59 protein-coding genes and 1 pseudogene (2 of these 60 cut by a window edge) are annotated in these 53,599 nt (G+C 68.0%); 37 read left to right on the top strand and 23 right to left on the bottom strand.

Annotated features, from left to right (window positions below):
• The 13 genes and pseudogenes from cybH to hypE all read left to right on the top strand — a co-directional run.
• On the top strand, positions 1–65 hold the end of the coding sequence (cybH, locus tag EV655_RS12265) for a Ni/Fe-hydrogenase, b-type cytochrome subunit (protein WP_132545258.1). Its footprint begins 721 nt before the window's first position; the window shows 65 of its 786 coding nt (coding positions 722–786); its start codon lies off the left edge, out of view; it ends in the stop codon at positions 63–65.
• 286 nt (positions 66–351) lie between these two features.
• On the top strand, positions 352–975 hold the full coding sequence (locus EV655_RS12270; protein ID WP_132545260.1) for a HyaD/HybD family hydrogenase maturation endopeptidase: 624 nt from the start codon (positions 352–354) through the stop codon (positions 973–975).
• Positions 975–1,295, top strand: a complete 321-nt coding sequence (locus EV655_RS12275) for a HypC/HybG/HupF family hydrogenase formation chaperone (RefSeq protein ID WP_132545262.1) — start codon at positions 975–977, stop codon at positions 1,293–1,295. The genes EV655_RS12270 and EV655_RS12275 overlap by 1 nt, the downstream gene beginning before the upstream one ends.
• Positions 1,296–1,300: 5 nt before the next feature.
• The gene (locus EV655_RS12280; protein WP_165905336.1) at positions 1,301–1,678 is read left to right on the top strand and encodes a thioredoxin domain-containing protein; all 378 of its coding nucleotides are present in this window, start codon (positions 1,301–1,303) and stop codon (positions 1,676–1,678) included.
• Between the two features lie 9 nt (positions 1,679–1,687).
• Complete coding sequence (locus tag EV655_RS12285; protein ID WP_132545265.1) at positions 1,688–2,518, top strand: hydrogenase expression/formation protein; 831 nt, start codon at positions 1,688–1,690, stop codon at positions 2,516–2,518.
• Positions 2,515–3,285, top strand: coding sequence for a [NiFe]-hydrogenase assembly chaperone HybE (locus EV655_RS12290; protein WP_132545267.1), 771 nt, complete (start codon positions 2,515–2,517; stop codon positions 3,283–3,285). Before EV655_RS12285 ends, EV655_RS12290 begins: the two co-directional genes overlap by 4 nt.
• Positions 3,282–4,169, top strand: coding sequence for a HupK protein (locus EV655_RS12295; protein WP_132545269.1), 888 nt, complete (start codon positions 3,282–3,284; stop codon positions 4,167–4,169). The genes EV655_RS12290 and EV655_RS12295 overlap by 4 nt, the downstream gene beginning before the upstream one ends.
• On the top strand, positions 4,162–4,503 hold the full coding sequence (hypA, locus tag EV655_RS12300; RefSeq protein WP_132545270.1) for a hydrogenase maturation nickel metallochaperone HypA: 342 nt from the start codon (positions 4,162–4,164) through the stop codon (positions 4,501–4,503). The genes EV655_RS12295 and hypA overlap by 8 nt, the downstream gene beginning before the upstream one ends.
• On the top strand, positions 4,503–5,336 hold the full coding sequence (hypB, locus tag EV655_RS12305; protein WP_132545272.1) for a hydrogenase nickel incorporation protein HypB: 834 nt from the start codon (positions 4,503–4,505) through the stop codon (positions 5,334–5,336). The genes hypA and hypB overlap by 1 nt, the downstream gene beginning before the upstream one ends.
• Positions 5,336–6,818: pseudogene (locus tag EV655_RS12310) on the top strand (sigma-54-dependent transcriptional regulator). The gene hypB and the pseudogene EV655_RS12310 overlap by 1 nt, the downstream one beginning before the upstream one ends.
• Before the next feature lie 3 nt (positions 6,819–6,821).
• Positions 6,822–7,112, top strand: a complete 291-nt coding sequence (gene hypC / locus EV655_RS12315; protein ID WP_132545274.1) for a HypC/HybG/HupF family hydrogenase formation chaperone — start codon at positions 6,822–6,824, stop codon at positions 7,110–7,112.
• Positions 7,109–8,251 carry a hydrogenase formation protein HypD gene (hypD, locus tag EV655_RS12320; protein ID WP_132545275.1) on the top strand — a complete coding sequence of 381 codons (1,143 nt, stop codon included), beginning with the start codon at positions 7,109–7,111 and terminating at the stop codon, positions 8,249–8,251. The genes hypC and hypD overlap by 4 nt, the downstream gene beginning before the upstream one ends.
• Positions 8,248–9,288 (top strand): hydrogenase expression/formation protein HypE, encoded by a 1,041-nt coding sequence (gene hypE, locus EV655_RS12325; RefSeq protein WP_132545277.1) that lies wholly within the window; start codon positions 8,248–8,250, stop codon positions 9,286–9,288. The genes hypD and hypE overlap by 4 nt, the downstream gene beginning before the upstream one ends.
• Positions 9,289–9,296: 8 nt before the next feature.
• Here the strand turns inward: hypE and EV655_RS12330 are convergent, their stop codons facing one another.
• Positions 9,297–9,671 (bottom strand): rhodanese-like domain-containing protein, encoded by a 375-nt coding sequence (locus EV655_RS12330; protein WP_132545279.1) that lies wholly within the window; start codon positions 9,669–9,671, stop codon positions 9,297–9,299.
• A 179-nt stretch (positions 9,672–9,850) separates the two neighbouring features.
• Between EV655_RS12330 and uvrA the strand changes: the two genes are divergently transcribed.
• Complete coding sequence (uvrA, locus tag EV655_RS12335) at positions 9,851–12,709, top strand: excinuclease ABC subunit UvrA (protein WP_132545281.1); 2,859 nt, start codon at positions 9,851–9,853, stop codon at positions 12,707–12,709.
• Between the two features lie 63 nt (positions 12,710–12,772).
• Positions 12,773–13,156 carry a hypothetical protein gene (locus tag EV655_RS12340; protein WP_132545283.1) on the top strand — a complete coding sequence of 128 codons (384 nt, stop codon included), beginning with the start codon at positions 12,773–12,775 and terminating at the stop codon, positions 13,154–13,156.
• 18 nt (positions 13,157–13,174) lie between these two features.
• On the opposite strand, the gene EV655_RS12345 is transcribed toward EV655_RS12340, so the two are convergent.
• From EV655_RS12345 to EV655_RS12375, 7 genes are all read right to left on the bottom strand, one after another.
• Complete coding sequence (locus EV655_RS12345) at positions 13,175–13,378, bottom strand: YgaP family membrane protein (RefSeq protein WP_132545285.1); 204 nt, start codon at positions 13,376–13,378, stop codon at positions 13,175–13,177.
• A 182-nt stretch (positions 13,379–13,560) separates the two neighbouring features.
• Positions 13,561–13,755: a YgaP family membrane protein gene (locus EV655_RS12350; RefSeq protein WP_132545287.1), complete on the bottom strand. Its 195-nt coding sequence runs from the start codon at positions 13,753–13,755 to the stop codon at positions 13,561–13,563.
• Between the two features lie 98 nt (positions 13,756–13,853).
• The gene (locus tag EV655_RS12355) at positions 13,854–14,513 is read right to left on the bottom strand and encodes a Crp/Fnr family transcriptional regulator (protein ID WP_132545289.1); all 660 of its coding nucleotides are present in this window, start codon (positions 14,511–14,513) and stop codon (positions 13,854–13,856) included.
• On the bottom strand, positions 14,510–15,382 hold the full coding sequence (gene mmsB / locus EV655_RS12360) for a 3-hydroxyisobutyrate dehydrogenase (protein ID WP_132545291.1): 873 nt from the start codon (positions 15,380–15,382) through the stop codon (positions 14,510–14,512). The genes EV655_RS12355 and mmsB overlap by 4 nt, the downstream gene beginning before the upstream one ends.
• The gene (locus EV655_RS12365; protein WP_132545293.1) at positions 15,379–16,425 is read right to left on the bottom strand and encodes an enoyl-CoA hydratase/isomerase family protein; all 1,047 of its coding nucleotides are present in this window, start codon (positions 16,423–16,425) and stop codon (positions 15,379–15,381) included. The genes mmsB and EV655_RS12365 overlap by 4 nt, the downstream gene beginning before the upstream one ends.
• Positions 16,422–17,567 (bottom strand): acyl-CoA dehydrogenase family protein, encoded by a 1,146-nt coding sequence (locus EV655_RS12370; protein WP_132545295.1) that lies wholly within the window; start codon positions 17,565–17,567, stop codon positions 16,422–16,424. The genes EV655_RS12365 and EV655_RS12370 overlap by 4 nt, the downstream gene beginning before the upstream one ends.
• A gap of 71 nt (positions 17,568–17,638) precedes the next feature.
• Complete coding sequence (locus EV655_RS12375) at positions 17,639–18,769, bottom strand: carboxylate-amine ligase (RefSeq protein ID WP_132545297.1); 1,131 nt, start codon at positions 18,767–18,769, stop codon at positions 17,639–17,641.
• Positions 18,770–19,175: 406 nt separating this feature from the next.
• Here EV655_RS12375 and EV655_RS12380 point away from each other — a divergent pair, with 406 nt between their 5' ends.
• Entirely contained in the window at positions 19,176–19,637 is a 462-nt protein-coding gene (locus EV655_RS12380; RefSeq protein ID WP_132545299.1) for a DsrE family protein, read from the top strand.
• Between the two features lie 62 nt (positions 19,638–19,699).
• On the opposite strand, the gene EV655_RS12385 is transcribed toward EV655_RS12380, so the two are convergent.
• The gene (locus tag EV655_RS12385; RefSeq protein ID WP_132545300.1) at positions 19,700–21,199 is read right to left on the bottom strand and encodes a CoA-acylating methylmalonate-semialdehyde dehydrogenase; all 1,500 of its coding nucleotides are present in this window, start codon (positions 21,197–21,199) and stop codon (positions 19,700–19,702) included.
• Positions 21,200–21,302: 103 nt separating this feature from the next.
• Here EV655_RS12385 and EV655_RS12390 point away from each other — a divergent pair, with 103 nt between their 5' ends.
• From EV655_RS12390 to coaD, 3 genes are all read left to right on the top strand, one after another.
• Positions 21,303–22,196, top strand: a complete 894-nt coding sequence (locus EV655_RS12390) for a LysR family transcriptional regulator (RefSeq protein ID WP_132545302.1) — start codon at positions 21,303–21,305, stop codon at positions 22,194–22,196.
• Positions 22,197–22,266: 70 nt separating this feature from the next.
• Complete coding sequence (locus tag EV655_RS12395; RefSeq protein ID WP_132545304.1) at positions 22,267–22,701, top strand: CBS domain-containing protein; 435 nt, start codon at positions 22,267–22,269, stop codon at positions 22,699–22,701.
• 99 nt (positions 22,702–22,800) lie between these two features.
• Positions 22,801–23,292 carry a pantetheine-phosphate adenylyltransferase gene (gene coaD / locus EV655_RS12400; RefSeq protein ID WP_132545306.1) on the top strand — a complete coding sequence of 164 codons (492 nt, stop codon included), beginning with the start codon at positions 22,801–22,803 and terminating at the stop codon, positions 23,290–23,292.
• Positions 23,293–23,375: 83 nt separating this feature from the next.
• On the opposite strand, the gene EV655_RS18680 is transcribed toward coaD, so the two are convergent.
• Positions 23,376–23,519 carry a hypothetical protein gene (locus EV655_RS18680; RefSeq protein ID WP_165905337.1) on the bottom strand — a complete coding sequence of 48 codons (144 nt, stop codon included), beginning with the start codon at positions 23,517–23,519 and terminating at the stop codon, positions 23,376–23,378.
• 266 nt (positions 23,520–23,785) lie between these two features.
• Between EV655_RS18680 and EV655_RS12405 the strand changes: the two genes are divergently transcribed.
• Positions 23,786–24,274, top strand: a complete 489-nt coding sequence (locus EV655_RS12405) for a hypothetical protein (RefSeq protein ID WP_132545307.1) — start codon at positions 23,786–23,788, stop codon at positions 24,272–24,274.
• Positions 24,267–24,674, top strand: coding sequence for a cell division protein ZapA (locus EV655_RS12410; RefSeq protein ID WP_132545309.1), 408 nt, complete (start codon positions 24,267–24,269; stop codon positions 24,672–24,674). The genes EV655_RS12405 and EV655_RS12410 overlap by 8 nt, the downstream gene beginning before the upstream one ends.
• A gap of 44 nt (positions 24,675–24,718) precedes the next feature.
• Here the strand turns inward: EV655_RS12410 and EV655_RS12415 are convergent, their stop codons facing one another.
• The 6 genes from EV655_RS12415 to EV655_RS12440 form a co-directional block, all read right to left on the bottom strand.
• Complete coding sequence (locus EV655_RS12415) at positions 24,719–25,234, bottom strand: hypothetical protein (protein WP_132545311.1); 516 nt, start codon at positions 25,232–25,234, stop codon at positions 24,719–24,721.
• A 10-nt stretch (positions 25,235–25,244) separates the two neighbouring features.
• Positions 25,245–25,607 (bottom strand): Grx4 family monothiol glutaredoxin, encoded by a 363-nt coding sequence (gene grxD, locus EV655_RS12420; protein ID WP_132545313.1) that lies wholly within the window; start codon positions 25,605–25,607, stop codon positions 25,245–25,247.
• Between the two features lie 5 nt (positions 25,608–25,612).
• The gene (locus EV655_RS12425) at positions 25,613–25,855 is read right to left on the bottom strand and encodes a BolA/IbaG family iron-sulfur metabolism protein (protein WP_132545315.1); all 243 of its coding nucleotides are present in this window, start codon (positions 25,853–25,855) and stop codon (positions 25,613–25,615) included.
• A gap of 79 nt (positions 25,856–25,934) precedes the next feature.
• Positions 25,935–28,094, bottom strand: coding sequence for a phosphoribosylformylglycinamidine synthase subunit PurL (gene purL / locus EV655_RS12430; protein WP_132545317.1), 2,160 nt, complete (start codon positions 28,092–28,094; stop codon positions 25,935–25,937).
• Between the two features lie 75 nt (positions 28,095–28,169).
• Complete coding sequence (locus EV655_RS12435; RefSeq protein WP_132545319.1) at positions 28,170–28,970, bottom strand: lytic murein transglycosylase; 801 nt, start codon at positions 28,968–28,970, stop codon at positions 28,170–28,172.
• Between the two features lie 362 nt (positions 28,971–29,332).
• Positions 29,333–30,232, bottom strand: coding sequence for a LysR family transcriptional regulator (locus tag EV655_RS12440; RefSeq protein ID WP_132545321.1), 900 nt, complete (start codon positions 30,230–30,232; stop codon positions 29,333–29,335).
• Between the two features lie 157 nt (positions 30,233–30,389).
• Here EV655_RS12440 and EV655_RS12445 point away from each other — a divergent pair, with 157 nt between their 5' ends.
• From EV655_RS12445 to EV655_RS18685, 7 genes are all read left to right on the top strand, one after another.
• The gene (locus EV655_RS12445) at positions 30,390–33,794 is read left to right on the top strand and encodes an indolepyruvate ferredoxin oxidoreductase family protein (protein WP_132545323.1); all 3,405 of its coding nucleotides are present in this window, start codon (positions 30,390–30,392) and stop codon (positions 33,792–33,794) included.
• A 133-nt stretch (positions 33,795–33,927) separates the two neighbouring features.
• Positions 33,928–34,740: a glutamate racemase gene (locus EV655_RS12450; protein WP_132545325.1), complete on the top strand. Its 813-nt coding sequence runs from the start codon at positions 33,928–33,930 to the stop codon at positions 34,738–34,740.
• 55 nt (positions 34,741–34,795) lie between these two features.
• Positions 34,796–35,824, top strand: a complete 1,029-nt coding sequence (gene argC / locus EV655_RS12455) for an N-acetyl-gamma-glutamyl-phosphate reductase (RefSeq protein ID WP_132545327.1) — start codon at positions 34,796–34,798, stop codon at positions 35,822–35,824.
• 13 nt (positions 35,825–35,837) lie between these two features.
• Positions 35,838–36,299: a cytochrome c maturation protein CcmE gene (ccmE, locus tag EV655_RS12460; protein WP_132545329.1), complete on the top strand. Its 462-nt coding sequence runs from the start codon at positions 35,838–35,840 to the stop codon at positions 36,297–36,299.
• 262 nt (positions 36,300–36,561) lie between these two features.
• Complete coding sequence (locus EV655_RS12465; protein WP_132545331.1) at positions 36,562–37,173, top strand: holin-associated N-acetylmuramidase; 612 nt, start codon at positions 36,562–36,564, stop codon at positions 37,171–37,173.
• The gene (locus tag EV655_RS12470) at positions 37,164–37,754 is read left to right on the top strand and encodes a holin family protein (RefSeq protein WP_132545333.1); all 591 of its coding nucleotides are present in this window, start codon (positions 37,164–37,166) and stop codon (positions 37,752–37,754) included. Before EV655_RS12465 ends, EV655_RS12470 begins: the two co-directional genes overlap by 10 nt.
• A gap of 2 nt (positions 37,755–37,756) precedes the next feature.
• Positions 37,757–37,897, top strand: a complete 141-nt coding sequence (locus EV655_RS18685) for a hypothetical protein (RefSeq protein WP_165905338.1) — start codon at positions 37,757–37,759, stop codon at positions 37,895–37,897.
• Between the two features lie 10 nt (positions 37,898–37,907).
• Here the strand turns inward: EV655_RS18685 and bmt are convergent, their stop codons facing one another.
• The 3 genes from bmt to EV655_RS18690 form a co-directional block, all read right to left on the bottom strand.
• On the bottom strand, positions 37,908–38,921 hold the full coding sequence (gene bmt, locus EV655_RS12475) for a betaine--homocysteine S-methyltransferase (RefSeq protein ID WP_132545335.1): 1,014 nt from the start codon (positions 38,919–38,921) through the stop codon (positions 37,908–37,910).
• A 105-nt stretch (positions 38,922–39,026) separates the two neighbouring features.
• Positions 39,027–39,341, bottom strand: a complete 315-nt coding sequence (locus tag EV655_RS12480) for a DUF1476 domain-containing protein (RefSeq protein WP_132545399.1) — start codon at positions 39,339–39,341, stop codon at positions 39,027–39,029.
• A 100-nt stretch (positions 39,342–39,441) separates the two neighbouring features.
• Positions 39,442–39,894, bottom strand: a complete 453-nt coding sequence (locus EV655_RS18690) for an SRPBCC family protein (protein WP_165905339.1) — start codon at positions 39,892–39,894, stop codon at positions 39,442–39,444.
• Between the two features lie 289 nt (positions 39,895–40,183).
• On the opposite strand from EV655_RS18690, the gene purC reads away from it, so the two are divergent.
• The 6 genes from purC (at position 40,184) to EV655_RS12515 (ending at position 48,319) form a co-directional block, all read left to right on the top strand.
• Entirely contained in the window at positions 40,184–40,945 is a 762-nt protein-coding gene (gene purC / locus EV655_RS12490; RefSeq protein WP_132545339.1) for a phosphoribosylaminoimidazolesuccinocarboxamide synthase, read from the top strand.
• Between the two features lie 159 nt (positions 40,946–41,104).
• A complete protein-coding gene (gene purS, locus EV655_RS12495; RefSeq protein ID WP_132545341.1) occupies positions 41,105–41,344 on the top strand; it encodes a phosphoribosylformylglycinamidine synthase subunit PurS in 240 nt (79 codons plus the stop codon).
• Between the two features lie 17 nt (positions 41,345–41,361).
• Complete coding sequence (purQ, locus tag EV655_RS12500) at positions 41,362–42,030, top strand: phosphoribosylformylglycinamidine synthase subunit PurQ (protein ID WP_132545343.1); 669 nt, start codon at positions 41,362–41,364, stop codon at positions 42,028–42,030.
• Positions 42,031–42,076: 46 nt separating this feature from the next.
• A complete protein-coding gene (locus tag EV655_RS12505; protein WP_132545345.1) occupies positions 42,077–43,843 on the top strand; it encodes a sensor histidine kinase in 1,767 nt (588 codons plus the stop codon).
• 9 nt (positions 43,844–43,852) lie between these two features.
• Positions 43,853–45,184: a sigma-54-dependent transcriptional regulator gene (locus EV655_RS12510; RefSeq protein ID WP_132545347.1), complete on the top strand. Its 1,332-nt coding sequence runs from the start codon at positions 43,853–43,855 to the stop codon at positions 45,182–45,184.
• Between the two features lie 411 nt (positions 45,185–45,595).
• Positions 45,596–48,319 (top strand): ribonuclease E/G, encoded by a 2,724-nt coding sequence (locus EV655_RS12515; RefSeq protein ID WP_132545349.1) that lies wholly within the window; start codon positions 45,596–45,598, stop codon positions 48,317–48,319.
• 37 nt (positions 48,320–48,356) lie between these two features.
• Here EV655_RS12515 and EV655_RS12520 read toward each other — a convergent pair whose 3' ends face one another.
• A complete protein-coding gene (locus EV655_RS12520) occupies positions 48,357–48,584 on the bottom strand; it encodes a sulfurtransferase TusA family protein (RefSeq protein ID WP_132545351.1) in 228 nt (75 codons plus the stop codon).
• 108 nt (positions 48,585–48,692) lie between these two features.
• On the opposite strand from EV655_RS12520, the gene EV655_RS12525 reads away from it, so the two are divergent.
• The 3 genes from EV655_RS12525 to EV655_RS12535 are packed head-to-tail and all read left to right on the top strand — an operon-like array spanning position 48,693 to position 52,036.
• Positions 48,693–49,445: a cytochrome c biogenesis CcdA family protein gene (locus EV655_RS12525; protein ID WP_132545353.1), complete on the top strand. Its 753-nt coding sequence runs from the start codon at positions 48,693–48,695 to the stop codon at positions 49,443–49,445.
• Between the two features lie 45 nt (positions 49,446–49,490).
• Positions 49,491–50,693: a hypothetical protein gene (locus tag EV655_RS12530; protein ID WP_132545355.1), complete on the top strand. Its 1,203-nt coding sequence runs from the start codon at positions 49,491–49,493 to the stop codon at positions 50,691–50,693.
• A complete protein-coding gene (locus tag EV655_RS12535; protein WP_132545357.1) occupies positions 50,690–52,036 on the top strand; it encodes a cytochrome P450 in 1,347 nt (448 codons plus the stop codon). Before EV655_RS12530 ends, EV655_RS12535 begins: the two co-directional genes overlap by 4 nt.
• A 66-nt stretch (positions 52,037–52,102) precedes the next feature.
• Here EV655_RS12535 and EV655_RS12540 read toward each other — a convergent pair whose 3' ends face one another.
• The 3 genes in view from EV655_RS12540 to fumC are tightly spaced (each overlapping or abutting the next) and all read right to left on the bottom strand, a layout consistent with a single transcriptional unit that may run on beyond the window.
• Positions 52,103–52,318, bottom strand: a complete 216-nt coding sequence (locus tag EV655_RS12540; RefSeq protein WP_132545358.1) for a ribbon-helix-helix domain-containing protein — start codon at positions 52,316–52,318, stop codon at positions 52,103–52,105.
• Complete coding sequence (locus tag EV655_RS12545; RefSeq protein ID WP_132545360.1) at positions 52,315–52,497, bottom strand: DUF4169 family protein; 183 nt, start codon at positions 52,495–52,497, stop codon at positions 52,315–52,317. The genes EV655_RS12540 and EV655_RS12545 overlap by 4 nt, the downstream gene beginning before the upstream one ends.
• Positions 52,497–53,599 carry the 3' portion of a class II fumarate hydratase gene (gene fumC / locus EV655_RS12550; protein ID WP_132545362.1) on the bottom strand. Its footprint extends 292 nt past the window's final position, so only the last 1,103 of its 1,395 coding nucleotides appear in the window; its start codon lies beyond the right edge, outside the window — the gene reads right to left on this strand; it ends in the stop codon at positions 52,497–52,499. The genes EV655_RS12545 and fumC overlap by 1 nt, the downstream gene beginning before the upstream one ends.

Genomic DNA, 53,599 nt, shown 5'->3' on the forward strand with positions numbered 1-53,599 from the left:
GCCAGTCGATGATCACCACGATCATCTCGGGCTGGCGCACCTTCAAGGATGACCGGGTGGAATAGTGCTGTAGATGGTGAATGTGGTTTCCCCTGCGGGCGCGGCCGGTGGTCGCGCCCGTTTCTTTCTGGAAGGGAGTCTGCCTCCAGGGCGGAGTAAATGGTCAATATCCTTCCACTCCGGGTCGTGCCCCGCACCCGCCATTGCGCGTTTTTTCATTTAATATCATTTTGATGACGTTTTGCTGAGGATTGGTAAACTTCGGCGCTTCCGGAACGTTCTGCAAAGCTTACTGTCGAACGGAACAACGTGCGTAAACCACGCTGCCAGCACCGGTTCAGGGAGGGACCCATGCCAGCCGCGCCATCAGACTCCGTCCTGATCCTGGGCATCGGCAACGTTCTGTGGGCCGACGAGGGCTTCGGCCCCCGCTGTGTCGAGGCATTGGCGGAAAGCCGTACGCTGCCGGACTGCGTGCGCGTGCTCGACGGTGGCACCCAGGGGCTTTACCTGCTTCCGTTCCTCGAAGAGGCCGGGTCGCTGCTGATCTTCGATGCGGTCGATTACGGGCTTGTCCCCGGCACGCTGAAGATCGTGCGCGATGCCGAGGTGCCCGCCTTCATGGGCGCCAAGAAGATGAGCCTGCATCAGACCGGCTTCCAGGATGTGCTGGCCACCGCCGCGCTGATGGGCCGTCTTCCGGGCCGGATGACGCTGATCGGCTGCCAGCCCGCCGAACTGGAGGATTACGGCGGCGGGCTGACGCCGACCGTTGCCGCCATGATCGCCCCCGCGCTGGCCGAGGGCGTCACGGAACTGGCGCGCTGGGGCATCGCCGTCGCCCCCGGCCGCACCCATGCCCCCGACCTCGCCGACCCCGCGATCCGCCGCGACGCCTACGAAGGCGGCCGTCCCTCGGCGGACGATGCCTGCCGGGTGGGCGACGCCCGCTTCCTGCCGGGGCGCGCGGGCTGATGTGCGTCGGGCTGCCCTTCCGCATCCTCGCCGTGGACGGCATCGCAGCGCGCGTCACCGACGGTGAGACCACGGCGCTGATCGACCTGTCGCTGACGCCGGACGCCCGCCCCGGCGACTGGGTGCTGACCTTCCTCGGCGCCGCGCGCGAGGTGCTGGACGCCGACGAGGCGCAGAAGATCCTCGCCGCGCTGGCAGGGCTGTGCGCCGTCATGGGCGGGGGCGATCCCGGCGATGCCTTTGCCGATCTCGACGCCCGCGGCCCCAGCCTGCCGCCGCATCTTCAGGCCGCGCTGGACGCGGGCCGCAGCGAAGGATGACCCCGATGACGCACCCCCTGATCGACCGTCTCGAATCCGGCCTCGGCTGGCCGCGCCTGACCACCCGGGCCGCGGCTGACGCCTTTGCCGGCGCGCCGGGCGCCCATTGCCTGTTCGTCCCCGGCGATCCCGCGCGCAACCTGGAAACCGCCGATGCAGCCGTGATCCTGCCCGAACTGCGCACCGCCTTCCGGAACGCCTTCGACTGCGCGATCGTGGATGATGCCATCGAGGCAGAACTGCGCGAGGCCCACCGCGCGCTCAAGGCGCCCGCGTTCCTGTTCTTCCGCGACGGCCGCTTCCTTGGCGACATCCAGAAGATCCGCGACTGGGACGACTACCTGTCCCGCACCGCCCATATCCTGTCCCTTGCCGAGACCTGAGGAGATCCCATGGCCAGCAATTTCCACCTGCCGCCCGCGGGATTCGGTCCCGGCTCGCAACCCTCTGCCGAGGGCGATGCGCCCGGCTGGCTGCCGATGCCCTCGGGGATGCGCACCTATCAGCCGCATACCCCCGAGATCGACGATGCCGCGGCGGCGTCCCCGGCGCTCGATATGCTGGAGCGGATCGCGGCGGCCTGCGACATGGCCGCGACCGGGCAGGGCGATGCCGTCGTCCTGTCGGGCATGGCGCCTGACGCGCGCCGTCTGCTGGCCGAGACTCTGGGACAGGGCGAGGTGTCGATGCGGATCCGGGGCGTGCCGTCCGTCGCGGTGCAGGAAAGCGTCTTTGCCGGGGTCTGGCAGGTTCTGGGCACGGGCATCGACCGGGTCGAGATCGGCCCGGTCCCGTCCCGCGCCTTCGCCGCCTTCGACCCGGTGCGGCCGGGGCTGGGTCTGGACACGCCGCAGGAGCCGGGCGTCTTCAACGCCCCCGCGCTGCTGGTGGAACTGCTCGACAGGTCCGCCGCGTACCGGCCGGGCGCGGTACCCCATGTCGTCAACCTGACGCTTTTGCCCCATACCGAGGCCGATCTTGCCATGCTGGACGAGGCGCTGGGCGAGGGGTCGGTCACGATCCTGTCGCGCGGCTACGGCAATTGCCGGATCGAGGCGACGGCCACGCCCCATGTCTGGCGGGTGCGGTTCTTCAACTCGATGGACACGCTGATCCTCGACACCTACGAGGTGACGGCCATGCCCGAGGTCGTCCTCGCCGCGCCAGAGGATCTGGCCGACAGCGCCGCCCGCCTGCGCGAGGTGCTGGAGGCGATCCGATGAGCCTGCGCTTCGAGGGCAGCTATGGCGGCGCGGCCGACCGGATCGGCCCGGCCGCGATCATGGAATGCAAGATCTGCTGGACGGTTTATGACCCGGCAGACGGCGATGCGTTCCGCCAGGTGCTGCCCGGCACGCCCTTCGCGGCGCTGCCCGATGACTGGACCTGCCCCACCTGCGCCGCGCCGCGCGACCAGTTCATGGTCCGGACAGACCCCTCGGCGCCGGATCTTGCGGCCCGAACCGCGCCGCTGGTCGCCGATTTCCGCGAGATCTGGAACGGCAAGATGCGCGATGTGCCGCTTTGCAACAAGGCGCTGCACGTCGAGGCGGTCGGCTTCATCGCGCATGAGGGGCGGCCGCTGGGCGTGCTGGTCACGCCCTGGTGCATGAACCTCGTGCTGCTGCCCGCCGAGGGCGAGGACTGGTCGGACCTTGTCCCCGGCGCCAAGGAGGTCGTCGCCTTCCCGTCGGGCGACTACGAGGTGCTGCACAATGTCCGGCCGATGGTTGGCGGCTACAAGGCGTGTTCGCTGTTCTCGCCGATGTCGGATTTCGCCAGCCAGATGCAGGCCGTCGAGGTCGCCCGCGCGGTGATGACGGAACTCTTCCGCCCCGAGAACCGGGCCGAAACCGACCGGGCCCTGGATATCCGTGCCGCGCGCGCGGCGGAACTGGCGCCCCCGCCAGAGGCCCCCGCCGCGCCTTCGCGCCGCGCCGTGATCTCGGCCGGGCTGGCCCCTGACGGCGATCCCGGGCGGGAGCCATGACCGCGGGAGCGCTTCATATCGCGCTGGGCCCCGCGGGGCCGGGGTTCGCGGCGCCTGCGCCCGCGCCGGTCGAGGCGCTGGTGCTGGGCCGCACGCCCGACGAGGCCGCCGAGCTGTTGCCGCGGCTTTTCAACCTCTGCCGCGCGGCGCAGGGCATGGGCGCGCGGCTGGCGCTGGGCCTGCCGGTCGGCGCGGCGGATCACGCCGCGCTTGCCGCCGAGATCGGGCGCGAACACCTGATCCGGCTGTGCGTTCTCTGGCCCCGGCGGCTTGGCCTGCCCGCCGCACCGCTGCCCGGCCCGGACACGCTGGCCGGGGCGGTCTTCGGCCGGCGCGGCCTGCCCGATCCCGCGGGGTTCGACGGCTGGCTGGCCTCGGGCCAGGGCGTCGCCCCGGTTCTGGCGGCGATCGCCGCCGCCTTCGGTCCCGGCGAAGCCGTGGCCGATGTGCCCCTGCCATCCCCCGCGACGCTTGCCGCGCCGGTCGCGCAGGAGAACAGCCCCGTTGCCCGCCATCCTAAGGCGCCGCTCCTGGCCGAGGTCGCGCGGCGTTTCGGTCGCGGGCCGCTCTGGCGCGCGGTGGCGCGGCTGATCGACCTGGAGGCCGTCGCCGCGGGCCGCGCCGATCTTGCCCCCCGGCGGCATGGCGACTGGGTCCATGTCGCCGCCGCGCGCGGCACCTATGCGCTGTCGGCCCGGGTGACGGGGGGGCGCGTGACGGCCCTTGCCCGGCGCACCCCCACCGATCACCTGCTGGCCGGGGGCGGCGCGCTGGCGCAGGTGCTGGCCAGCCTGCCGCCCGCCAAGGCGCATCTGGCGCCACTGGTCGTCGACATCCTGGACCCCTGCGTTCCCGTGGTCATCCGCGAGGCGCAGCATGCATGAGATGTCGCTGTGCGAAGGGATCCGCGGGATCGTCGAGGACCAGGCCCGCGCCCACGGGTTTTCCGCCGTCAGGACATTGCGGCTTGAGATCGGGCGCTTTGCCGGCGTCGAGAAACGGGCGCTGGAATTCGCCTTCGACGTGGTGATGCGGGGCAGCCCGGCCGAGGGCGCACGGCTCGAGATGATCGACCTGCCCGGCCGCGCGCTCTGCTACGATTGCGGCGACGAGGTCGAGATCGCGGAACGGCTGGCCCCCTGCCCACGCTGCGGCAGCGGGCGACTGATGCCGGTTGCGGGCGACGAGATGCGGATCAAGGACATGGAGGTGATCTGATGTGCACGGTTTGCGGATGCGGGAGCGGCGGGCAGCACGGCCACAGCCATGACCATGCTCCCCACGACCACCACCACGGCCACGATCACCACCACCACGGCCCCAATGGCGATCTGCATTTCGGCCAGGGCGCGGCGGGGGTGGCCGTGGCCGGGATCAGCCAGTCCCGGCTGATCGAGATCGAGACCGACATCCTGTCCAAGAACGACGCCCATGCCGCGGGCAACCGCCGGGTGCTGAAGGTGCTGGGGGCCTTCGCGGTGAACCTCGTCTCGTCGCCCGGCTCGGGCAAGACGACGCTCTTGTGCCAGACCATCGGGATGCTGGGCGGCCAGCCGCTGGCCGTGATCGAGGGCGACCAGCAGACATCGAACGACGCCGACCGCATCCGCGCCACCGGGGCGCCGGCGATTCAGGTCAATACCGGCAAGGGCTGCCATCTGGATGCGCACATGGTCGGCCACGCGATGGATCACCTGGACCTGCCCAAGGGTGCGATCCTGTTCATCGAGAACGTCGGCAACCTGGTCTGCCCCGCCGCCTTCGACCTGGGCGAGGACGCCAAGGTGGCGATCCTGTCGGTCACCGAGGGCGAGGACAAGCCGCTGAAATACCCCGACATGTTCACCGCCGCCAAGCTGGCGATCCTGAACAAGACCGACCTTGCGCCCCATTGCGACGCCGATCTGGATGCCTACGAGGCGAACCTGCGCCGGGTGAACCCGCAGATCGAGATCCTGCGGGTGTCGGCCCGGACCGGCGAGGGGATGGAGGCGTGGATCGACTGGCTGCGGGCGGGGCTCGCCGTGAAGTCCGCCGGGGCGGCGGCCTGATGGCGGGTGCCACCGGCCGACCCGCGATCCTGCTCGTCGACGACGAGCCTCATTCGCTGTCGGCGATGCGCATGGCGCTGGAAGGACGAGTTCGAGGTTCTGACCGCCCAGGACGCCACCGAGGCCGCGCGGCTGATGCAGGAAGAATGGGTGCAGGCCGTTCTGTGCGACCAGCGCATGCCGGGCCAGACCGGGGTCGCGTTCCTGGCCGAGGTGCGCGAGCGCTGGCCCGAGACCGTTCGGCTTCTGATCACGGGCTATACCGATACCAGCGCGATGATCGAGGCGATCAACGACGCGGGCATCCACCAGTTCCTGACCAAGCCCTGGCATCCCGAGCAATTGCTGGTCGCGGTGCGCAACGCCGCTCGCCTGTTCCGGCTGGCGCGCGAGAACGAGCGGCTTTCGCTGGAGATGCGGCTGCTGACCTCGACCGCCGAATCCCGGCTGGAAAAGCGGCGCCGCGCCCTGCGCGAGGGCATGGGGTTCGAAACGGTGCTGCGCGCGCCCACCTCGCCGATGAACGCCGTCATCGACACCGCGCGCCGCTTTGCCACCTTCGACGTGCCCGTGCTTCTGGTGGGCGAACCGGGCAGTGCCAAGGCGCAGATCGCGCGGGCGATGCATTACGGCTCGCTCCGGTCGGACAAGCCGTTCTACGAACTGAACCTGGCCGGCATGCCCGAGGATCTGGCCACGCTTGAGCTGATGGGGGCCAAGCGGGGCGTTGCCGCGGGCGGGGTGGCGCGGATCGGGCTGATGCAGAAGGCCGACCGCGGGACGCTCTACCTCGCCGGGATCGAGACCGCCCCGCCGGGACTGCAACTGGCGCTGCTGCGGGTTCTGACAGACGGCACCTTCACCCCCCTCGGCGGGCACGAAACGGTGCGCACCAACCTGCGGCTGATCTGCGGCGCGGGGCGCGACCTGCGCCAGATGGTGGCCGATGGCGCGTTCCGCTCGGACCTCTACTTCGCGCTGGCCGCCGGCGAGATCGCGGTGCCGCCGCTGCGCGCGCGCCGCGGCGACGTTGCGATCCTGGCGCAGGCGATGCTGGCCGACCTGGCCGCCGCCCATGGCAAGCCGGTGCATGGGCTCGACGGGGCGGCGCTGGAGTTCCTGGAGAACTACGACTGGCCGGGCAACCTGCGCGAACTGAGAAACGAGATCACCCGCATGCTGGTCTTTTCCGGCGACAGCGTGCTGGGCGCCGACCTGATTTCCCGCCACATCCTGCAGGCCCCCCCGGGCGAGGAGGGTGCCGACCGCTCGGCCGAGGCGGCGCTGACGGCGGATGGCACGCTGAAGGACCGGGTCGAGTTGATGGAGATGCGGATCCTGCGCGAGACGCTGACGCGGCAGCGCTGGAACAAGAGCCGGGCGGCCGCTGAACTGGGGCTGAGCCGCGTGGGACTGCGCGCGAAACTGGATCGCTACGGGATCGCCGACCCGTCGGCCAGCCCCGCGGACGAGGAGGACTAGGGCATGTGTCTGGGGATACCGGGGCGGATCGTGGCCATCACCGACGAGGCCCGCCAGATGGCGATGGCCGAGGTTTCGGGCGTGCGGCGCGAGGTCAACGTGGCCTGCGTGCTGGACCGGCCCATCGGCGCGCTGGTGGGCGAATGGGTACTGATCCATGTGGGCTTTGCGATGGCGCTGATCGACGAAGACGAGGCCGCGCGCACGCTCGACGCCCTGCGCGACCTGGGCGAGGCGCAGGAGGCGCTGGACGCCATGGCCGAGGGCCAGCGGGCACTGGAGGGCCGGGCATGAAATACGCGACCGAGTTCCGCGACCCGAAAGCCGCGCGTGCGGTGCTGGCCCGCATCGCCCAGGTGGCCGACGTCCTCGGTGCGACACGGGCCAAGCCCGTCCACATCATGGAGATCTGCGGCGGCCACACCCACGCGATCTTCCGCTTCGGGCTGGACAAGCTGGTGCACGAGGGGGTCGAGTTCATCCACGGCCCAGGCTGCCCGGTCTGCGTGCTGCCGATGAGCCGCGTCGACGAATGTGTGCAGATCGCCGAGCGGCCCGAGGTGATCTTCACCACCTTCGGCGACGCGATGCGGGTGCCGGGCACGCGCAAGTCGCTGCTGCAGGCCAAGGCCGAGGGCGCCGACATCCGCATGGTCTATTCGCCGCTCGACGCGCTGCAACTGGCCCGCCGCAATCCCGGCCGCGAGGTGGTGTTCTTCGGGCTCGGATTCGAGACCACCACCCCCTCCACCGCGCTGGCGATCCAGCAGGCGGCGCGCGAGGGGCTGGCCAATTTCAGCGTGTTCTGCAACCACATCACCGTGCCCGAGCCGATCAAGGCGCTGCTCGACGACCCGCACATGGTGCTGGACGGGTTCATCGGGCCGGGGCACGTGTCGATGGTCATCGGCACGCATCCCTACGATTTCATCGCCCGGGACTACGGCAAGCCCATCGTCGTGGCGGGGTTCGAGCCGCTGGACCTGCTGCAATCGGTGCTGATGGTGCTGGACCAGATCCGCGACGGCCGCGCGGAGGTGGAAAACCAGTACGCCCGCGTGGTGCCGGAACATGGCAACCCCGTCAGCCTCGCCGCCATCGCCGATGTCTACGAACGCCGGCCCAGCTTCGAGTGGCGGGGGCTGGGCGAGATCGACGCCTCGGGGCTGCGCATCCGCAGCGCCTATGCCGCCTTCGACGCGGAGGAAAAGTTCGGCGTGGGCTATGCCGCCGGGCCGCGGCACGTCCCCGAGCCCGAGGGCTGCGCCTGCGGCGCGGTGATGACCGGCCGGATCAAGCCCACCGCCTGCCCGCAATTCGGCCGGGGCTGCACCCCCGACATGCCGCTTGGCGCGCTGATGGTCAGTTCCGAAGGGGCCTGCTCGGCCTATTGGCAATACGGCGGGGCGCGGGCGACCGAGGCCGCGGAATGAACGCCGCCCCGCCCCCCCGCCTGCGCGACACAAGGGTGACGCTGTCCCACGGCGGCGGCGGCCGCGCGATGCGCGACCTGATCGACGAGGTGTTTGCCAGCGCCTTCCGGCCTGACACGATGGAGGACCAGGCCCGCCTGACGCACCCCGCGCTGGCCGAGCCCGGCGCGCGGCTGGCGCTGACCACCGACAGCTTCGTTGTGACGCCTCTGGAATTTCCCGGCGGCGATATCGGCAAGCTCGCGATCTGCGGCACGGTCAACGATCTGGCGGTGGGCGGCGCGCGGCCCTTGTGGCTGTCGGCGGCCTTCATCCTCGAAGAGGGCTGCGAGATAGCGCTGTTGCGCCGGATCGTTGCCACGATGGCGACCGAGGCCGACAAGGCGGGCGTGCGGATCGTCACCGGCGACACCAAGGTGGTGGGGCGCGGCGCGGCGGACGGGCTGTTCGTGACCACGACCGGCGTCGGCGTGATCCCGCCCGGCCGCCACCTTGCCGCCGACACGATCCGCCCTGGCGACGTGGCCATCGTCAATGGCGTGCTGGGCGACCACGGCGCCACGATCCTGGCCGCGCGGGGCGATCTGGCACTGTCGACCGATCTTGTGTCCGACTGCCAGAGCCTCGGCCATCTGATGGAGGCGGCGATCGCGGCCGCGCCCGGCCTGCGGGCCGCCCGCGACGCGACCCGCGGCGGACTGGCCGCGGCGCTGAACGAGATGGCCGCCGCGGCGGGCGTCGGGATCGAGATCGACGAGGACAGCCTGCCGCTGCGCGACGAGGTCAGGGGCGTGTGCGAGATCCTGGGCCTCGATCCCCTCTACCTTGCCAACGAGGGGACGCTGGTGGCCTTCGTGCCCGAGGCCGAGGCCACCGCCGCGCTGGCCGCGATGCGCGCCCGCCCCGAAGGACGCGGCGCGGTGGCGATCGGCCGGGCGGTCGCCGCCCATCCGGGCCAGGTGCGGATGCGGACGGCGTTCGGCGGCATGCGGATCGTCGACATGCTGGTGGGCGAGCAGTTGCCGCGGATCTGCTGAGACGGCGTCTAGCGGTCGACCGGCAGCTTGCCGTTCTGCCACTCGCGGAAGGCGCCCATGTTGTAGACGTTCTCGTAGCCCAGCTTCTTCATGATCCGCGCGGCCAGAAGCGAGCGTGTGCCATTGTCGCAATACAGCGCGAAGGTCTTGGCCGGGTCGAGGGCAGCGTCGAAATGCGGGCTCGACCGGTTCGCCTTGTGGCGGATGTAGGGCAGTTCGATATGCAGCGCGCCGCGGGCCTTGCCGGTCGCGGCGATCTCGTCGTGGCTGCGCACGTCGATCAACACGATCTCTCCCCGCTCTGCCGCTGCTGCCGCGTCGAGGGCAGGCATCGAGTCGATGTTCGGGTAGATCCGGGTGATCAACGCGAAGGGATTGAACATTGCGGCGAACTCCTGCTGGCGTGTTTGCGCGCAGACTATAGGCAGTGCCCGCGCGAATGGGAACGCCGTTCGCGGTCGCAGCGGTGGACCGCGCGGATGTTCGCCGGATGTTCCGCGTTTCCGGTTGGGAATCGCCGCGCGCTCGGCTATGTTCCCTTGCGTATCTCCCGGGGGCACAGATGGCCGAGCAGAAACGCATCGAGGTGCGCGGCGCGCGCGAGCACAATCTCAAGAATATCGACGTCGACATCCCCCGCGATGCGCTGGTGGTGATCACCGGGCTGTCGGGGTCGGGCAAGTCGTCGCTGGCCTTCGACACGATCTATGCCGAGGGCCAGCGCCGCTATGTCGAGTCGCTGTCGGCCTATGCCCGGCAGTTCCTCGACATGATGGAAAAGCCCGACGTCGACCACATCTCGGGCCTGAGCCCGGCGATTTCCATCGAGCAGAAGACGACGTCGAAGAACCCGCGCTCGACCGTAGGCACGGTGACCGAGATCTACGACTATCTGCGGCTGCTGTTCGCCCGCGCGGGCACGCCCTATTCGCCGGCCACCGGCCTGCCGATCGAGGCGCAGCAGGTGCAGGACATGGTCGACCGGGTCATGGCGATGGAGGAGGGGACGCGGGCCTATCTGCTGGCCCCCATCGTGCGCGACCGAAAGGGCGAGTATCGCAAGGAATTCCTGGAACTCAGGAAGCAGGGTTTCCAGCGGGTCAAGGTGAACGGCGCGTTCCACGACCTCGACGAAGCCCCCACGCTGGACAAGAAGTTCCGCCACGACATCGACGTGGTGGTGGACCGGATCGTGGTGAAACCGGGCCTCGAGACGCGGCTGGCGGATTCGTTCCGCACCGCGCTGAACCTGGCCGACGGGATCGCGGTGCTGGAAACCGCTCCGACCGAGGGCGAGCCCGAACGGATCACGTTTTCCGAGAACTTCGCCTGCCCGGTCTCGGGCTTTACCATTCCCGAGATCGAACCGCGGCTGTTTTCCTTCAACGCGCCCTATGGCGCCTGCCCCGATTGCGACGGGCTGGGGGTGGAGCTGTTCTTTGACGAACGCCTTGTCGTGCCAGATGCCGCGCTGACCGTCTGGAACGGGGCCATCGCGCCCTGGCGCAAGGGCAAGTCGCCCTATTTCCGCCAGACCATCGAGGCGATTGCCCGCCATTACGAATTTGACAAGGACACGCCCTGGAAGGATCTGCCCGCGCATGTGCAGCAGGTGTTCCTGCATGGTTCGGGCGAGGACGAGATCCCGTTCCGTTATGACGAGGGCGGCCGGGTCTACCAGGTGACGCGGGCCTTCGAGGGGGTGATCCCCAACATGGAGCGGCGCTACCGCGAGACCGACAGCGCCTGGGTGCGCGAGGAGTTCGAGCGCTATCAGAACAACCGCCCCTGCCATAGCTGCGGCGGCTACCGGCTGAAGCCCGAGGCGCTGGCGGTCAGGATCGGGGGGCTGCATGTCGGGCAGGTCGTTCAGATGTCGATCCGCGAGGCGCTGGCCTGGGTCGAGGAGGCGCCGCAGCACCTGTCCAGGCAGAAGAACGAGATCGCCCGCGCGATTCTCAAGGAAATCCGCGAGCGGCTGGGGTTCCTGAACAATGTGGGGCTGGAATACCTGACGCTGTCGCGCAATGCAGGTACGCTGTCGGGCGGGGAAAGCCAGCGCATCCGGCTGGCCAGCCAGATCGGCAGCGGGCTGACGGGCGTGCTTTACGTCCTCGACGAGCCGTCCATCGGGCTGCACCAGCGCGACAACGGTCGGCTGCTGACCACGCTCAAGAACCTGCGCGACCAGGGCAATACCGTCATCGTGGTCGAGCATGACGAAGAGGCGATCCGCGAGGCCGATTACGTCTTTGACCTGGGCCCCGGGGCGGGGGTGCATGGCGGACAGGTCGTGTCGCATGGTACGCCGGCCGAGATCATGGCGGACGCGGCCTCGGTCACCGGACAATACCTTGCCGGAACGCGTGAGATCGCGGTGCCCGCGCTGCGGCGGCCGGGCAACGGCAAGAAGATCACCGTGGTCAAGGCCACCGGCAACAACCTGAAAGAGATGACCGCCGACTTTCCGCTGGGCAGGTTCGTCTGCGTGACTGGCGTCTCGGGCGGGGGCAAGTCCACGCTGACCATCGAGACGCTGTTCAAGACCGCCAGCATGCGGCTGAACGGCGCGCGCCAGACGCCCGCGCCCTGCGAGACGATCAAGGGGCTCGAACACCTCGACAAGGTGATCGACATCGACCAGCGCCCCATCGGGCGGACGCCGCGGTCAAACCCCGCGACCTATACTGGTGCCTTCACCCCGATCCGCGACTGGTTCGCGGGCCTCCCCGAGGCCAAGGCGCGCGGCTACAAGCCGGGGCGGTTCAGCTTCAACGTCAAGGGCGGCCGCTGCGAGGCATGCCAGGGCGACGGTGTCATCAAGATCGAGATGCACTTCCTGCCCGACGTCTATGTGACTTGCGAGACCTGCCATGGCGCGCGCTACAACCGCGAGACGCTGGAGGTGCGCTTCAAGGGCAAGAGCATCGCCGACGTGCTGGACATGACCGTCGAGGATGCGCAGGAGTTCTTCAAGGCGGTGCCGTCGATCCGCGAGAAGATGGACGCGCTGGTGCGCGTGGGGCTGGGCTATATCAAGGTGGGCCAGCAGGCCACGACGCTGTCGGGGGGCGAGGCGCAGCGGGTCAAGCTGTCGAAGGAGTTGTCGAAGCGGGCGACGGGGCGCACGCTTTACATTCTCGACGAACCCACGACGGGCCTCCATTTCGAGGACGTGAAGAAACTGCTCGAGGTGCTGCACGAACTGGTCGAGCAGGGCAATACGGTCGTGGTGATCGAGCACAATCTCGATGTCATCAAGACCGCCGACTGGATCATCGACATCGGCCCCGAGGGTGGCGACGGTGGCGGGACGATTGTCGCCGAAGGCACCCCCGAGGAGGTGGCCAAGGTCGGACAAAGCCATACGGGGCACTATCTCAAGGACATGCTGAAACCCCGCAAGCTTGCCGCGGAATAGCCGCGTTCGGGCCGTTTTCCCATGCAAGCCTGTGGGATCGCGTTGCCATCCGGATCATTGCCCATGCGCCGAAACCGCCTCATCCTCGCGCTGAGTGCCTGCGCCGCCGCCCTGCCGGCCGGGGCCGGCCCGCGCGCGGTCAGTGAAAGCCTGGTCGATTGCGCGGCCCTGGTCACGATTCCTGTCCGCGCGCAGCCCGCGCACGCCGCGGCGCGGCCGGGGGCGGGGGTGCCGGCGGTTGCGCAATCCTTCCTGCGCGGCGCGGTCGCCAGCGCCGCGGCCGAAGGCCATGCCGCTCCGTCCGATCACATCGCGGCGCTGTTCGAACGCAAGGCCGCGCTCTGGGACGGGTACGGTATGGGGTTCACCGTGACCGAGGATTTCCGCGCCTGGATGGTTTTTTGCCGGGGTCTTGCAGATCGGCAGGGGATTGATCCCGGCCGGTAAGCCCTGGCCAAGGACCGGTCAGCGCGCCTTGCAGGTGCTGATCCCGAAGATCGAATAGGCCGGGCAGCTCGACATCAGCCCGGTGACCAGGGGGATCACCCCGATCAGGTAAAGATAGCGCCAGGCCGATTCACTGTCGTTCAGGACAAACCCGGCGATCAGGCCGAGACCGACGATCACTCGCGCGATGCGGTCCACGGTGCCGACGTTCTTGGCAAACATGGTCTTCTCTCCCCTTTGTCTTGCGGCGGGCGCGATGTCCGGCCCAGCCCTTGATAGCGGGAATATGACATGGCGCCGTGATTCCGTCACGGCGCCATGGGGCGACTCCGACCGCAAACCTGGGGAGACAGGGGGCAGGCGGGGCCAGCGGCCCCGCGCCGGGGCGGATCAGATGGCCCGGATCACTTGGTCGGGCAGGTGTTGAGACCGATCAGGTTGTAGAGCGGGCAGGTCGACATCAGGCCGGTGGCCAGCGGTACGATGCCGATCAGCCACAGCGCACTGGCATCGGATTGCAGGAAATAGGCGGCCAGCATGACAATGCCGAGCACGATACGGGCGATGCGGTCGATGCCGCCGACGTTCTTCTTGAGCATGGGTCTTCTCCGATGATGTGGAACGAATCCCGCGCCCGGTTTGTCCGGGCGCTGTGGCATCACGATGCGACAATGTGGGCGCGCAGTCTGTGACTGTGTCACCCAGCCCCGTCGGTTGCCGCAACCCGGGCAAGGCCCTCGGCGTCCTCGATCGTCACGAGCCCCCGGTCGAGCCGCACCAGCCCCGCCTTGGCCAGAGCGTCGAGCCGGCGCGAGACCACCTCGCGCGCGGTGCCGATCCGGGTGGCGAGTTCCTGATGGGTGGCGTGGACGGCCCCCCCCTGGGCCTGGGCCAGCAGATCGGCGGCAAGCCGGCTTTCGACGCGCTGGAAGGCGACCCGTTCGAGAAGCGCCATGATCGCCTGCATCCGCATCGCGAAGGCGCCGAAGACGAAGCGGCGAAAGACCGGGCTCTGGTCCATCAGCGCGAGGAACATCTCGCGCGGGATCAGGATCGCCTCGCAATCGGTCACCGTTATGGCCTCGCCGGTATAATCCTCGCCGCCCAGCAGGCCGAGCGTGGACTGCACGCAGGATTGCCCGGGCTCGATCGCGTAGAGCAGGATTTCCCGCCCGGTCGGGCCGACCAGATAGACCTCGACCCGGCCCTTCAGCAGGATCGTGAAGCCGCGCGCCGCCTCGCCGGGGCAGAACAGCACCTTGCCCTTGGGCAGGCGCATCACCGGCAGCCCCTCGAGCCGGGCGACGATCCCCTGTTCGAGCCCCTCCAGGCCTTCGGCGCGCGCGATCCCGCTCATGTCCGGCCGCGCCTTTCGAACCTGGGCAGCATGGCCGAGAAATCGCGCCCGCGGCCGTCCTCGTCTTCCACGAAGGCGGCGTAGAGTTCCGCCGCCCGCGCGCCCATCGGCGTGTCGGCGTCCACCGCCTCGGCCGCCTGCTGGGAAAGGCGCAGGTCCTTGAGCATCAGTTCGGCCGCGAAGCCGGGCTTGTAGTCGTTGTCGGCGGGGCTTTTCGGCCCCACGCCCGGCGCCGGGCAATAGGCGTTCATCGTCCAGGAATAGCCCGACGAGGTCGAGACCACGTCGAACATCTTGCCCCGGTCGAGCCCCAGCTTGTCGGCCAGCGCGAAGGCCTCGCAGGTGCCGATCATGGTGACGCCGAGGATCATGTTGTTGCAGATCTTGGCCGCCTGCCCGGCGCCCGAGGCGCCGCAATGCACCGCCTTCTGGCCCATCACCTCGAAGAGCGGGCGGACCTTCTCGAACGCGGCCTCGGTGCCGCCCGCCATGAAGGTCAGCGTGCCGGCCGCGGCGCCCCCCACGCCGCCCGAGACCGGCGCATCGACCGCCAGCACGCCCGCTGCCTCGGCCTCGGCGGCGACAGCGCGGGCGCTTTCGACATCGACGGTGGAACAGTCCAGAAGTACCGCACCCCTGGCCATCGCCGGCAGCACCTCGGCGGCCACGGCGCGCAGGATCGCGCCGTTCGGCAGCATGGTGATGACCACCTCCTGCCCCGCCGCGGCCTCGGCGGCGCTGGCCGCCGGGGTCACGCCCTCGGGGCAGGGGGCGGCAAGGTCGAAGCCCGTCACCTGATGGCCCGCCTTCACCAGGTTCGCCGCCATCGGCGCGCCCATGTTGCCCAGTCCGATGAAGCCCACCTTCATTGTCCATCCTCCTCCAGGTTCAGTTCGTCCGGCCCCAGCGGCGCCAGCATCGCGGCCACGTCCGCGAGCGGCACCGACGCCAGTCCGGCATGGCGCCAGTTCGGGGCCTTGTCCTTGTCGATGATCGCCGCGCGGATGCCTTCGAGAAAGTCCGAATGTTCCGGCGCGCGGTGCGTGAAGCGGTATTCCAGAGCCAGCGCGCTGCGGATCGTCGCACCCGGCCCCAGCCGGTGCTGCATCTCGATCGTGCAGGCGATGGCAAGCGGACTGCCGCGGGACAGCCGGTTCAGCGTGTCTGCGGCAAAGTCGGTCCGGTCGGCGGTCAGCGCGCTGACGACATCACGCAGCGTTTCGCCCGCGAAAAGCCTGTCCACCTGCCCCTGAAGCGGCGGCAAATCGCCCCGCTGCGGGGTCTGCGCGGCGCTTTCGATGGCGTCGACCTCGCCGGTCGCGACCAGATCAGCGACGAGGCCGGGCCAGTCCGCCTCGGGCACGAAATGGTCGGCGAAGCCCGCATAGATCGCGTCGCCCGGCCCCATGCGGCGGCCCGTTGTCCCAAGGTATTCGCCTAACCGCCCAGGGGCCCGGGCAAGGATCAGCGATCCCCCCACGTCCGGCACGAGGCCGATGCCACATTCCGGCATGGCCACCTGGCTGGTTTCGCCTACCACCCGGTGGCTGCCGTGACAGCCGACGCCCACGCCGCCGCCCATGGTAAAACCCTGCATCAGGCTGACCACCGGCTTGGGGTATTCGGCGATCTTGGCGTTCATGCGGTATTCGTCGCGCCAGAACTTCTGGCCATAGGCATAGTCGCCTTTTGTGCCGGTCTCGTACATCACCGCGATGTCGCCGCCCGCGCAGAACGCCTTGTCGCCCGCGGCATCGATCAGCACCAGCGCCACGGCGTTGTCGGCCCGCCACCGGTCCAGCGCCGCCTCGATCTCAAGGCACATCGGATAGGTCAGCGCGTTCAGCGCCTTGGGCCGGTTCAGCGTTATGCGGCCCGCGCGGCCTTCGATGCGGATCTCGATGTCGCTCATCCGCGTGCCTCCAGCATCTGGCGGGCGACGATAAGGCGCATGATCTCGTTGGTGCCTTCGAGGATCTGGTGCACGCGCAGGTCGCGCACGATCTTCTCGATGCCGTAATCGGCAAGATAGCCATAGCCGCCATGCAGTTGCAGGCACTGGTCGGCCACGCGGCTGCCGGCCTCGGTCACTAACTTCTTGGCCATGGCGCAGAATTTCGTGGCGTCGGACGCGCCCTGGTCCAGTTTCCACGCCGCCTGGCGCAGGAAGGTGCGGGCGGCCTGCAACTCGATCTCGGCATCGGCCAGCCGGAACTGCAGCGCCTGGAACTGGTCGATGGGTTTCCCGAACGCGCGGCGCTCGCCCATATAGGCCAGCGTCGCATCCAGCGCCGCCTGCGCCGCGCCAAGGCTGCAGGCCGCGATGTTCAGCCGCCCGCCGTCCAGCCCCATCATCGCGTAGCGGAATCCCTTGCCCTCTTCTCCCAGCAGGTTTCCGGCTGGTATCGCACAGCCGTCGAACTGCACCTGGCGCGTGGGTTGCGATCGCCAGCCCATCTTGTCCTCGAGCCCGCCGAAGGAGAGCCCCGGCGCCTTGTCCTCGACCACGAAGGCGGTGATGCCGCGCGGCCCGTCTTCGCCGGTGCGGGCCATCACGATATAGGCGTCCGAATAGCCGCCGCCCGAGATGAACGCCTTGGTGCCGGTCAGCCGGAACCCGTCATTCGTCCGCTCGGCCCGGGTCTTGAGCGCGGCGGCGTCCGAGCCGGAGCCGGGTTCGGTCAGGCAGTAGGACAGCACGGTTTCCATCGTGATCGCCGGTGCAAGGATGCGGGCCTTGAGGTCATCCGAGCCGAAGGCGTCAAGCATCTTGGCGCACATGTTGTGGATCGACAGGAATGCCGCGACGGACGGGCAGGCCATCGACAGCGCCTCGAACACCAGTGTCGCGTCAAGCCTGCTGAGCCCGGCGCCGCCCGATGACTCGCTGACATAGAGCCCTCCGAAGCCAAGCTCGCCCAGCTTGGGCCACAGCGCCTTCGGGATGGTGCCCTCTTCCTCCCATGCGCGGGCGAAAGGCGCGATCTCTTCGGCGCCGAAGGCGCGGGCCATGTCGAATACCGCGACCTGTTCCTCGCTCAGTGCGAAATCCATCGCGTCACCCCCGGATTATTGAACGCGCGTTCATTTGACAGAGAGCCCTGTCCGATTGCAAGGGGCGGGCGTCAAAGATCGGCGTTGTATTCCTCGATCAACGACCGGATCACGGCGACCACCGCTGCCTCGGGCGTCTTGCCCTCGGCCAGCGCCGTATCATGGACGCGCCGCTGGCGGTCGGCCGAGGTGCCGTTGGCGATCACATCGCGGGCGGCATGGACCTCGTTCAGGCAGCCCAGCAGCGCGGCATCGGGCTCGACGAAGGTGATCAGTTCGTCCAGCAGGTCGGGGAAAGGCACCAGCGCCTTGCGGCCGAAGTCGATCAGACCTTCATTGACGCCATAGCGCTGCGCGCGCCAGCGGTTCTCGCCCACCAGGAACCGCTCGTAGACGCGCCAGCGCTGGTTCAGCCCCGCCAGCCGCCACAGCATCCGCGTGATGCACTGGGTCAGCGCGGCGATGGACAGCGCGTGTTCCAGCCGGGGCGAGACGTCGCAGATGCGGGTCTCCAGCGTCGGGAAGCGGGCCGACGGCCGCAGGTCCCACCAGATCTTCGTGGCATCCTCAATCAGGCCCAGCCGGACCAGCGCGCCCACGGACCGTTCGTAGTCCGACCAGCTTTCGAAGCGCGGCGGCAGGCCGGTGCGGGGCAGGTTGTCGAACACCGTCAGCCGGTAGGAGGCCAGCCCCGTATCCACCCCCTGCCAGAACGGCGAGGAGGTCGACATCGCCAGGAGGTGCGGCAGGAAGTAGGATAACTGCGCCATCAGGTCGATGCGCTGGTCGGGGTCGGGGATGCCGACATGGACATGCATCCCGCAGATCAGCATCCGCCGCGCCACGCCTGCCAGCGCGCGTTCCAGGTCGTTGTAGCGGTCCTTGTCGGTGTGGTGCTGTTCCTTCCAGTCGGCGACCGGGTGGCACGACACGGCAATCGGCGCCAGCCCGTGTATCGCGGCCTTCTCGGCCACGGTCGCGCGCAAGCGGCGAAGGTCTTCGCGGGCCTCGGCGATGGTCTTGCAGACGCGGGTGCCCACCTCGATCTGGCATTGCAGGAATTCGGGCGTGACCTGGTCGCCAAGCTCGGCGATGCAGTCCTCCATCAGCGCCTTGGGGGCCTCGGCCAGGGCGCAGGTTTCGGTATTCACGAGGAGGTATTCCTCTTCGATGCCGATGGTGAAGTCCGGCTCGTCCGTCATGTCGCCTCAGCCCCCGCTTCTGACCCCTCGATCTGAGCCCGGCGGCGCCGGTTTTGCAAGAGCGCCATGGCCCGTCGCGCCGGTGGCGCATCTTGTACGGACCGGATCCGTCGGCCTTGGGGTGGGTTTTGAGGGCCGCCATCGTGCCAAGGGCAAGGGACGGAAAGCAACCTGCGTTGGACGCCTCGGCTTTTCCCGGGGGGCGCGGGGCTTGGCGGGTTCGCCGCGCTGCGCCGCAAGGGCCGAGACCCGCGCCCGTGACACCGAAAGAGCGGCTCCTTGGGCCGCTCTCTCGCGTTTCCGGGCATGTGCGAAGGCGCATCCTCGGCGGGGATTTTGACCTCGATCAAGGAGGGTGCGTATCCGGGCGACCTAGGCTTTGGCCGAACATCGAAAGGATACCCCCATGAAAAGGTTCTTTGCCCCGTCGGTCGCGGCGCTGATCTTCTTGCTGGCCGTGTCGGTCTTTCCCGGTTCGGCCACGGCGCAGGACAGCAAGCCGGGGCTGTTCGTCAACCTGACCACCGACGATACCTGGTCGGCGGCCAAGGCGATTCTGTTCGCCCATGAAAAGGCGCTGAAGAACGGGCATGCGCCGGTGACGATCTGGCTGAACGTGCGCGCGGTCTACCTGGCCGACAAGAAGCGTCCGAGCCATGTGCACGGGCTGATGCGAGGCGCGGACAAGTCGATCCAGGACATGCTGGCCGATTTCATGGCCGATGGCGGGCGCGTCATCATGTGCTCGGCCTGTTCGTCGGCCGCGGGGCTGACGCAGGAGGATTATATCGACGGGGTCGAGATGGGAACGTGGCCGGTGGTCGAGAGCCTGCTGTTCGATCCGGACGTCAAGACGCTGGCCTGGTAACGGCGTCCGACCGCATGAAGGCCCCGGCGCAATCGCCGGGGCCTTCATGCGTTCTGGCGGGCTCAGTCCATCTGCTTGAAGTGGAACTCGCCGCCTTCCTTCAGACCGCTCGGCCAGCGCGAGGTGACGGTCTTGGTCCGCGTGTAGAACCGGAACGCGTCCGGGCCGTGCTGGTTCAGGTCGCCGAAGCCCGATTTCTTCCAGCCACCAAAGGTGTGATAGGCCAGGGGCACCGGGATCGGCACGTTGATCCCGATCATGCCGACGTTCACCCGGGCCGCGAAGTCGCGCGCGGTGTCGCCGTCGCGGGTGAAGATCGCGGTGCCGTTGCCGTATTCGTGGTCCATCGCGTAGGCCAGCGCCTCTTCGTAGGAGGTTGCGCGGACGGTGGACAGGACGGGGCCAAAGATTTCCTGCTTGTAGATGTCCATGTCGCGGGTCACGCGGTCGAAGAGCGTCGGTCCTACGAAATAGCCGCTTTCATAGCCCTGCAGCGTGAAGTTGCGGCCATCGACCACCATCTCGGCACCCTGCCGGACCCCCGACTCGATCAGGCCCAGCACCCGTTCCTTTGCGGCGGCGGTCACCAGCGGGCCGTAATCCACGTCATTGCCCGCGGTGTAGGGGCCGATCTTCAGCTTCTCGATCCGGGGTACCAGTTTCTCGATCAGCGCGTCCGCGGTCTTGTCGCCCACCGGCACCGCGACCGAGATCGCCATGCAGCGCTCGCCCGCCGCGCCATATCCCGCACCCACCAGCGCATCCGCCGCCTGGTCCATGTCGGCGTCGGGCATGATGATCATGTGGTTCTTGGCCCCGCCAAAGCACTGCACGCGCTTGCCGTTCGAACAGCCGCGGCCATAGATGTATTCGGCGATGGGGGTGGACCCGACGAAGCCGATGGCCTGGACGTGCGGGTTGTCGAGGATGGCGTCCACCGCCTCCTTGTCGCCGTTGATGACCTGCAGCACGCCGTCGGGCAGGCCCGCCTCCTTCAGCAGTTCCGCCAGCATCAGCGGCACCGAGGGGTCCCGCTCGCTGGGCTTCAGGATGAAGGCGTTGCCGGCCGCGAGCGCCGGGCCCATCTTCCACATCGGGATCATCGCGGGGAAGTTGAACGGCGTGATGCCCGCCACCACGCCCAGCGGCTGGCGCATCGAGTACATGTCGATGCCGGGCCCCGCGCTGTCGGTGAATTCGCCCTTCAGCAGATGCGGCGCGCCGATGCAGAACTCGATCACCTCAAGGCCGCGCTGCACGTCGCCCTTGGCGTCGGGGATGGTCTTGCCATGTTCCGAGGACAGCGCCTCGGCCAGCTTGTCCATGTCGCGGTTCAGAAGCCGGACGAATTCCATCATCACGCGGGCGCGGCGCTGCGGGTTGGTGGCGCCCCAGCCGACTTGCGCCTTGGCGGCATCTGCCACCGCGGCGTCCAGCTCGGCCTTGCTGGCCAGCGGCACGCGCGCCTGCACCTCGCCCAGCGCGGGGTTGTAGACATCGGCAAACCGGCCCGACGTGCCCTTCACGTGCTGGCCGTTCACGAAATGGGTCAGTTCCTTCATGGCATCCTCCCGGGTTGTTCGCCGCGCAGGATAGTCTTGCAGAATTCCCCGGAAAAGCGGCAGTTTTCCAAAAGCGTTTTGCGAAATTGCAAGGACGGCGCCGATGAACTGGGACGACATGCGGCTTTTCCTCGCGGTGGCGCGGGCCGAGAGCCTGACCGGCGCGGGCAAGGTGCTGCGGCTTGACCCCGCCACGCTGGGCCGCCGGATCGCCCGGCTGGAAGAAACGCTGGGAACCGCGCTTTTCGCCCGCTCGCCGCGCGGCTATGGCCTGACCGAGGCCGGCGAGCGGTTGATGGACCGCGCCGTGCAGGCGGAACAGGCCTTGACCGAAGGGGCAGAGGAACTGCGCGGGCAGGGCGGCCAGCTGACCGGGCTGGTGCGCATCGGCGCGCCGGACGGGGTGGCGAACTTCCTGCTGCCGCAGGTCACTGCGGCGATCTGCGATGCGAATCCGGGGCTTGAGGTGCAGATCGTCGCGCTGCCGCGGGTGTTCAACCTCAGCCGCCGCGAGGCCGACATGGCGATCGCGGTCAGCCCGCCCGAGACCGGGCGGCTGACCGTGCAGAAGGTGACCGACTACCACCTGCACCTTGTCGCCCATCGCGACTACATTGCGCGGCACAAGGCGATCCGCGGCCTTGGCGATCTCGCGGGGCACCGGGTCGTCGGCTATATCCCCGATATGATCTTCGACAGGGAACTCGACTACCTGTCCGAGATCGGGGTCGAGCGGGTGGCGCTCGCCTCGAACTCGGTCGCGGTGCAACTGAACTGGCTGAGGGCCGGGGCGGGGCTGGGGATCGTCCACGATTTCGCGATTCCGGCCGCGCCGGGGCTGGTGAAGGTGCTGCCCGAGGCGGTCTCGTTGACGCGCGGCTTTTACCTGATCCGCCACGGCGACGACCGCAAACTGGCACGGCTTGCCCGTTTCGCGGGGCTCATGTCCGAAGGACTGCGCGCAGAGGTTGCCCGGCTCGAAGCACAGACTACTTGACAGGTTGTCGCAGCAGGGGCGACGCTGGCGGAAAGCGCCCCGCGTCGTGGCGCCCTGGGGAGGTAGCGCAATGCAAGTCCATCAGATCCTGAAAACCAAGCTGGTTCCGGGTGTGGCGACGGTGACGCCCGACACCTCGGTGTCGCAGGCGGCGGCCGAACTTGCGGCGCGACGGATCGGGTCTCTGGTGGTCAGCCAGGATGGATCCGAGGTGGCGGGAATCCTGTCAGAACGTGACATCGTGCGCGAACTGGGCCGGCGCGGTCCGGCCGTGCTGTCGGACCCGGTCTCGACCATCATGACCCGCCAGATCCAGACCTGCACGCTTGAGGAGACCGCAGACCAGGTTCTGGGCCGGATGACCGAGGGGCGGTTCCGCCACATGCCGGTGATGGACAAGGGGCGGATGGTGGCGCTGATCTCGATCGGTGATGTGGTCAAGGCGCGCCTTTCCGAGCTGTCGATGGAGAAGGACGCGCTGGAAGGCATGATCATGGGCTTCTGAGGCGGGCGTGCCGCAGTCGGCGCCCGCGTCCGATGCTGCACTTGCAAAACCGCCCGCGATATTGTTGCGTGCGGGGGCAAACTGACAGAGGGGCCCCCCATGCGCATCGGCCTTTACCCCGGCACGTTCGACCCGCTGACGCTTGGCCATATCGACATCATCACGCGGGGCTGCGCGCTGGTGGACCGGCTGGTGATCGGCGTCGCGATCAACCGCGACAAGGGCCCCCTGTTCACGCTGGAAGAGCGCGTGGCGATGATCGAGACGGAATGTGCGGCGCTGAGCGACCAGACCGGCACCGAGATTGTCGCGCACCCGTTCGAGAATCTGCTGATCGATTGTGCCCGCGATGTGGGCGCCACGATGATCGTGCGCGGGCTGCGGGCGGTTGCCGATTTCGAGTACGAGTTCCAGATGGTCGGCATGAACCGGGCGCTGGATTCGTCGATCGAGACGGTGTTCCTGATGGCCGACGCCCGCCGTCAGGCGATCGCGTCGCGCCTGGTCAAGGAGATCGCGCGGCTGGGCGGCGACGTGTCGAGTTTCGTCACGCCCGCAGTGCGCGACCGCCTGGTGGCGAAGTTCGCCTGAGATCGGCGCAATCCGGCACGGCGCCTGCAGTGCAAGACCATTGCAGGGGAACCGATTCGGGTCCCCTGACCAGGAAGAAGGCCCTAGCGCCAGAAGGCGATGTAGTCCGTCAGATCCAGGAACTTGCGGGCGAGGAACAGGGTTGCGTCGGACCCGTTCAGGGTGAGATCGGCCGCGAGCGCGGCGAGGATGAGGCCCAGAAGGGCAATCGCGACGCGGTTGGTCATGCGGCCGGGTCCGGAAGGGGTGAGAACGATGCCGGCCGGTCCGGCTTGGCGCGGGTGTAAGGGTCCATGGTGAGGCTCCGATCGGCGGCTTGCCGCCCGTGGGGATGCCTTGGGACGGCGGTTCAAGCATAGGCGGTAAGCCCTTGACCGGAAAGGGGGCGCATTCGCCCACGGCTTGGGCTAGACTTGACGAAAGTCCCGCTGCCCCGATTCGACTGCCGGGGACGGACGGGCGCCGGGATCAAACGGCCGGGGAACAGGCAGAGATGAACGACATCACCGAGTTCGAGCGGCGGATCACCGCGGCGCTGGAGCGGATCGGCATCGGGCTGGAAGGGCTTGAGCGGATCGATCCCGACCGCCCCGATCCGGCCGAGATCGACGCGCTGCGCGAGGCGCTGGACAGCGAGCGCACCGCAAATGCCCAGCTAAACGAACGCGTCAAGGCGATCCGCGAGCGGCAGGAGACACAGGTTGCCCGGCTTGACCAGCGGGCACACGAGATGACCGAGCGGGCCGAGCGGCTGGAGGCCGAGGTCGAGCGGCTGCGCGCGGTCAACGCGCGGCTGCGCGAGACCAGCGCGGCGCTGAGGGCGGCGAATGCCGAGGGGCTGGGCGATCCGGCGGCGATCGACGCGGCGATGGCGGCCGAGATCGAGGCGCTGCACGCGCTGCGCGAGGGCGACCGGGCCGAGCTTGACGCGATCGTGGCCGAACTGATGCCGCTGGCCGAAGGGGGGGCCGCCCATGCCTAACGTTTCGATCCGGATCGGCGAGCGCAGTTTCGAGGTGGCCTGCCAGACGGGCGAAGAGGCGTTTCTCGAGTCCGCGGCGCGGGCGCTCGATGCCGAGGCCTCGACGCTGGTGGCCCAGGGCGGTCACCTGCCCGAAGCGCGGATGCTGCTGATGGCGGGGCTGATGCTGGCGGACAAGACCGTGGGCATGGAGGAGCGGATGCGGGGTCTTGAGGCCAAGCTGGCCGAGGCGCGCGCCCGGATTGCCGAACTGGAGGCCGCGCCCGCACCGGCGCCCGAGCGGATCGAGGTGCCGGTGATTCCGCAGAGCGTGACCGAGACCCTGGCCGAACTTGCCGCGCGCGCGGAGTCGCTGGCCGATACGGTCGAGGAAAAGGTGATGGTCAGCCTCGCGCGCTGAACCATCCCGGCCTCGCGAAACGGCCTGCCGTGCCCGCGGCAGGTTCAGCGGCGAAGTGCAAGCAAGGCCAGCAAACGGCCCAGCCCCCCCAGCACCGCGTCAAGCACTGCGAGCAAAAGGGGCTGCCGGGGTGGTTCGGGCAGCGGGAAGAACAGAAGCCGCCCGCTATCCACCTCTTCCACGATCGCATCCATCGCGAAGGCAAGCGGGACAAGCACGCTGCGGGCGGTCGCTGTTGCCGGGGCAAGGCGCGCCCCGCCCGGACCATCGTAGAGATCAAGCCGGGCGGTGCAGGCGGCAAGCTTGTCGGCAAGCCCGGGCGGTGCCTTTGCGGGCAGCCGCGAGACGAGGTCTGCGGCCTCGCCCGACACCTCGGGGCGGCGGTCCATCTCGATCACAACGGGCACGGGATCGCTCAGGACGATCTGTTCGAAGCTCTTGCCATGGCGCTGCCGGACGCGCGTTTCCGCCCGGCATCCAAGCGGTCCCCGAAGGTAGCGCGCGACACGGTCAAGCCCCACGCCATGAGCGGCCGGGCCGTACCAGAGCCGCGCGCGCAACACCGCCGCCTCAGGCGTTGGCGGCGCGGATCTTGTCGGCGGCCTCCTTGGAATAGGCCACCCCCTTGTCCTCGAACAGCTTGTCCAACTCGCCCGACAGCGTCATCTCGGTGACGATGTCGCAGCCGCCGACGAACTCGCCCTTGACGTAGAGTTGCGGGATCGTCGGCCAGTCCGAGAAATCCTTGATCCCCTGGCGGATGTCGTCATTGGCGAGCACGTTGATATCGGTGAACTCGACGCCCATGAAGTTCAGCACGCCCGCCACGCGGCTGGAAAAGCCGCATTGCGGCATGTCCTTGGTGCCCTTCATGAAGAGCACCACATCGGTGCCTTCGATGGTTTCCCTGATCTGCGTTTCCACATCGGCCATTTTGGTCACTCCGGCGCTTTGGTGGTGAGGGCGAGTGCATGGAGCGCCCCGTTGGAGCCCTCCATCTGATCCTTCAGCGCGGCATAGACGGCGCGCTGCTGCTGGACGCGGTTCAGGCCGCGAAAGCTTTCGTCGATCACCTCGGCGGCATAGTGGTTCCCGTCGCCGGCGATGTCGGTGATGGTGATCCGCGCGTCGGGGAACTTCGCGCGGATGAGGGTTTCGATCTCTTCGGGCGCGATGGCCATGCCGGGCTCCGTCCTGTTCGTTCTGGTCAACCTAAGCGCGTCGGCAAAGGGCCGCAAGGGGCCGCTGGGGCCGGTTGCCTCAGCCCAGGGCCTCGGCAAAGGCCCCGCGGAAGAGCGCCGAAAGCTCGGCCATTGGCGCGACATGGCCGCCAAAGCTGACCGTCTGGCCGCCGAACCGGCCGACAGTGACCAGCGGCACGCCGGCCTTGCCAGCGGCAACCATCAGCGCCTCGGCCGCATCGAAGGTCGCGGCGATCAGGTAGCGGGCCTGATCCTCGCCAAAGAGCGTGGGCGTGTCGGCGGCGTCGAGATGGAGGCCGACCCCGCCCGCCTCGGCCATCTCGAAGGCGGCAAGCGCGAGGCCGCCATCCGCAAGGTCGGTGGCGGCGGCGATCAGGCGGCGGTTGGCGCGGAGAAAGTCGCCATGCGCCCGCTCGGCGGCAAGGTCGACATGGGGCGCGTCGCCGTCCTCGCGGTGGAAGACCTCGGCCAGCAGGGCGGACTGGCCCAGATGCCCCGTCGTCGTGCCCAGCAGCAGCGCAAGGTGGCCCTCGGCCGCGGCGCCGCCGATCAGGTCGTCGAGGCTGTCCAGCAGACCCACGGCGCCGATGGTGGGGGTGGGCAGGATCGGGCTGCCGTCGGTTTCGTTGTAGAGCGAGACGTTGCCCGACACGATGGGCATGTCGAGCGCCCGGCAGGCCTCGCCGATGCCCTGGATGGCGCCGACGAACTGGCCCATGATCTCGGGCTTTTCGGGGTTGCCGAAGTTCAGGTTGTCGGTGGCCGCCTGCGGGCGCGCACCCACGGCGCAGAGGTTGCGGTAGGCCTCGGCCACGGCCTGCCGGCCGCCCTCGACCGGGTTGGCGCGGACATAGCGCGGCGTCACGTCCGAGGTGAAGGCCAGCGCCTTTGGCGTGCCGTGGACGCGGACGATCCCGGCGCCAAGGCCGGGGCGTCGCACCGTGTCGGCCATCACCTGGCTGTCGTATTGTTCGTAGACCCAGTGTTTCGCGGCGTAGTTCGGGCTGCCGATCAGCGCCTTGAGCGCGTCGATTGGGTCGATCCCGGGCACCTCGGCCATTTCGGGGGCGGGGGGCGTTTCCACCCAGGGGCGGTCGTATTCGGGGGCCGAGGACGCCAGTTTCGACAGCGGCAGGTCGGCCTTGCAGTCGCCCTTGTGCAGGATCAGGAAGCGGTCCTCGGGGATCGTCTCGCCCACGATGGCGAAGTCGAGATCCCATTTCTCGAAGATGGCGCGGGCCTCTGCCTCCTTCTCGGGGCGGAGCACCATCAGCATGCGTTCCTGGCTTTCGGACAGCATCATCTCGTAGGCGGTCATCGCGGTTTCGCGCTGGGGCACCGCGTCGAGGTCGAGCCGGATGCCAAGGCCGCCCTTGTCGCCCATCTCGACCGCCGAACAGGTCAGCCCCGCCGCGCCCATGTCCTGGATCGAGATCACCGCGCCCGACGCCATCAGTTCGAGACACGCCTCCATCAGGCGTTTCTCGGTGAACGGGTCGCCCACCTGCACGGTGGGACGTTTCTCCTCGATGCCCTCGTCGAATTCGGCCGAGGCCATCGTCGCGCCGCCCACGCCGTCGCGGCCCGTCTTGGCGCCGAGATAGACGACGGGCATGCCCACGCCCGAGGCGGCCGAATAGAAGATCTTGTCGGCCTCCGCGAGGCCCGCGGCGAAGGCGTTGACCAGGCAATTGCCGTTATAGGCGGGGTGAAAGCGGACCTCGCCGCCCACGGTCGGCACGCCGAAGCAGTTGCCGTAACCGCCGATGCCCTCGACCACGCCATGCACCAATTGCCTTGTCTTGGGGTGGTCCACCTCACCGAACGACAGCGCGTTCATCGCCGCGATGGGCCGCGCGCCCATTGTGAAGACGTCGCGCAGGATGCCGCCCACGCCGGTCGCGGCCCCCTGGTAGGGCTCGATATAACTCGGGTGGTTGTGGCTCTCCATCTTGAAGACCACGGCCTGCCCGTCGCCGATATCGACGACGCCCGCGTTCTCGCCCGGGCCGCAGATCACCTGGGGGCCATCGGTGGGCAGCGTGCGCAGCCATTTCTTGGACGACTTGTAGGAACAATGCTCGTTCCACATCGCCGAGAAGATGCCCAACTCGGTGAAGCTGGGTGCGCGGTTCAACAGCCGCAGGATTTCCGCGTATTCCTCGGGCTTCAGCCCGTGGGCCGCGATCAGCTCGTCGGTGATGGCCGGTTCCTGCATCGTCTTTCCCCGCATGTCGCCTGCTGCGCGCTGTTTAAGCCAAGGCGCGGGGCGGGGAAAGGGGCCGTTCGCCCCCTAGCCGTCGATCCGCGCCCCCATCTCTGCCAGCGCGCGCTGGTAGACCGAGGCCGCGTTCCATTCCTTGAGCACCTCGAAGTTGTGGCTGCCGGGCTGGTAGGGCTGGCCGGGCCGCCAGCCCTTCTGGCGCAGGTAGTTCGCGGTCGAGGCCAGCGCGTCGGCCATGTCGTTCAGGTCGATCCGCCCGTCGCCGTTGCCGTCGCGGCCATAGGCCAGCGCGTTGCCGGGCAGGAACTGGGTGTGGCCCAGTTCGCCATGCATGGCGCCGATCGCGGCGGGCGACATCATCCCCCGGTCGATCATCTTCAGCGCTCCGATCAGGTGGGGGGTGAAGAATCCGGGCCGGCGGCAATCATAGGCCAGCGTCGCGGTCGCGTTCAGCACGTTGGCGTTGCCCATGAAGCCGCCAAAGCCGGTTTCCATCCCGTGGATGGCGATCAGCACGCCCGCGGGAACGCCGTAGCCCTGTTCGAGCGCGGCATAGAAGCCGGGGTTTCGCGCCTTGCGGCTGCGCCCCTGCGAAACGATCACATCGCAGCCGCGCTTCTGGCAGAACTCGGGGTAGCTGAGCTTGAAGCTTTTCTGGCCGCGGTCGGCGTTGATCGTGGCCTGGGAATACTGTGTTCCGCCAAGCGCGGCGAGCCCGCGCTGGCCGACGCCGGCCCGGGCCGCCTCGCTGGCGAAATCGCGTTTCCAGGCGTCGAACCCCGCGGCCGAGTTCCCGCAAGAGGCAGCCGGGGCGGGGGCGGAGAGACACAGAGCGGCAAGGGCGGACAGGGCAAGCGTGCGGAACGGCATGAAACTCCTCCGGTCGGGTCGCGCGCAGATTAGCGGCCCTTGCCCGGCGCCCCAACGGTCCGAGTCGTTCGGGCGCAAGATGGGCCCGACGGGGTGGCCGCGCTGCATCTGTTCGGCAAGGGGGTTCGCCATGTGCCGCGATGATCGGCATGCGCCCGGCGAAACCGCCCGAATTCCGGGCAATTCCTGCGGTGGAACAAAAAAAGGCCGAGCATAAGCTCGGCCCAAGTCCAACAGGGAGGTAAAGACGAAAGCGAAACTTCCGCCTTCGTCCCAGCAATTATGGACGAGATCGTGCAGGTTCAAGCCCAAAATGGCAGCGCGCCAGCATGACCGTCATGCGTGTGACAGATATCTCACAATCAGGACGTGTCCTTTTCCTTCTGGCGCCGTTCCATGATCTGTTCCGTGATGAACTCGCGGAAGGCCGAGATCCTGCGCGAGGCGCGCAATTCCTCGGGATAGGCCAGGAAAACCGGCACCTCGTTCGATTCGATGCCGTCCAGCACCCGAACGAGTTGCGGATGATCCTCGGTCACGTAGTCGGGCAGCACCCCGATCCCCAGCCCGTTCAGCACGGCCTGAAGAACGCCGAAATAGTTGTTCACCGTCAGCGTCGATCGAATCCGGTAGGTCATCAGTTCGCGCACCAGTTGCGCGCCCGCACTGACCTGGGTCGAACTGGTATTCTGGCAGATCAGCCGGTGGTCGGCCAGATCGTCCAGGGTTTCCGGTGTGCCGTGGGCGTCGAGATAGGGTTGGGTCGCGTAAAGCCGCATCCTGACGCTCATCAGGCGCAGGCGGATCAGGTCGGCCTGGCTTGGCTCCTTCATGCGGATCGCGACGTCGGCCTCGCGCATCGGCAGGTCGAGCACCTGTTCGGACATCATCAGGTCGATCCGAAGCTCGGGGTAGCGCTCGTAGAGCATCGGCAGCCGCTTTGCCAGCCAGAGCGAGCCGAAGCCGGTGGTGGTGGTGACCCGCAACTCGCCGAACACCTCTTCGACGCTGTCGCGGATGCGCGCCACCGCGGTTTCCAGCCGCTTGCCCATCGCCGTGGTCGCGTCGAACAGCAACTCTCCCTGCTCGGTGAGAATCAGTCCGCGCGCGTGGCGATGGAACAGGGTTGATCCAAGCGATTCTTCCAGCGCGCGAATCTGGCGCGAGACGGCGGATTGCGACAGGTGCAGCGTTTCACCCGCATGGGTCAGGCTGCCCGCGTCGGCCACCGCGTGAAAGATCCTGAGCTTGTCCCAATCCATCATGCAATTCCTGCAATGCCGTCATGCCTGTCCGCGAACGTTTCCTACAGGTGGCGTTGTGGCGATTGCAAACCAAGATGTCCCGTGGAATTGATTTTGTAGGTCATTGATTTTGACCTAATATGCATAACAGAACACGCTACGGGGAGGGGCGCGGATGACCCGTCAGGATGTCAGTCTTCACGACCGTTACGATCTTTCCAGGTCGCCGGTGCTTCTGAACGGCACACAGGCGCTGGTTCGGCTGATGCTGATGCAGAAGGTGCGCGACCGGGCCGCGGGACTTCACACCGCGGGTTATGTCACCGGCTATCGGGGCTCGCCGCTGGGCGCGGTGGACATGACGATGGCCAGGGCGAACGCGGATCTCCAGGCCGCGGACGTGCTGTTCCAGCCGGGGCTGAACGAGGACCTGGCCGCGACCGCGCTGTGGGGCACGCAGCAGGCGGAAGTGCGGGGCGAGGGGAAATACGACGGTGTCTTCGGCCTTTGGTACGGCAAGGGGCCGGGGGTGGACCGTTCGGGCGACGTGATGCGGCACGCCAACCTTGCGGGCACCTCGCGCCATGGCGGGGTGCTGATGGCGATGGGCGACGACCACACGGGCGAGTCCTCGACCACCTGCCACCAGTCCGACTGGGCGATGGTCGATGTCTACATGCCGGTGCTGTCGCCCGCGGGGGTGCAGGAAATCCTCGACTACGGGCTCTATGGTTATGCGCTTTCGCGCTATGCGGGCGTCTGGGTGGGGCTCAAGCTGATGAAGGACACGGTCGAGGTGACGTCCGTCGTGGATGGCCGCCCGGACCGCATGGCCTTCGTCACCCCCGACTTTCCGATGCCCGAGGGCGGGCTGAACATAAGGCTGAACGATCACTGGGTCGCGCAGGAAGCGCGCATGATCGACCACAAGCGGTTCGCGGCCGAGGCCTTCGCCCATGCCAACCGGATCGACCGGCGGGTGTGGGGGAAACCGGGGGCGAAGATCGGGCTGGTGGCGGCAGGCAAGAACTGGCTCGATCTGGTGCATGCGCTGGGGCTTCTGGGGATCGACGAGACGCAGGCCGAGCGGCTGGGGATCACCACCTACAAGGTGGGCCAGACCTTCCCGCTGGACATGAAGGGGTTTGCCGACTTCGCCGAGGGGCTGGACCTGATCGTGGTGGTCGAGGAAAAGCGGAAACTCATCGAGGTGCAGGCAAAGGAGGCGATCTTTCACAATCGCCGCGGCCGGCGCATCTATGGCTGGAAGAACGACCGCGACGAGGAGCTGTTTCCCACGCGCTACGCGCTCGACCCGGTGATGATCGCGGAAAAACTGGGCGCGGTGCTGATCGAGGAGGGGCGCGGCAGCGAACGTCTGACCGCGGCGCTGGAGCGTATCCGCGAGGCGCGCCGGGCGGACAATGCCGAGGACCTCGCCGCCCGTCTGCCCTATTTCTGCGCGGGCTGCCCGCACAACACCTCGACCCGCGTGCCCGAGGGCAGTCGCGCCTATGCCGGGATCGGCTGCCACATCATGGCGATGTGGATGGACCGCGAGACCAGCGGGTATACCCACATGGGCGCCGAAGGGGCGAACTGGATCGGCGAGGCGCCGTTCTCGACGAGGGGTCACGTGTTCCAGAACCTGGGCGACGGGACCTACAATCATTCGGGGCGGCTGGCGATCCACGCCGCCATCGCCGCGGGTGTGAACATCACCTACAAGATCCTCTACAACGACGCGGTCGCGATGACAGGCGGGCAGGGCAACGACGGCGGGCTGACAGCAAACCAGATCGTGGCGGAACTGGTTGCGGCCGGGGTGAACAAGGTCGAAGTGGTCTACGACGAGAAGGAAGACGTCGATCCGCGAGCCTTCCCCGCGGGCGTTGTCTGCCATCCGCGTGCAGATCTGATGCAGGTCCAGGAGAATCTGCGCCGGACCGAAGGCGTGACCGCGATCGTCTACATCCAGACCTGCGCGGCCGAGAAGCGCCGCCGCCGCAAGAAGGGCGCCTTTCCCGACCCGGATACGCGGGTCTTCATCAACACCGACATCTGCGAGGGCTGCGGCGATTGCGGGGTGCAGTCGAATTGCGTGGCCATCGTGCCGGTCGAGACGGAGCTTGGCCGCAAGCGCGCCATCGACCAGTCGGCCTGCAACAAGGATTTCTCTTGCCTCAAGGGGTTCTGCCCCAGCTTCGTCACGCTGAAGGGGGCGGCGGTGCGGCGCGAGGCGGCGGCCCGGATCGAGATCGGCGACCTGCCCGAGCCGGTGCTGCCGCCGATCCATGGCACGTTCAACGTGGTCATTACCGGGGTCGGCGGCACGGGCGCCGTGACCATCGGCGCGATCCTTGCCATGGCGGCCCATGTCGACGGCAAGGGCGCGGGCATGATGGAGATGGCGGGCCTTGCCCAGAAGGGCGGCGCGGTTCATATCCACTGCCGGATCGCCGAGACGCCCGCCGGGATCAGCGCGATCCGCGTGGCGACCGGCGAGGCGGACGCGGTGATCGGCGGCGACCTGGTGGTGACGGCGGGGGCCAGAACCATCGGGCTGATGACGACGGGGCGCACCGGCGCTGTGGTCAACAGCCACGACATCGTGACCGGCGCCTTCACCCGCGACCCGCAGTTCCGCGTGCCTTCGGACCGGCTGGAACTGGCGCTTCAGGCGCGGCTGAAGAATCGCCTGCACCTGATCGATTCGACGGAACTTGCCCGCAGGCTGATGGGCGACACGATCTATTCCAACATGATCGTCACCGGCGCGGCATGGCAATGCGGGCTGCTGCCGCTGTCGCACGCGGCGATCCTGAAGGCGATCGAACTGAACGGCGCGGGAGTCGAGGGGAACCGGCGTGCCTTCGAGATCGGCCGGTGGGCCGCGCTGAACCCCGAGGCCGCGGGCCGGGTCGTCGCGGCAGAGATGGTGGAAAAGCCGAGGACGCTGGCCGAAAGGATCTCGTTCCGCGAGGCGCATCTTGCCGACTACCAGTCGCCACGCCTCGCGCGGCGCTACCGGCGCCTTGTCGACAAGATGTCCGACCCGCGGCTGAAGGAGGCAGTGGCCAGGGGCTACCACAAGCTGCTGGCCTACAAGGACGAATACGAGGTCGCGCGGCTGCATTTGCAGACCGCCGCGAAGGCGCGCGCGGAATTCGCGGGCGAGTTCGAGATCACCTACCTGCTGGCGCCGCCCTTCCTGGGGGGCAAGGGGCCGGACGGGCGGCCCGCCAAGCGGCGCTTCGGGCCGTGGATGGACCGGGGATTCCGGGTGCTGGCGGGGATGCGGCGGTTGAGGGGAACGCCGCTCGATCCGTTCCGCTGGCAGGAAGAGCGGCGGCGCGAGCGGGCGGCGATCCGGGTCTACGAGTCGGACATGGCGGAGGTGCTGGCGGGGCTGACGCCCGACCGGCTGGAGGCTGCGGTGGCGCTGGCCGAATTGCCCCTTTCGGTGAAAGGCTTCGGCCCGGTCAAGGCGAAGGCCGAGGTCGAGGCGGCCGAGCGGCGCGCCTCGTTGCTGGCGGCGTTCCGGGCGGGGAGCGAGGGGCTGCGGCAGGCGGCCGAATAGCGGCTGCGATGTCCACGTGAATTGCGGCGATGGATTTCCCGCGCAACTCGACATATGAGTGGGAAAACGGCGCCGGGTTCCGCCCTTTCATGGGGGCCCGGACCGGGCAGAGGCGCAGCGCAAGAGGCAGGCCATGGCGGTTGGTGTGTTCGATTCCGGTCTGGGCGGGCTTACGGTGCTGGACGCCGTCGCGCGGCGGTTGCCGCATGTGCCCTTTGTCTATTTCGGCGACAATGCCCATGCCCCCTATGGCGTGCGCAACGCCGAGGATGTGTTCAACCTGACCACCGCCGCCGTGACGCGCCTGTTCGATGCGGGCTGCGACCTGGTGATCCTGGCCTGCAACACCGCGTCGGCCGCGGCGTTGAGGCGGATGCAGGAAAGCTGGGTGCCCGGCGACAAGCGGGTTCTGGGGGTCTTCGTCCCGCTGATCGAGGCGCTGACCGAGCGGCAATGGGGCGACAATTCCCCGCCGCGCGAGGTGGCGGTGAAACACGTGGCGCTGTTCGCCACGCCCGCAACCGTGGCCTCGCGCGCCTTCCAGCGGGAACTGGCGTTCCGCGCCATCGGCGTCGATGTCGAGGCGCAGCCCTGCGGGGGCGTGGTGGATGCGATCGAGGCGGGCGACGAGATGCTCGCCGAGGCGCTGGTGCGGTCCCACGTCGAGGCGCTGAAACGGCGGATGCCGCACCCCGAGGCGGCGATCCTGGGCTGTACCCATTACCCGCTGATGGAGGCCACCTTCCAGGATGCGCTGGGACCGGGGGTCAAGGTCTATTCCCAGGCCGACCTCGTGGCCGAAAGCCTGGCGGACTATCTCGACCGGCACCCGGACATGATTGGATCGGGCACCGAGTCGATGTTCCTGACGACCGGCGACCCGGTGTCGGTGTCGAACAAGGCCACGCAATTCCTGCGACGGCGCATCGAATTCCGCGCCGCCTGATTGCGGGCGGGCTCATTCGCGTCTAGATACCTGTCCGACATCGCGGGGAAATCCCATGACCCATTCCGTCGCCATCCTGGGGGCCTCGGGCTATACCGGGGCCGAGCTAGTCCGGCTGATCGCCACCCATCCGGAATTGCGCATTGCGGCGCTGTCCGGCGAGCGCAAGGCGGGCCAGCCGATGGCCGCCGTGTTTCCGCACCTGCGCCACCTCGACCTGCCGGACCTTGTGAAGATCGAGGAGATCGACTTTTCGGCTGTCGATCTGTGCTTTTGCGCGCTGCCCCATGCGACCAGCCAGGAGGTGATCCGCGGGTTGCCGCGTGATCTGAAGATCGTCGACCTGTCGGCGGATTTCCGGCTGCGCGACCCGGCCGCCTACGAGAAATGGTATGGCAAGCCCCATGCGGCGCCCGAGTTGCAGGCCGAGGCGATCTATGGCCTGACCGAGTTCTATCGCGAAGAGATTCGGGCCGGGCGGCTGGTGGCGGGCACGGGATGCAACGCCGCGACGGGGCAATACGCCATCCGGCCGCTGATCGAGGCGGGCGTGATCGACCTTGACGAGATTGTGATCGACCTCAAGGCGGGGGTCTCGGGTGCGGGGCGGGCGCTGAAGGAGAACCTGTTGCACGCCGAGTTGTCGGAAGGGTTCCACGCATATTCGGCGGGCGGGATTCACAGGCACCTGGGCGAGTTCGACCAGGAGTTTTCCAGGGCCGCCGGGCGCCCGGTCGAGGTCATGTTCACCCCCCACCTGATCCCTGCGAACCGGGGGATTCTGGCGACCGTCTGGCTGAAGGGCGAGGCGCGTGCGATCCATGACACCTTGGCAAGCGCGTATGAAGATGAGATTTTCATTCAGGTTCTGCCGTTCGGCGAACATCCCTCCACCCGGCACGTGCGCGGATCCAACTTCGTGCATATCGGTGTGGTGGCGGACCGCCGGGCGGGGCGGGCGCTGGTGATCGCCGCGCTCGACAACCTGACCAAGGGCTCGTCGGGGCAGGCGGTGCAGAACGCCAACCTGATGCTGGGGATCGCGGAGGAGACGGGGCTGATGCTGGCGCCGTGCTTCCCCTGACGGAGAGAGACGGATGCGCGGACTGAAAAAACGACGTCGGGTGCAGATCATCCTGGTGGCCTTCGTGGCGCTGGCAGTGTCGACGGGTCTGATCGGCTATGCCATGCGCGACGGGATCAACTTCTTCCGCTCGCCGTCCCAGATCGTCGAGGCGCCGCCCGCCCCGACCGAGGTGTTCCGCATCGGCGGGCTGGTCGAGGCGGGCAGCCTGCAGCGCGGGCAGGGCGAGACGATCCGGTTCAACGTCACCGATGGCGGCGCCACGGTGCCTGTGACATATACCGGCGTGCTGCCCGACCTGTTTTCGGAAAACCAGGGCATGATCGGGACCGGTATGCTGATCGAGGGCACTTTCGTCGCGACCGAGATCCTGGCCAAGCACGACGAAAGCTACATGCCCCGCGAGGTTGTGGATGCGCTGAAGGAACAGGGTGTCTACCGCCACGCCGAGGATGAGCCGCCCGGCGGCAGCTAGGAATCCACGCACACCGCGTGGAGGAGGGCGCGCGACCCCGCGCCGCCCGGAACCGATCCGTTTCATTTGCCGCGTCGCGATGCAGAGACCCCGACGCGTCGGCGGGGACTATGACCCGCACTGAACCCTTGCCCGTGTGGCGAAAGCTCCGGTGGCGTTGGCCGCTATCGGCGGTGTTGATGCTGCGTGCGCTGGTCTCGGGCGGCGTTAACCGCACCTGAACCAGAATGTCCCCGCTTCGAAAGACGAACGGGGGGTATGGATGCGAACCGTCGAACAGCTTGCCAAGGAAATCGTCACCCGCGAGGGCGGGTTCGTGAACGACCCGGACGATCCCGGAGGGGCGACCAATCACGGGGTTACGCTGGGCACGCTGAGGCGGCTGGACGGCGATCTGACCGGCGATGGGCTGGTGACCGAAGACGATCTGCGCGCGCTCGAACCCGAGGACGCGGTCCGGATCTTCATCGAACACTATTTCCAACGGCCGCAAATCCATCTGTTGCCAGACATCCTGCACGCATCGGTCTTTGACATGTATGTGAACGCGGGCGCGAATGCGGTGCGGATCCTGCAGCGGCTGTTCAACGACATGGGCCAGCGCATCGCGATCGACGGCGCGATCGGGCCGCAGACACAGCAGGCCGCGGAAACCGCCGCCGCCGCCGCGCCTGATCATATCGTCGACGCCTACGGGATCGCCCGGCGCAACTACTACTATGCGCTCGCCGACCGCCGGCCGGCCAGCCGCAAGTTTGCCTGCCGCCGCGATGGCGGCAAGGGCGGCTGGATCCTCCGCGCCGAGGAGTTCATCTCGGTCCGTTACCATCTGACCGAAGCCGAGCATCGCGAAAGGACAGCGACATGGCATTGATTCACGGACTGGCGGCCATCCTGTTCGGCGGCGGGCGCAACGTCGTCGCCGAGGCGGCCGAGGTGTTCCGCGTCAATTCCGAGGCCGCCGACCAGCGCGCGGCCGAATTGCAGCGCGCCGCGCTGGGACAGTTCGCCCAGGAATTCTCGCTTCCCCATCCCAGCCTCTTCGATCGGATCATCGACGGGATGAACCGGCTGCCGCGCCCGCTGCTGGCGCTTGGAACCGTGTTCCTGGGGGTTTCGGCGATGGTTGATCCGGTCTGGTTCGCCGCGCGGATGCAGGGGGTTGCGCTGGTGCCCGAGCCGCTGTGGTGGCTTCTGGGGGCGATCATCAGCTTTTATTTCGGCTCGCGCTACCAGGCCAAGGGGCAGGAGTTCCAGCGCTCGATCGCCGAGACGATGGTGCGCGCCCCGGCGGTGGTCGAGAACCTGCGCACGCTGGGCGAACTGAGGCAGGGCGGCGTGGGGTCGGCATCGGCGCCGCAATCGGGGCCGCGTTCCATGGCGCCCGCGCAGACGCCTTCGGGCGGCGGTACAAGGCCCAATCCCGCGCTCGACGCCTGGAGAGCCGAGGAATGAGCATGGCACTTTACGCCGATCTCTGTGCGCTGATGGCCTTGGGCAGTCTCGCGGCGTTCTGGAAACATGACCGGACCGAGCCGTTCAGCCGCGAGCTGTTGCTGTCGCTTGCCGGGGTCGCGCTGGTGCTGGCACTGTTCTAGGGCCGAAGCCTTAACTGCGCCGGCGGCGCCTGTGGCGCTCGGGCGTGTCGCCGGTATCGCCGGTGCCGTCCGAGGCCGAGGAGAACCCGCCCAGCCGCTGGGCGATCTCGTCAAGGCTGGGGCGCGGCCCGCGGGGGCGGGTTTCCAGCGCAGCGCGCATTGCCCTCAGGTGCTCGGGCGTGGTGCCGCAGCAGCCGCCGATGATCGTCGCACCGCAATCGCGCGCAAGCACCGCGTAATCGGCCATGAGGTCCGGCGTGCCGTCGTAGTGGATGTGGCCGTCCATGTATTTCGGGATGCCCGCGTTGCCCTTGGCGATGATCGGACGTTCGGTTCCGGCCGCCGCAAAGCCCAGCACCGTGCGCAGAAGGTCCGAGGCGCCGACACCGCAATTCGCGCCGAAGGCCAGTGGTTTCCAAGACAGCTTTTCGACCAGTTCGACCAGATCGGCCGAGGTCATGCCCATCATCGTGCGCCCCGCCGTGTCAAAGCTCATCGTGCCACACCAGGGCATGTCTGCCAGCTTGCAGGCCTCGGCGGCGGCCTTGAGTTCTTCGGCCGCGCTGATCGTCTCGACCCAGAGCACGTCGGCGCCGCCTGCCTTCAGCGCCTCGGCCTGCTCGTGGAAGATCTCGACCGCCGCGGCATGGGAGAGCGGCCCCATCGGCTGCATGATCTCGCCGGTGGGGCCGATCGAGCCTGCCACGACCACCGGCCGGTCCGCGGCCTCGGCCACCTCGCGGCCCAGTTCGGCGGCAATCCGGTTCAACTCGCCCACGCGGCCCTGCGCATCGTGCAGCTTCAGCCGCGCGGCGTTGCCGCCGAAGCTGTTGGTCAGGAAGATGTCCGATCCGGCCTCGACCGCGCCGCGATAGAGCGCGCGGATCTTGTCGGGTTCATCGGTGTTCCAGAACTCCGGCGCCTCGCCCGACGAAAGCCCCATGTTGAAGAGGTTGGTGCCCGTGGCGCCATCGGCCATCAGCCAGTCGCGGGTCTCGAGCATGCGGGAAAGCGCGTCGGTCATCGGTCACGTCCTCTGGAAACGGGACGGCTGCCCGCCGAAAGGCGGCCGCCGGTCGGGCACGAGGGGACGGGGCTGGCAAGCCTCCCCCACCGAGGCGCCGGGGCCTCAGCTTTCGGTCATGATCTGCTCTTTCGCCACCGCCATCAGTTCGGCCATCTTGGCGCGGATCGTGGCCTCGTCGGCCTTGGTGCCGAGATCGCCCGCCACCTTGCGGTAGACATCCTCGTCGCCGGCCTCTTCGAAATCGGCCTTGACGACTTCCTTGGCGTAATCAAGCGCAGCCTCTTCCGACAGCCCCATCAGCCCGGCCGCCCAGAGGCCCAACAGCTTGTTGCGCCGGGCTTCGGCCCTGAATTGCAGTTCGGAGTCGTGGGCGAACTTGTTCTCGAAGGCGTTCTCGCGGTCGTCGAAGGTGGTCATCGGGGTCTGGCCCTCCTGGGATTCCGGTTCGAAAGCCATTTAAGGGAAGAACGGGCCGATGCCTAGGGGCAGGCTGGCCTTCGGGCCCGGTTCTTGCGGCTCAGGCGGGCTTGCGTTCGGTTTCGCGCCGCAGGGCGGCAAGGCCGCGCCTGAGCCCGGCCTTGAGCGCGCGTTCGGTGAAATCGGGAATCAGCTGCGCGAGGCCGGATTCGATCGACGCCTCGAGTGTGGCAAGCGTCGCCCCGCCGCGGGGGTCCAGCGTCAGCACATAGCCTGCCCGGACCGTGCCGGACCGCCCCGACCAGCCGATCCGCGCGCAGGGGACGAGGTCGTCGATTACGGTGCGGAAGGACAGTCCGTGCATGCTGGTCCAGATCACGCGGGCGCCATTGGCCAGCGGGCCGTCGAGTTCGACCCGCCGGAAGGCCGCGTTCCAGGCGGGCCAGCGTTCGAAGTCGATCAGCGTGTGCCAGATACGTTCGCGCGAGGCGAGGATGGTTTCCCGTACGGCGGTTCGGACGGGGGCTGGAATGTCCAGCGTCGGGTGGTCCATATTTGTTCCCTTTCGGCCTCTGCCGGGCCTTGTCATGTTGCGCCCCGGCAACCCAGAGGCGACCGGTATTCTGCCGGCGCGGGTGAATTCATGTATACGATTGCATACGTCAAGGCATCCGATGGTCTTGGGCACCTCTTTTCCCGCTTTGACGTTGCGTCGCGGGCGGCAACGCCGCCGCGCCAGAGGTCCTGCAGCGCCGCCTTGCGGCAGGACGGCCGTTGCCCTAAAAGCGCAGCACAAGTGTGCGGGGCGGCCGTCTCCCGCGCCATCCGGATTCGGAGTATCCATGGCAAGGCGCAAGAAGATCTACGAGGGCAAGGCGAAGATCCTGTACGAGGGCCCCGAGCCCGGCACGCTGGTGCAGTATTTCAAGGACGACGCCACCGCCTTCAACGCGGAAAAGCACGACGTGATCGAGGGCAAGGGTGTTCTGAACAACCGCCTGTCCGAGTTCTTCATGTCCGGGCTGAACGCGATCGGCGTGCCGACGCATTTCATCAAGCGCATCAACATGCGCGAACAACTGATCCGCCAGGTCGAGATCATCCCGCTGGAAGTCGTGGTGCGCAACACCGCCGCCGGGTCGATGTCCAAGCGTCTGGGCATCGAGGAGGGCACGCCGCTGCCGCGCCCGATCGTCGAGTTCTACTACAAGGACGACGGACTGGGCGATCCGCTGGTCACCGAAGAACATATCATCGCGTTCGGCTGGGCATCGCAGCAGGATCTCGACGACATGGTGGCGCTGGCGCTTCGGGTCAACGACTTCCTCTCGGGTGTGATGATGGCCGTCGGTATCAAACTGGTGGATTTCAAGATCGAGATCGGCCGCATCTGGGATGGCGACTACATGCGCCTTGTCGTGGCCGACGAGATCAGCCCCGACAGCTGCCGGCTGTGGGACATCAAGACCGGCGCGCATCTGGACAAGGACGTGTTCCGCCGCGACCTGGGCAGCCTGACGGATGCCTATACCGAGGTGGCCAAGCGCCTGGGCGTGCTGCCGACGAATGTCACCCATCCGACGAAGCCCACCCTCATCAATTGAAAGGGTAAGCGTGTCCGGCTTGTGTCATCACAAACCCGCCCCGGACATGACCCCACACGCGACGGCGCCCGCGGCAAGAACAGGCGCAGATGATCCGAACCGACGGACCCGCGGCGGCTGTGCCGCCCGGGGCCCGGTCCAGCCAGGGAAGGACGACAGATGAAGGCCCGCGTTCACGTGATGCTCAAGGACGGCGTTCTCGATCCGCAGGGTCAGGCCGTGGCCCATGCGCTGGGCACACTCGGCTTTCAGGGGGTGGGCGAGGTGCGCCAGGGCAAGGTGATCGACCTCGACCTGGCCGCGACCGACCGCGCCACCGCCGAGGCGCAGGTACGCGAGATGTGCGAGAAGCTGCTCGCCAACACGGTCATCGAACGCTACGACATCGAGATCGGCTGAGGCCGAGGGAGACCGCCATGAAAGCTGCCGTTCTCGTCTTCCCGGGATCGAACTGCGACCGCGACCTGGCGGTGGCCTTCCGCAACGCGGGCGCCGAGGTCACGATGGTCTGGCACAAGGACGACGCGCTGCCCGCGGGCGTCGACGTGGTGGGCATCCCCGGCGGGTTCTCGTTCGGCGACTACCTGCGCTGCGGCGCGATCGCCGCGCGCTCGCCGATCACGCGGGCGGTGATCGAGCACACCCACCGGGGCGGCTATGCGCTGGGTATCTGCAACGGCTTTCAGGTGCTGACCGAGACCGGCATCCTGCCCGGCGCGCTGATGCGCAATGCGGGGCTGAAATTCGTCTGCAAGCCCGTTGATCTGACGGTGGAAACCGCCGACAGCGCCTTTACCGCGGGCTATACCGGGGGGCAGCGGATCACCATTCCCATCGCCCATCACGACGGCAATTACGTGGCCGATGCCGACCTGGTCGCGCGGCTCCGGGCCGAGGGCCGGGTCGCCTTCACCTATTGCGACAATCCCAACGGATCGGTGGCCGACATCGCTGGAATCCTCAGCGAGAACCGCCGGGTGCTGGGGCTGATGCCGCATCCCGAGCGCGCCGCCGAGCCCGCCCATGGCGGCACCGACGGGGCGGCGCTTTTCCGCTCGCTGGTCGGCGCGCTCGCGCTTGCCTGACCGGCCCGTGCTTGAGCGTATGGCGCGCTGGGCGTAACCTTTGCCCATGCAGCTGGATTACTTTCCGCAGCCCGGGACCGTCCGCCCGCCCGAGGGGGGCGCGTGGCGCAAGCGCATCGCGCTGCTGCTGCTGGTCGTGGTCGCTGTTGTCACGGTCTGGGTGACCAATGGCTGGCTGACCGAACGCTTTACCGACAGCACGCGGAACCGGGCGCAGGTGCGGCTGGCGCTTTATTCGGGCAACGTGGTCAGCGAGTTGCAGCGCGCCTCGGTGGTGCCGCTGTTGCTGTCGCGCGACCCGACGCTGATCCAGGCGCTCAACACCGCCGATTTCTCGCAAAGCTCGCAGCGGCTCATTTCCTACCTGGACGAGATCGGCGCGGCCGAACTGATGCTGCTGGATGTATCCGGCCGGGTGGTGGCAGCGACCGACCGCGCCAAGATCGGCACCAATCTCAGGAACGCGGCGTTCTTCGTCGAGGCGCAGCGGTCGAACGAAACAGTCTTCATCACCTCGCGCACCGAGGCGGGGGCATTCACCTTCACCTATTCCCGCGCGATCACCGTCGAGCGCAAGCAGACCGGCGTGATCGTGGTGGGCGTCGATCTGGCCAAGTTCGAAAAGAGCTGGGCAGGCATTGCGGATGCGATCATCGTCACCGACAGCGAGGGTCAGATCATCCTGTCGACCGAACCGCGCTGGCGCGGGCGCACGGTCGAGGAGGCGCTGGCGGTCCGTTCGCCGCCCTCGGCGATCCGGCGCGCGTTGCAGGCCACCGCCGACTGGGGGGCGCTGCCGCCCGATGCCTATCTGATGGGCGAGGCGGTGATGCGCAACGATGCGCGCATCCCGTTCCGCGGCTGGCGGATCGTGTCCTTCACCACCTATGTGTCCATCCGCGACAAGGTGAACTCGGTCCTGGCGCTCGAGATCATGGGGTTCGCGATGCTGCTGGCGGGAACCTTCTACCTGATGTCGCGGCGCGCGCAGCTGCGTTCGATCGTGTTCCAGCGCGAGACCGCCGAACTGCGTGAACTGAACGCGCGCCTGCAACGCGAGATCGCCGAACGCGAGCGGGCCGAGCAGAACCTTCAGGTCGCCGAACAGACGCTGGCGCAAAGCTCGAAACTGGCCGCCCTGGGCGAGATGTCGGCCGCGGTCAGCCACGAGTTGAACCAGCCGCTGGCCGCGATGAAGACCTATCTGGCCGGCGCAAGGTTGTTGTTGCAGCGCAAGCGCCCGGACGAGGCGCTGTCGTCCTTCCAGCGCATTGACGACCTGATCGAGCGGATGGGCGCGATCACCCGCCAGTTGAAAAGCTATGCCCGCAAGGGCGGCCACGCGTTCGAGCCGCTGGACGTACGATCGTGCGTGTCCGGTGCCCTGTCGATGATGGAACCCCAGCTCAAGCGCCGCAAGGTCACCATCACCCGGACGCTGCCGCGCGAGCGGGTGATGGTGATGGCCGACCGGGTGCGGCTGGAACAGGTGATCATCAACCTGCTGCGCAACGCATTCGATGCCACACGCGACACCGAGCAGCCGCAGATCGACGTGATCCTGTCGGCGGGCGAGACCGCGACGCTGACCGTGCGCGACAACGGCCACGGGATCGAGGATCTCGATAATCTGTTCGAACCTTTCTATACCACCAAGCAGCCCGGCGACGGGATCGGCCTTGGTCTGGCCATCTCGTCGGGAATCGTGAACGATCTCGGCGGGCGCCTGACCGCGCGGAACGGCCGCGAGGGCGGGGCTGTATTCGAGGTCCAGCTCCCCATATTGGGTCAGGACATGGAAGCCGCGGAGTGAAGTGAATCGATGCCCCAGGCCATGAAGATCGCCATCGTCGACGACGAACAGGACATGCGCCAGTCGATCAGCCAGTGGCTGTCGCTGAGCGGGTTCGAGACCGCCACCTTCGCCCGTGCCGAGGACGCGCTGAAGGAGATCGGTCCCGACTACCCGGGCGTCGTCGTCACCGACATCAAGATGCCGGGCATGGATGGAATCTCGTTCCTGAAAAAGCTGATGAGCCTTGATTCCACGCTGCCGGTGATCCTGATCACCGGCCATGGCGACGTGCCGATGGCGGTCGAGGCGATGCGGATCGGCGCCTACGACTTCATGGAAAAACCGTTCAATCCCGACCGGATGACCGAGCTTGCCAAGCGCGCCAGCCAGGCGCGGCGGCTGACGCTGGACAACCGGGCGCTGCGGCGGGAACTGGGCGACGGTTCGGTGCTGTTCAAGAAGCTGATCGGGTCGTCGCCGGTGATGGACCGGCTGCGCGAGGACATTCTCGACCTTGGCCAGGCCGACGGGCATGTGCTGATCGACGGCGAGACCGGTACCGGCAAGACGCTGGTGGCGCATGCGCTGCATGCGGTGGGCCCACGTGCGGGCAAGAAATTCGTCCAGATGGCCTGCGCGGCCTACGCGCCAGAAGATCTTTCCGCGCGGCTGTTCGGCCCCGTCGAAGAGGGTGGCGCGCTGCCCGCGGTCGAGGAGGCGCGCGGCGGCACGCTGTGCCTGGAGGACATCGAGGCGCTGTCGCCCGCGCTGCAGGCCCGTCTTCTGACCTTCATCAACGAGCAGGGCATCCCCGCCGAAACCCGGATCATCGCCGTGTCGAACCTGCAGGAGCAGGACAAGACCGTCGAGGATGTCCTGCGCCCCGATCTATATTTCCGCCTCGCGGCGATGAAGATCACCCTGCCGCCGCTGCGCACCCGGGGCGAGGATATCCTGACGCTGTTCAACCGCCTCAGCGAACAGTTCTCCGAGGAATATGGCTGCGACGCCCCCGAAGTGACCGCGCAGGAGGCCGCACAGCTGATGCAGGCGCCCTGGCCCGGCAACGTGCGCCAGCTGATAAACATCTCCGAACGCGCGGTGCTGCAGAACCGCCGCGGCTCGGGCACGATCGCCAGCCTTCTGATGGCCGACAACGAGGCGACGCGGCCGGTGATGACGACGGAAGGCAAGCCGCTCAAGGAATATGTCGAGGCGTTCGAGCGGATGCTGATCGACAACACCATGCGCCGGCACAAGGGCTCGATCGCAAGCGTCATGGAAGAGCTTTGCCTGCCCCGGCGCACGCTTAACGAGAAGATGGCCAAGTACGGGCTCAGCCGCTCGGACTATCTCTGAGCCGGGACGCTGCGGAAAAAGGCATTGTATTTGCCCGGCCAGTGCCGCTAATGTCGCATGACGGCAGTTCGACCCGAGGGACGGGCGGCCGCCTATGTTGAGTTTCGCTGTCTTTCGCGCGTCCCGCGGCGACATGTCCCGGACCAGCACGAAACAGACCGATCGGGTTCCGCAAGGGCCCACCGCATCCCCGGGGCCCCACAGGCCGCCGGGTCCCACCAACGGATGCCGCGCCCCCATGCGGTATCGGAGACGAACCGCGATGGAGCGCGCCACGAACATCAGGCACGGAACGGGCTGGCCAGACGCCGTCCTCCGTCCTTTCGCGTGCGCCCTCGCCCCAACAAGACACCCACCGCGCCGCCTGGCCCCTCCGGGGACAGCCGGTCCGCCGTGGTGCAAAGAATTGACATGGCAAAGAAAATGCTTATCGACGCCACCCACGCGGAGGAAACCCGCGTGGTCGTGGTGGACGGAAACAGGGTTGACGATTTCGACTTCGAAAGCGTCAACAAACGTCAACTCGCCGGCAACATCTATCTAGCGAAAGTTACCCGGGTCGAGCCCTCGCTTCAGGCGGCCTTCGTGGATTACGGTGGCAACCGCCACGGCTTCCTGGCGTTCTCGGAAATCCATCCGGACTACTACCAGATCCCGGTGGCCGACCGCGAGGCGCTGCTCGCCGAAGAGCGCGCGCTTGCCGAAGAGATGGACGAGGACGAGACGGGTGAAAAGCCCAAGTCCAAGCGCCGGACCCGGTCGCGCCGCAAGCCGCGGACCGAGGCCGGCGAGGACGCGGCCCTGTCCGATGACGCCCAGTCCGACGCGGCAGAGGGCGGCGAGGATGAAGGCGCGCAACCGGAGGGTGATTCGCCCGAGCCGGATGACGAGGACGACGCGCCCCACGTGACCATCGCCGCGGCCGCCCGCAGCGACGACCCCGTAGAGACCCGTGAGCCTGCGAGCATCCCGGGCATGGATGTCGTCGACCTGGGCGAGGAGGACGAGGCACCCGGTCCCGTCGCCGCCCCGGGCGATGCCGACGCGGGCGACGACAACCGGCCGCGCAAATCGACCCGCCGCCGCAAGCCCGCGCGCCGCCCGGGCCGTGACGAGACCGACGCCGAGGCGCCCGCGGAGGTGGACGAGACCGTCGAGATCGTGGCCGATGCCGCCGATCGCGACGACCATATCGAATCCGTCGCCGAGGAGGACGTGGCCGAGGAAATCCGCCGGCCCAAGCCGCGGCTCCGGCGCTACAAGATCCAGGAGGTCATCAAGGTCCGGCAGATCATGCTGGTCCAGGTGGTCAAGGAAGAGCGCGGCAACAAGGGCGCGGCGCTGACGACCTACCTGTCGCTGGCGGGGCGCTACTGCGTGCTGATGCCGAACACCGCGCGCGGGGGCGGCATCTCGCGCAAGATCACCAACGCCGTGGATCGCAAGAAACTCAAGGAGATCGCGGCAGAACTCGAGGTGCCCGAGGGCGCCGGCCTGATCATCCGCACCGCTGGATCGCAGCGCACCAAGTCCGAGATCAAGCGCGACTACGAATACCTGCAGCGGTTGTGGGAACAGATCCGCGAGCTGACGCTGAAATCCATCGCGCCCGCGCCGATCTACGAGGAAGGCGATCTGATCAAGCGGTCGATCCGCGACCTTTATAGCCGCGAGATCGACGAGGTTCTGGTCGAGGGCGAGCGCGGCTACCGCGTGGCCAAGGACTTCATGAAGATGATCATGCCGTCCCACGCCAAGAACGTGAAGCACTACACCGAGGCGATGCCGCTGTTCGCGCGGTTCCAGGTGGAGAGCTACCTGTCCTCGATGTTCAACCCGACCGTCCAGCTGAAATCGGGCGGCTACATCGTCATCGGCGTCACCGAGGCGCTGGTCGCCATCGACGTGAACTCGGGCCGGGCGACCAAGGAAGGCTCGATCGAGGAGACCGCGCTCAAGACCAACCTGGAGGCATCTGAAGAGGTTGCCCGCCAGCTTCGCCTCCGCGACCTTGCCGGGCTGATCGTCATCGACTTCATCGACATGGAAGAGCGCAAGAACAACGCCGCCGTCGAGAAGCGCCTGAAGGAAAAGCTCAAGAACGACCGCGCCCGCATCCAGGTGGGCCGCATCTCGGGCTTTGGCCTCCTGGAGATGAGCCGCCAGCGGCTGCGCCCCGGCATGATCGAGGCGACGACCCAGCCCTGTCCGCATTGTCACGGCACGGGCCTGATCCGGTCCGACGACAACCTGGCGCTGTCGATCCTTCGCCAGATCGAGGAAGAGGGCGTGCGCGGCCGCTCCAAGGAGGTGCTGCTCAAGGCGCCGATCAGCGTCGTGAACTTCCTGATGAACCAGAAGCGGGAACACGTGGCGCAGATCGAGGCGCGCTATGGGCTGTCGGTGCGGATCGAGGCGGACGCCTTCCTGATCTCGCCCGACTTCTCGATCGAACGGTTCAAGACCGCCACCCGGGCCGTGCCCGAGGTCAGCGCACCGGTGATCTCGGTCGATACATCGGACATGCCCGACCTTGCCGAGGAGCCCGACGAGATCGAGGCGCCGGAGGTGCAAGAGGCGTCCCCCGCCGCCGACGGCGACGACAAGCCCAAGAAGAGCCGCCGCCGCCGCCGCCGCCGCAAGAAGCCCGGCCAGAACGGCGAGATGGGCGACGCGATGTCCGCCGATGGATACGAGTCCGTCGCGGATGCGGATGCTGACGAGGCCGATGCGCAGGATGCCGACGACGAGACCGAGGCCGAGGCAGCGCCCGAAGCCGAGCCTGTCGAGGCGGCGCCGAAGAAGTCACGTACGCGCCGGCCGCGCCGAGGCAAGACGACCAGGGCCGATACGGAGGCCGGGCCCGAACCCGTGACCGCCGAGGCGTCCGCCGCCGAACCGGCCGCCGAGCCCATAACCGAGGCGCCCGCCGCCGCGCCCGCGCCTGCTGCGGAACCCGAGCCGGCCCTGGCCCAGGCCCCTGTGGCCGAAGAACCGGCGGCAGCAGAAACCGTGGCCGAAGAACCGGTGGCCGAGGCGCCGACGCCCGAGCCCGCCGATCAAAGCGACGCCGGGGCCGAAAAGGCCAGCGAGTCTGCAACGCGCAAGCGTGGCTGGTGGTCGCTCGGCCGCTGAGCGTGGATCAGATCGCCCGGCCCCTGCGGGGGCCGGGTTACCCGCGGCGGATCAGATAGATCTGGGCATCCGCTGTTTCCTCCACCGCGATGACCTCGTGTCCGGCCTCTTGGCAAAAGTGCGGGATGTCGATCACCGCGATCGGATCGTCGGCCCAAAGCCGCAGCACGTCCCCGCTGGCAAGCCCGTCCAGCGCCTTGCGCGCCCTGAGAACGGGCAAGGGACAGCGCAATCCCCGCGTGTCGATTTCCACCGAGACCATCATCCGCGCGGGACTAGGCCCGTTGCGTCGCCATGTCCACGGCTTTGTGAGGCCGGGCAGCGTGACGAATGGCCCGGCTTGGGCTAAGCCCAAGGCGGACAAGGAGGCGGGATGTTCGGAATCGAGCTGATCGACGCGGGGCTTCTGCCCGCCATGCTGGTGGCGCTGGCCGCGGGGCTTCTGAGCTTTCTCAGCCCCTGCGTCCTGCCAATTGTGCCGCCCTACCTGGCCTATATGGGCGGGATCAGCATGGGCGAACTCACCGGCGAGACCGGGGCACGGCGGCGTGCGCTGTTGCCGGCACTGTTCTTCGTGCTCGGGCTGTCGACGGTGTTCCTGCTGCTGGGCTTCACCGCCTCGGCCTTCGGTGCGTTCTTCCTGCAGAACCAGGTGTGGTTCGCGCGGATCGCGGGCGTGATGGTGATCGTCTTCGGCTTGCATTTCCTTGGGCTCTTCCGCATCCCGATCCTCGACCGCGAAGCGCGGCTGGATGCGGGCGACCGGGGCGGATCGGCGTTGGGGGCCTATCTGCTGGGCCTTGCCTTTGCCTTTGGCTGGACGCCCTGCATCGGGCCGCAGCTTGGTGCGATCCTGTCGCTGGCGGCGTCCGAGGCGTCGGTCACCCGCGGCACGGTGCTGCTTGGGGTCTATGCGGCGGGGCTGGGGATACCCTTCGTTCTGGCGGCCGTGTTCATCCAGCGGTCAATGACGGTGATGAACCGGCTCAAGCGCCATATGGGCCTGATCGAAAAGGTGATGGGCACGCTGCTGGTCGCGGTAGGCCTTGCGCTGGTCACCGGCGCCTTCAGCGCGTTCAGCTACTGGCTGCTGGAAACCTTCCCGGGACTGGCAACGCTTGGTTGATCGCCTCGGGCTTTCCAGAGCGGCAGGCAAGGGGGGCGGGGCGGCATGGCGGGCGGCGCATCGAGTGTAAGGCGGCGGCGGGTGCTCTATATCCCCGGCTACGATCCGTTCCCCCCGCGCCGCTACCGCGAGCTTTACCGCAGCGAGGCCGCCGCGCAGGCGCGGTTCTCGGGCCACGAGATCGCGATCGCCCCCGGCGCGCGCCCCGAGGCGTGGCAGGTGCGCGCGCGGATCGAGGGCGCCGAGGTCGCGGCGCGGATCGAGGTGCTGGTCTGGTCGGACATCGTGCGTGCCTCGATGTCGCCCTCGATCCCGGGAACCTATGGCCAGCTTGTCCGCACCGCCTGGGCCTATCTCGGCTCGGGCGCGCTGTTCCGGCTGGTCCGCCTGAGAAAGGGTCCGACCATCGCCGCGCTTTATCCCATCGCGTTTCTGCTTGCCCAGCTGGCCATCGCGCTGGCGGTTGCACGGGGCCTTGGCGCGCTGCTGGCGCTGACCGGGTTGCCCTTTGCCGGATGGCTGGGGCTGGCGGCGGTCTGGCCTGTGCTGGCCTGGTTCCGGGCAAGGGACAGCCGTGTCTTCGCCTGGTACCTGATGCATGATTTCGCCCATGCGGCCAGCCGCGGCGGGGCCTATCCGCCCGAACTGGAGACCCGGCTTGCACTCTTTGCCGACCGGATCGCCGCAGCGCTGGCCGAGGACGTGGACGAGGTTCTGGTGGTCGGCCATTCCTCGGGCGCCCATCTTGCCGTCTCGGTGCTGGCCGACCTGCTGCGGGCGGGGCGCGTGCCCGGGGATGGCCCGGCGCTGTCGCTGCTGACGCTGGGGCAGGTGGTGCCGATGGTCAGCTTCCTGCCGCGGGCCTGGCGCCTGCGCGCCGACCTGGCGCTGATGGCGGGGCAGGGGCGCATCCCCTGGGTGGACGTGACCGCGCCGGGCGATGGCTGCGCCTTTGCGCTTTGCGATCCGGTGGCCGTTTCGGGCGTCGCCCCCGTGCCGCAGCGCTGGCCGCTGATCCTGTCGGCCGCGTTCACCCGGACGCTGACCCCCGAACGTTTGCGGGCGCTCAGGTGGCGGTTCTTCCGGCTGCATTTCCAGTATCTCTGCGCCTTCGACCGGCCCGCCGACTATGACTATTTCCGGATCACCGCGGGGCCCCTGACGCTGGGCGCCCGCTTCGCAGGCCAGAGCCCGTCGCCCAGCCGGATCTTGACCCCCCTCAGCCGCCATACCGCCACCGTGCCATGACCCTGCCGCCGAAACCCGTCCCGCGCCCCGACAAGGTCTCGCTGATCGGCTATCTCCGCCGGTTCCGGGCCGACATTCTCTCGGCCCAGCCCGCACGGCTCTACCATGCGAAGATGGCCGAGTTCCGCACGCCCTTCTTCCGCTCCTTCCTCGTGAATCAGCCCGACCTCGTGCGGCTGGTGTTGCAGGAGCGGCCGATGGACTTTCCCAAATCCGACCGGGTGCGGGCGGGGCTTGCGCCGCTTCTGGGGCGCTCGGTCTTCGTCACCAACGGCGCGACCTGGGCGCGGCAGCGGCGCATCATCGACCCCGCCTTCGAGGGCGGCCGCTTGCGCGATACCTTTCCCGCGATGGTCGCAGCGGGCGAGGCGGCGGCGCGGCGGCTGCGTCCCGGTATCCGCGAGATCGAGGCGGTCACCAGCCACGCCGCGGCCGACGTGATCTTTCGCACGCTGTTCTCGATCCCGATCGAGGACAAGACCGCCGGCGCGGTGTTCCACGCCTTCCGTGACTACCAGCGCAGCCAGCCCCTGCTGAACCTCGCGGCCTTCGTTGCGGGGCCGGCCTGGATGCCGCGGCTGCATCGGGCGCGGACGCGGGCGACGGCGCGGACGATCCGCGCGCTGATCGAGGATCTGACACGGGCGCGAGCGGCCCGGATCGCGGCGGGCACCGCGCCCGACGATCTGGCGACCAAGATCATGACGACGCGCGATCCCGAGACGGGGCAGGGGTTCGACGCGGCCGAAATGGTGGACCAGGTGGCGATCTTCTTTCTCGCGGGGCACGAGACATCGGCTTCGGCGCTGGCCTGGGCGCTCTACCTGCTGGCCACCCACCCCGAGGCGCAGGACCGCGTGGCGGCCGAGGCGGTGACGCTGCCCGAGATGCCGGAATTTACGCAGATCAAGCGGCTCTCCTTCACCCGCGACGTGTTCCGGGAGGCGCTGAGGCTTTACCCGCCGGTGCCGATGATGGTGCGCGAGGCGGCGCGTGCCGAACGCTTCCGCGACCGGGATGTGGCGAAGGGATCCCAGATCGTCATCAGCCCCTGGCACCTGCACCGCCACGAACGGCTCTGGGACCGGCCCGACGCCTTCAACCCCGACCGCTTCGCTACGGAAAACGGGCAGGCGGGCCTGCGCGAGGCGTACATCCCGTTCTCGGCGGGGCCGCGGGTCTGCACCGGGGCAGGTTTCGCGATGGCCGAGGGGGCGCTTTTGCTGGCACTGTTGGTGCGGCGGTTCCGGTTCGCCCCGGTCGAGGGCTGCGCGCCGGTTCCGGTGGCGCATCTGACCGTGCGCTCGAAACAGGGGATCTGGCTGACCATCGACAGGCGATGATCCCCGGGCAGCAAGAATGGCAGATCGGTCATCGCCCGGGTCTGCCGCAACCGGGTCTGCGCCCCCTTAACCGCGATAATGGGTCAGCACGTAGACCCGGATCGCCGAGGCAAGCCCGGTCTCGACATCGCGCGCGGCGTCGATTTCGGCTGCCAGCGCGTTGATCGCGACGCCCTTCTCGGCGGCGATGTCGCGGAACGCCGTCCAGAATACGTCTTCGAGCGAGACGCTGGTCCGGTGGCCCCGCAACGTCAGGGAATGCTTGACGGGCCGTCCGTTCATTCTTCGTCGCGCCGGTGGGCGTCGAGATGCGCCCGCGCGCGGGCGGCGTCCGCCTCTTCGCGCGTGCGCTGCTCCTTGGTCCGGCCGAACCTGGCGGCGTTCTCGTCGCCCTTGGCGCGCTTTTCGGCCCGCTCGCGGGCTTTGCGCGCCGCCCGCAGGTTGACGATGCCCCCCGCCATCAGTCGCCCGGGCCGATCATCTGCTCGGGCCGCACCACCCGGTCAAAGGTCGCCTCATCGACGAAGCCAAGCGCGATCGCCTCGTGCTTCAGCGTGGTGCCATTCCGGTGCGCGGCCTTGGCGACCTTGGTGGCGTTGTCATAGCCGATTTCGGGGGCAAGCGCGGTGACCAGCATCAGGCTTTCCCGCATCAGCTTTTCGATCCGCACGGTGTCGGCCTGGATGCCCAGCAGCATCCGTTCGGTAAAGCTGTCGGCGGCATCCCCCAGCAATTGCATCGACTGCAACAGGTTGTAGGCCATCATCGGGTTGTAGACGTTCAGCTCGAAATGGCCCTGGGAGCCGGCGAACTTGATCGCCGCGTCATTGCCCATGACATGGGCCGCGACCTGGGTCAGCGCCTCGGCCTGGGTCGGGTTCACCTTGCCGGGCATGATCGAGCTTCCCGGTTCGTTCTCGGGCAGGATCAACTCGCCCAGCCCCGAGCGGGGGCCCGAGCCCAGAAACCGGATGTCGTTGGCGATCTTGTAGCACGACCCCGCGACCGTCGCGAGCGCGCCCGACATGAACACCATCGCATCATGGGCGGCCAGTGCCTCGAACTTGTTGGGTGCGGTGACGAAGGGCAGGCCGGTGATGCGCGCCATGTTGGCCGCCACCCTTTCGCCCCAGCCCTTTTTCGTGTTCAGCCCGGTGCCGACCGCGGTGCCGCCCTGGGCGAGCTCGTAAATGCCGGGCAGCGCAAGTTCGATGCGCGCGATCCCCTGGCGGATCTGCTGGGCATAGCCCGAGAATTCCTGGCCGAGCGTCAGCGGCGTCGCGTCCTGGGTATGCGTCCGGCCGATCTTGATGATGTCGCGGAATTCCCCGGACTTCTGTTCGAGCCCGGCCAGCAGCCGGCGAAGCCCCGGCAGCAGCACGTCGCGCGCCGTCATCGCGGCGGCGACATGCATCGCGGTGGGGAAAGTGTCGTTCGAGGATTGCCCCATGTTCACGTGGTCATTCGGATGCACCGGATCCTTGGATCCGATCGTGCCGCCCAGGATCTCGATCGCGCGGTTCGCGATCACCTCGTTGGCGTTCATGTTCGACTGGGTGCCTG

It is taken from the genome of Rhodovulum euryhalinum (assembly GCF_004342445.1).
GTDB classification, from domain to species: domain Bacteria; phylum Pseudomonadota; class Alphaproteobacteria; order Rhodobacterales; family Rhodobacteraceae; genus Rhodovulum; species Rhodovulum euryhalinum.

Excerpts from the sequence above, each read along its gene's own strand:
- EV655_RS12535 (WP_132545357.1), top strand. The coding sequence starts at position 50,690 with ATGACCCTGCCGCCGAAACCCGTCCCGCGCCCCGACAAGGTCTCGCTG.
- ccmE (WP_132545329.1), top strand. The coding sequence starts at position 35,838 with ATGCGCGGACTGAAAAAACGACGTCGGGTGCAGATCATCCTGGTGGCC.
- EV655_RS12270 (WP_132545260.1), top strand. The coding sequence starts at position 352 with ATGCCAGCCGCGCCATCAGACTCCGTCCTGATCCTGGGCATCGGCAAC.
- EV655_RS12470 (WP_132545333.1), top strand. The coding sequence starts at position 37,164 with ATGGCATTGATTCACGGACTGGCGGCCATCCTGTTCGGCGGCGGGCGC.
- EV655_RS18690 (WP_165905339.1), bottom strand. The coding sequence starts at position 39,894 with ATGGACCACCCGACGCTGGACATTCCAGCCCCCGTCCGAACCGCCGTA.
- purC (WP_132545339.1), top strand. The coding sequence starts at position 40,184 with ATGGCAAGGCGCAAGAAGATCTACGAGGGCAAGGCGAAGATCCTGTAC.
- EV655_RS12520 (WP_132545351.1), bottom strand. The coding sequence starts at position 48,584 with ATGATGGTCTCGGTGGAAATCGACACGCGGGGATTGCGCTGTCCCTTG.
- EV655_RS12505 (WP_132545345.1), top strand. The coding sequence starts at position 42,077 with ATGCAGCTGGATTACTTTCCGCAGCCCGGGACCGTCCGCCCGCCCGAG.
- EV655_RS12445 (WP_132545323.1), top strand. The coding sequence starts at position 30,390 with ATGACCCGTCAGGATGTCAGTCTTCACGACCGTTACGATCTTTCCAGG.
- purS (WP_132545341.1), top strand. The coding sequence starts at position 41,105 with ATGAAGGCCCGCGTTCACGTGATGCTCAAGGACGGCGTTCTCGATCCG.
- EV655_RS12275 (WP_132545262.1), top strand. The coding sequence starts at position 975 with ATGTGCGTCGGGCTGCCCTTCCGCATCCTCGCCGTGGACGGCATCGCA.
- EV655_RS12285 (WP_132545265.1), top strand. The coding sequence starts at position 1,688 with ATGGCCAGCAATTTCCACCTGCCGCCCGCGGGATTCGGTCCCGGCTCG.
- hypD (WP_132545275.1), top strand. The coding sequence starts at position 7,109 with ATGAAATACGCGACCGAGTTCCGCGACCCGAAAGCCGCGCGTGCGGTG.
- EV655_RS12440 (WP_132545321.1), bottom strand. The coding sequence starts at position 30,232 with ATGGATTGGGACAAGCTCAGGATCTTTCACGCGGTGGCCGACGCGGGC.
- EV655_RS12385 (WP_132545300.1), bottom strand. The coding sequence starts at position 21,199 with ATGAAGGAACTGACCCATTTCGTGAACGGCCAGCACGTGAAGGGCACG.
- EV655_RS12405 (WP_132545307.1), top strand. The coding sequence starts at position 23,786 with ATGAACGACATCACCGAGTTCGAGCGGCGGATCACCGCGGCGCTGGAG.
- uvrA (WP_132545281.1), top strand. The coding sequence starts at position 9,851 with ATGGCCGAGCAGAAACGCATCGAGGTGCGCGGCGCGCGCGAGCACAAT.
- purQ (WP_132545343.1), top strand. The coding sequence starts at position 41,362 with ATGAAAGCTGCCGTTCTCGTCTTCCCGGGATCGAACTGCGACCGCGAC.
- EV655_RS12510 (WP_132545347.1), top strand. The coding sequence starts at position 43,853 with ATGCCCCAGGCCATGAAGATCGCCATCGTCGACGACGAACAGGACATG.
- EV655_RS12290 (WP_132545267.1), top strand. The coding sequence starts at position 2,515 with ATGAGCCTGCGCTTCGAGGGCAGCTATGGCGGCGCGGCCGACCGGATC.
- EV655_RS12395 (WP_132545304.1), top strand. The coding sequence starts at position 22,267 with ATGCAAGTCCATCAGATCCTGAAAACCAAGCTGGTTCCGGGTGTGGCG.
- EV655_RS12450 (WP_132545325.1), top strand. The coding sequence starts at position 33,928 with ATGGCGGTTGGTGTGTTCGATTCCGGTCTGGGCGGGCTTACGGTGCTG.
- EV655_RS12530 (WP_132545355.1), top strand. The coding sequence starts at position 49,491 with ATGGCGGGCGGCGCATCGAGTGTAAGGCGGCGGCGGGTGCTCTATATC.
- EV655_RS12380 (WP_132545299.1), top strand. The coding sequence starts at position 19,176 with ATGAAAAGGTTCTTTGCCCCGTCGGTCGCGGCGCTGATCTTCTTGCTG.
- EV655_RS12350 (WP_132545287.1), bottom strand. The coding sequence starts at position 13,755 with ATGCTCAAGAAGAACGTCGGCGGCATCGACCGCATCGCCCGTATCGTG.
- bmt (WP_132545335.1), bottom strand. The coding sequence starts at position 38,921 with ATGACCGACGCGCTTTCCCGCATGCTCGAGACCCGCGACTGGCTGATG.
- hypE (WP_132545277.1), top strand. The coding sequence starts at position 8,248 with ATGAACGCCGCCCCGCCCCCCCGCCTGCGCGACACAAGGGTGACGCTG.
- EV655_RS12375 (WP_132545297.1), bottom strand. The coding sequence starts at position 18,769 with ATGACGGACGAGCCGGACTTCACCATCGGCATCGAAGAGGAATACCTC.
- EV655_RS12545 (WP_132545360.1), bottom strand. The coding sequence starts at position 52,497 with ATGGCGGGGGGCATCGTCAACCTGCGGGCGGCGCGCAAAGCCCGCGAG.
- EV655_RS18685 (WP_165905338.1), top strand. The coding sequence starts at position 37,757 with ATGGCACTTTACGCCGATCTCTGTGCGCTGATGGCCTTGGGCAGTCTC.
- EV655_RS12345 (WP_132545285.1), bottom strand. The coding sequence starts at position 13,378 with ATGTTTGCCAAGAACGTCGGCACCGTGGACCGCATCGCGCGAGTGATC.
- hypC (WP_132545274.1), top strand. The coding sequence starts at position 6,822 with ATGTGTCTGGGGATACCGGGGCGGATCGTGGCCATCACCGACGAGGCC.
- EV655_RS12525 (WP_132545353.1), top strand. The coding sequence starts at position 48,693 with ATGTTCGGAATCGAGCTGATCGACGCGGGGCTTCTGCCCGCCATGCTG.
- EV655_RS12435 (WP_132545319.1), bottom strand. The coding sequence starts at position 28,970 with ATGCCGTTCCGCACGCTTGCCCTGTCCGCCCTTGCCGCTCTGTGTCTC.
- EV655_RS18680 (WP_165905337.1), bottom strand. The coding sequence starts at position 23,519 with ATGACCAACCGCGTCGCGATTGCCCTTCTGGGCCTCATCCTCGCCGCG.
- grxD (WP_132545313.1), bottom strand. The coding sequence starts at position 25,607 with ATGGCCGATGTGGAAACGCAGATCAGGGAAACCATCGAAGGCACCGAT.
- purL (WP_132545317.1), bottom strand. The coding sequence starts at position 28,094 with ATGCAGGAACCGGCCATCACCGACGAGCTGATCGCGGCCCACGGGCTG.
- EV655_RS12295 (WP_132545269.1), top strand. The coding sequence starts at position 3,282 with ATGACCGCGGGAGCGCTTCATATCGCGCTGGGCCCCGCGGGGCCGGGG.
- mmsB (WP_132545291.1), bottom strand. The coding sequence starts at position 15,382 with ATGAAGGTGGGCTTCATCGGACTGGGCAACATGGGCGCGCCGATGGCG.
- EV655_RS12410 (WP_132545309.1), top strand. The coding sequence starts at position 24,267 with ATGCCTAACGTTTCGATCCGGATCGGCGAGCGCAGTTTCGAGGTGGCC.
- EV655_RS12480 (WP_132545399.1), bottom strand. The coding sequence starts at position 39,341 with ATGACCACCTTCGACGACCGCGAGAACGCCTTCGAGAACAAGTTCGCC.
- EV655_RS12340 (WP_132545283.1), top strand. The coding sequence starts at position 12,773 with ATGCGCCGAAACCGCCTCATCCTCGCGCTGAGTGCCTGCGCCGCCGCC.
- EV655_RS12465 (WP_132545331.1), top strand. The coding sequence starts at position 36,562 with ATGCGAACCGTCGAACAGCTTGCCAAGGAAATCGTCACCCGCGAGGGC.
- EV655_RS12330 (WP_132545279.1), bottom strand. The coding sequence starts at position 9,671 with ATGTTCAATCCCTTCGCGTTGATCACCCGGATCTACCCGAACATCGAC.
- EV655_RS12280 (WP_165905336.1), top strand. The coding sequence starts at position 1,301 with ATGACGCACCCCCTGATCGACCGTCTCGAATCCGGCCTCGGCTGGCCG.
- EV655_RS12390 (WP_132545302.1), top strand. The coding sequence starts at position 21,303 with ATGAACTGGGACGACATGCGGCTTTTCCTCGCGGTGGCGCGGGCCGAG.
- EV655_RS12355 (WP_132545289.1), bottom strand. The coding sequence starts at position 14,513 with ATGAGCGGGATCGCGCGCGCCGAAGGCCTGGAGGGGCTCGAACAGGGG.
- EV655_RS12425 (WP_132545315.1), bottom strand. The coding sequence starts at position 25,855 with ATGGCCATCGCGCCCGAAGAGATCGAAACCCTCATCCGCGCGAAGTTC.
- coaD (WP_132545306.1), top strand. The coding sequence starts at position 22,801 with ATGCGCATCGGCCTTTACCCCGGCACGTTCGACCCGCTGACGCTTGGC.
- EV655_RS12365 (WP_132545293.1), bottom strand. The coding sequence starts at position 16,425 with ATGAGCGACATCGAGATCCGCATCGAAGGCCGCGCGGGCCGCATAACG.
- hypB (WP_132545272.1), top strand. The coding sequence starts at position 4,503 with ATGTGCACGGTTTGCGGATGCGGGAGCGGCGGGCAGCACGGCCACAGC.
- EV655_RS12370 (WP_132545295.1), bottom strand. The coding sequence starts at position 17,567 with ATGGATTTCGCACTGAGCGAGGAACAGGTCGCGGTATTCGACATGGCC.
- hypA (WP_132545270.1), top strand. The coding sequence starts at position 4,162 with ATGCATGAGATGTCGCTGTGCGAAGGGATCCGCGGGATCGTCGAGGAC.
- EV655_RS12515 (WP_132545349.1), top strand. The coding sequence starts at position 45,596 with ATGGCAAAGAAAATGCTTATCGACGCCACCCACGCGGAGGAAACCCGC.
- EV655_RS12540 (WP_132545358.1), bottom strand. The coding sequence starts at position 52,318 with ATGAACGGACGGCCCGTCAAGCATTCCCTGACGTTGCGGGGCCACCGG.
- argC (WP_132545327.1), top strand. The coding sequence starts at position 34,796 with ATGACCCATTCCGTCGCCATCCTGGGGGCCTCGGGCTATACCGGGGCC.